A 42,338-nucleotide genomic window follows, 5' to 3' on the forward strand; every position below is an offset into this window, starting at 1 on the left:
GCACCGCCGTGCGGCTGTATTTGAGAGCCGCACCGCCGTGCGGCTGTATTTGAGAGCCGCACCGCCGTGCGGCTGTATTTGAGAGCCGCACCGCCGTGCGGCTGTACGTTTATGCCTGCCCGGCGGCCCAGCCGGTGGCGATAGCAGCCCCTTCGAGGCAGCCTTCGCGAATCGGATCGTAGCCGGCCAGTGCACCGCCAGTGATCTGCACGTTCTCATACACCAGCCGACCCGCGGCATCGAGAGGGCGTAGGTGTCGATCAACGCAAACCCCGGTTTGGAAGACGGGATGACCGTGTTCGTCGAGGAAGCGCGGCGCAAACCAGCCTGCCCGTGCGGCCGGTGTTTGTAGTGGTAAGTCGAGGGCCGTCTCGTGCAGATGACCTTCCGGTGTGGCGCGCACACCGCCGCCGAGAACGCCACCCGTGGCCAGTACCCAACGCCGGGCAGTGTGGCGCTGCTCGCGGGCCGCTGCTTCGCTGAACACGGCGACGAGAGTGTCGCCAATGCGCTCGGCGCGTTGGACAAATCCACCCAATTGGATGCGACCGCCTAGCCGCAGCAACTCATCCTCGAGGATCTGATACAACCGCATACCAGTCACCGAAACCGGCAGGGTAGGGATTTCAAAGATCAATGCGCCGGCCCGGTTTTGTAGATCGCGCACCACCTCGGTGGCATGCTTAAGGCCAAGGATGGCCGGCAGGCCAATGCGGGCATAACCGCCCTTGCGCACATAGACGGCCAATTGCTCGCCAAGGTTAGCAAGGAAGGCCGGTTGCTCACATAGCCGGGCTAGCGTCACCGGGCTGAAATCGTGTTGGCGCTGGGTAGGCGGCAAGGTTAATTGCGCCGCTTCAGCAGCAATGCCCTGCGCGCGCAGGTTGGCAGCGATCAGCGGCGGAAAGAAATCGCGCAGCTCGGCAAAGCCGGCAATGAGGGTGGGACGGCCATCACGCAGTTGGCGGGCATCACCGGCAATCATCGTCGCGGGCGCGAAGGCAGTGGGGCGAAGGGCACCCAACGCAGTGGGCAAGAGCAAGTTACAGGTAAAACTGCCGACAAGTGGATAGCCGGCAGCTTCGCCGATTGCGCGTAGCTGATTGATCCCATCTTCGATCATCTTCGGCCCGGCCAGTGCATACGGATGTTGCGGGTTCTGGACCGCAACCTGGGCAATCGCTGCCCACGGGTCTTCTCCTCCGGCCAAAAGATCGATACAGCCGGTTGACCAGTGAGTTGCGCCATGACCTTTTGCCAGCACGAGCACCCGTTCACCGCGTTTAGCGCGTCCGATAGCAGCCATCATTCCGGCCAGCCCGGCGCCAATCACAATCGTATCATACATACCAACTCTCCCGGTGGTCAGGCCTGTACATATTCGGTTGCAATTGCCGGATGCTGGGTCACTAAGCCACCACCCGGCTCCGCGAAAGCCCGTAAGTGTTGAATACCCAGCACACCGAGGTAGATCAGCTCGTCAAGCCGTGCCTGCCGCAACTGGTCACCCCATAACACCGGTGTGAGACCTTTCCACCGCTCTTGGAGGAAATGGAGGATTGCCTCATTGACATGCGAATGACTCAAACCGGCAGTGCGGCGTCGTTCGTACAACAGATTTGCGGTACGGTAGATACACCATCCGCCCTGGCATGGCCCCATACCCATTCGCACATCGCGTCGGATGTCATCGAGATTATGGGCACCGGCGTCGATCGCTGCGATAATCCGGTCGCGTGTCACTAACTCACATTCACAGATCAGCTCACCGGCAGCGTGAGCACTCTCAATAAGGGCCAAAGGCTTCCCCAGCCAGTAGTGTGGTGTTTGTGCTGCCGGATCAGGCGATACCGTCACCGTAGCGTGGGCACGATGTTCAAAACGTGGTACGGGTAAGACTTCGCTGGCCGTGCGACATGGTTGAGTATTACCTAAACGGCGGGCAATCTCGTTGACCGTCTGTTCGGCCATCAGACGATAGGTCGTCCATTTGCCACCGACAATCGAGAAGATACCACTGACGCCATCACGTGCTTCGTGATCGAGCAACTTGAAAGTCCGTGGAATGTCGCGATCGCTAGCCACTTCTTTATCTTTGTAGAGTGGACGAACACCGGCCCAGGCCCGGAGAGCGCGATACTGCCGGAACCCAGGAATCAGCTTCTCGCCTTCATCGAGCATAAACTGAATCTCTTCCGGCTCGATCCCAAACACGTCAGGGTCAGGTACATGCACATCGGTTGTCCCGATTACCGCAACCGTATGGATCGGCACGATAATATCGCCGTCCGAAGGCAATTTACAGCGATTCACCACTGTATTGACCATACGGTGGTTCATTGCCACCATCGTCCCTTTACCGGGCACAACGGTTACCGTAACACCGGCCATCGCTGCGATCTTACCGGCCCATGCCCCGGCGGCATTGAGCACATAGGCACAATCGATACGGATGCGCTCACGGTTACGGAGGTCTTCGACGATAGCGCCCATCACGCGGTCACCAACTCGGACAAGTTCGATCACATGATGGTAGGTACGGATATCGGCGCCGTATTCTTTAGCTGCCAACGCAACCGAATGAGTAGCGAGAAACGAGTCGGCAGAGGCATCGGGTACTTCAAACACCCGTGAAATACGAGGGTTCAGCGCCGGCTCACGACGGAGCATTTCGGCGACGCTAATCTCTTGCACCGGTACACCGGTGCGCCGGCAGTTAGCGACAAAGACATCGCCATAGCTTTCGTCGTCCCACGGTGTAATCACGAAGAAACCGGAGGTCTGCTCGATACAATGGGGCATAATCCGGCGAAGGATGGCATTCTCTTGAGCGCATTCGGTGGCCGACTGCGGATCTTTCGTGACATAGCGACCACCAGAATGGAGTAAACCGTGGTAACGACCGGTAGTACCGTGGGTTAGATCACCTTTCTCAACTAACACACAGCGAATGCCGCGCATTGCCAGATCGAGCGCGCAACCGGTCCCGGTTGCCCCACCGCCGATCACCAGCACATCGGTGGAAATGGTTTGCATACGGACTCCTAACGGGCGAGAAGACCGGCAGGATGGGGTTCCGCCGGTCTTCTTATATAGCTAAAGCTTACAGGCGGTCGATCACGCACGCTATATCGGTATCATATCACGACCGATGGTGTTTTCGTACCGCAAAAAGGTATTGGTGTGAACTTACTCGACCCAATCGAAGGTACGAGTAACTGCCTTCTTCCACCCTCGATAGAGTCGCTCGCGGGTTGCCTCATCCATTTGCGGTGTCCACGTATGATCGACCCCCCAGTTGGCCCGCATCTCGTCGGTATTCGACCAGAAGCCGACGGCCAAACCGGCGGCATAGGCTGCCCCAAGCGAAGTCGTTTCGGCCACCTTGGGGCGGATCACCGGTACCCCAAGAATATCGGCCTGGAACTGCATCAGTGTATTGTTATACACCATACCACCATCGACCTTGAGCGCCGTCAGCTTCACGCCCGAGTCCTGCTCCATTGCATCGAGCACCTCGCGTGTTTGATAGGCCGTCGCTTCGAGCACGGCGCGGGCAAGGTGGCCTTTGTTGACGTAACGAGTCAGGCCAACAATCACGCCACGTGCGTCGGAGCGCCAATACGGTGCAAACAGACCGGAGAAGGCCGGTACGAAGTAGATACCGCCATTATCTTCGACCAAATTGGCGAGCGCCTCAACTTCTGCCGAGGTCGTAATCAGACCAAGGTTATCGCGCAGCCATTGCACAAGAGCACCGGTAATGGCAATCGAACCTTCGAGCGCATACACCGCCGGCTGATCGCCGAACTTATAGCAGACGGTTGTGAGCAAACCGCTCTTCGATGGCACGATCTTGGTACCGGTATTGAGCAACATAAACGAGCCGGTACCATAGGTATTCTTCGCCTCACCGACATCGAAACAGGTTTGCCCGACCATTGCCGCCTGTTGATCACCGAGAATACCGGCTACCGGCACTCCGGCCAACTCACCAACAGCCGTACCGTATACCATGCTCGACGGCACGATCTTCGGCAACATCTGGCGCGGGATCCCCATAACGCTGAGAATCTCGTCGTCCCAATCAAGCGTTTCGAGGTTCATCAGCATCGTGCGGGAAGCGTTAGTAACATCGGTAACGTGGACACCACCGTTGGGACCGCCGGTCAACCACCATGTCAGGAAGGTATCGATATTACCAAAGACTACATCGCCAGCCTCGGCAGCTTCACGTGCATCGGGCACATTATCAAGGATCCAGCGGATCTTGGGGCCGGAGAAATAGGTGGCGAGGGGCAAACCAACCTTTGCGCGGAAACGATCCTGACCACCATTGGCGGCCAATTCGTTGCAAATCTGGTCGGTGCGCGTATCTTGCCACACAATAGCGTTATACACAGGGCGACCGGTCTTACGGTTCCAAACCACCGTCGTCTCGCGCTGGTTGGTGATCCCCACCGCAACAATATCGCTCGCGCTCAGACCACCCTTGCTCAACGCCCCACGGATCACACTCTGGGTACGCTCCCAGATCTCATCGGGGCTATGCTCAACCCAACCGGGTCGGGGATAGATCTGCTCGTGTTCTTTTTGGTCGTAGCAGATGACATTCCCACTGTGATCGAAGATCATGCAGCGGGTACTTGTCGTACCTTGGTCAATTGCAGCAGCATACTTTGCCATACGCTAATGACTCCTTTGTCTACACACACACTGCACGGTGTGTAACTTACTGCTGAGCCGCGCGTTCGAGAACCGCGAGCATTGCCTGTGCCATCAAGTAGGCAGAGGCAGCTCCTGGATCACGATGCCCGATCGATCGTTCACCGAGATACGAAGCGCGGCCTTTCGTTGCCAACATCGGCTCGGTCGCAATCATGCCTTGTTCACAAGCGGCGACTGCGGCACGCATGGCGGCCAGCAGATCACCGCTCGCTGCATACTGTTCTTTCAGGGTATCGATTGCAGGTGCGATCGCATCGATCATCGTCTTTTCGCCACGAGTAGCCTTACCGCGCGTCTGAATCCCTTCGAGAGCAGCACTGAGGGCGGCTATTAGCTCATTGGGACCAATGGTTTCGCGATCACCGATCGCCGTACCGGCACGGAGAAAAGCGGTCCCATAGAGAGGGCCACTTGCGCCACCGACAGTAGAAATGAGGGTCATGCCGGTCAGTTTCAGCAAACCACTAATACTACGGTCGGTCGCTGACGGCAATTTACTTATCACCGTGCTGAAGCCACGGTCAAGGTTCACACCGTGATCGGCATCGCCAATCGCTGCATCGAGGCGAGTCAGATAATCGCGCTGTTCTTTTACCCGTTCGGCAACTAGCTCAAGAAAACTGATGACATGATCGGCGGTGATCTGCATGGTTCCTCTGGTTCGTGTGACGGCGGGGTACGGTCACCGGCCCCGCCGTGTTCTTCTCCTGTAGACGAATTCACATACCCCAACGTAACGCGGGCGTATGCACCGGTGCATCCCAGAGCTTGATCATCTCGTCATCGAGGCGGAGTAGCGTAAAGCTGACACCGGCCATCTCAAGCGAGGTGATATAGCTCCCCACCAGTGAGCGGGCAATGGTGATGTTACGATCCTTGAGGATGCGTGCTAATTCATTGTACATCACATACAGCTCGATCAGCGGCGTGCCACCCATACCGTTCACGAATGCCAGCACAGCATCACCACTCTTGAACGGCAGGTCTTCGAGGATAGGGCCGGCCAGCATCTCGGCAATATCGCGGGCCGGAGCCAACTTCTCACGTCGGCGGCCCGGTTCACCGTGGATACCGATACCAACTTCCATCTCATCTTCAGCCAGCTCAAAGCCCGGTTTGCCTGCCTGTGGCACCGTACAGGGGGTCAACGCCATGCCCATGCTGCGCCCGTTGGCATTGACCCGCTCGGCAATCGCCTTGCAGGTAGCCAGATCGGCGCCAGCCTCAGCAGCCGCACCCACGATTTTCTCAAGCAGCACCGTCACACCAACACCACGACGGCCAGCCGTCCACGTGCTATTTTCCACTGCTACATCGTCGTTTGTTACCACACTGGCAACCTCGACACCTTCAGCAGCGGCCAATTCGGCAGCCATCTCGAAATTCATCACGTCGCCGGTATAGTTTTTGACAATGTGCAGTACCCCTTTGCCGCCGTTGACCGCCTTAGTAGCAGCCAGCATCTGATCCGGCACCGGCGATGTAAAAACGGCGCCGGGGCAGGCAGCATCGAGCATCCCGTAGCCGACAAAGCCACCATGCATTGGCTCGTGGCCGGAACCACCGCCGGAGATCACACCGACTTTGTTGTGGGGGGCACCCTTGCGCACGATATAGTCGGGGTCAAAGTGGACATCGATCAGATCGGCGTGGGCAATAGCCATTCCGGCCAATGCCTCTTTGACCACATTCTCCGGTGCGTTGATCAATTTCTTCACAGGCTTCCTCCCTTGAAGCGAAGACTACTGACCGTTCAGGTGATACATGGGCATCATACCAAATCATTCAGCGCGTTGCATGGCATACAGGCTAAGCAACGCGACCAGACGTTACATGCTGAGTGCATTCGCCAGCAGAGCGGCAATCGCACCACCAATGATCGGGCCAACCACCGGTATCCACGAGTAAGCCCAATTGCTATCGCCCTTGCCGGCAATCGGTAAGACGAAATGCGCAATACGCGGGCCGAGGTCTCGCGCAGGGTTAATTGCATACCCGGTCGGGCCGCCGAGCGACAGACCAATACCCCACACGAGCGCTGCGACGAGATAGGGGCCAAGACCACTAGCCGGGCTACCACCGGCAGCGCCTTTGGCGCTGAAGATAGCGAAAATGATGAAGACGAGCGCGAAGGTACCGATAACTTCAGTGATGATGTTGTTAACCGGATTGTGGATTGCTGGACCGGTGCTAAAACAGGCGAGCTTCAGGCCGGGATCTTTAGTAACTTCCCAGTGCGAGAGATAGGTCAGCCATACAAGGGTTGCACCGATAAAAGCACCAATAAACTGGGCGATGATGTGCATCACAGCAGTACCAACATCATAGCCACCGCGAATCATGACAGCAATCGTCACCGCCGGGTTGAGATCGGCACCGGGGCTTCCTAGCGCAGCGGCGGTAAAGACGCCACTCATCACCGCGAAGGCCCACCCTGCGGTAATCACGATCCAACCGCCACCATTACCTTTCGATTGAGTCAACAAAACGTTGGCAACAACACCGTTACCGAACAGAATCAGTACCATTGTGCCAAATAGTTCGCCCAAAAAGGACGCAGGCATAGAAGGTCTCCTCCTTACCATCACACATAGGCGGAACCAGTTCTAGCGAATCGACCCTGATCCAACGTTCAAACGGAGAACGTGATGCGCGCCGAACAGTGGAACGACGTAAAAGTCGTGTTGCACGCGCAACGTGGCGTGTCGGCGCATCTGAACTAGGCGTGCGCGCCGTCAGAAACATTAGCGTCTGGCGACCCCGCCTTGCGCACCTCCTTTCCTTGCTTCATCTATGAGAACACGATGCATTGCACCGTGCAATGCACAACAACATCCGCTCTGATCACCGATCGGTGTCAGTTATGGTGAGGCAGCTTTGCGTATCGAGAGCATACCACGAGATTAATCGTGGCTCTTCATAGTTGCTATGCTGTGCTGTTATCCTAGCAAAGTGCAGCGATCATCGTCAAGCTATGTACAAGCACTATAAGAGATGAAAATGTTTCACTATTGCAACATCGGTCAGGCTCGTAATTCGTCACGTGAAATCTGATAGCGAGTCATCTTGCGCCAGAGGGTTGCCCGGCTGATCCCAAGTAGGGTAGCAGCTCGGCTCAGCCGTCCGCCGGCACTACGTACTGCCCGTACAATTGCGTCGCGTTCACTAAGAGCTTGGGCCTCAGCAAGGCGTGGGTTATCGGCCATTGCCAGTGGTGTCGTATGCCGGGCAATTGCCGGTGGCAGATCGTGAACGGTCAATACACTCTTAGCCGTCGTTTGCGCCGTTTGTTCGAGGACAACCTCCAATTCACGGACATTTCCCGGCCATGGATAGGAGTGAAGTGCGGCGAGTGCATCAGGAGCGAGTGCGATCGGGCGACCGAGCTGTTCGCTGAGGCGCTGCACCATATGGTTGGCCAGTAACAGCACATCGTCACCGCGCCGGCGCAGTGGTGGGATATCGATAGTAAAGGCGCTGAGTCGTGCATAGAGATCGGCCCGAAACCGGCCTTCTTGCACAAGCTGTTCAAGATCGTGGCCGGTCACAATGAGGCGTACATCGATAGGGATCGGACGCGTTCCACCCGACCGGATCACACGACCCATCTCGATTGCGCGGAGTAGATTCGTCTGTTGATCGAACGAGAGCGCATCAATGGCTTCGAGATACAGCACCCCGCCATGAGCCAATTCGAGCTTTCCTGGCCGACCGACTTGGTGTTCAGCGCTTTCAATGCCAAACAGCTCACTATCGAGCAATTGGCGGGGAATGGCAGCACAAGCGACGCGCACAAATGGACCACCGGCACGGTTACTTGCGTTATGGATAGCCTGCGCGAAGATCTCTTTACCTACCCCGCCTTCGCCACGAAGAAGGATCGGACCACGACCGGCTGCGGCCAGCCGTGCTTGGCGTAACGCTTGCCGCATTGCCTCACTTTGACCAATAATGTCGCGAAACGTAAAGGTAGCGCGAGCACCAACAACCTGTTGCACCAATTGACGCACACTTTCCGCCGGACGTAACGTAATCACACTACCTAAATACCGCCGACTCCGATCCCATACCGGTCGGACGCTACACATCACCGCTTGTGGGCCAGAGCGTGTCTGCCAGATCACTTCTTGTTCATCGAGGGTGGTGAGTTCTTGCAGGGCAGTACAGATCGCCGGAGGTGGTGGAATAACGCTTACTAACGGCCGACCGGCTGCCGAACGCACATTAATATCGAGGATGGTGGCGACGCGCCGGCTCAAACGGCGAATCTCACCGTTAGGACCGACAAATATCAACCCTTCATTAATACTATCGAGAGTCGCGTAGAGTTCACTCAATTGATCATTCGCTTCGTTGAGCAATCGTTCAGCACGAAGCTGGTTGTGGAACGCCTGTGCTGCAGCAATAACCATTCCTAGCGCATAGGGATGTTGCATCTCGGCACGAGTAAGGATTGCCAGCGCTCCGAGTGCTCGGCCATCTGGGCTGAATATTGGTGCCGCGGCCAAACTAAACGGCTGCAACCAATTGCAATAATGCTCATCACCACTCGTCTGGTAGGGTAGTGCCTCGCGCAACGCTAAATCAACGGCATTGGTACCGGCTACTTCTTCAAGCAGACTAACACCGTATCCAATTCCAGATTGTTGCGCAAGATTGAGAATCGTGCTATCGCCGGCCAAATCAATGATGGTACCCTGTTCATCGCAGATTACTACGGCAAAACCGGGGTGTTCACTTAATTGGTACAGATCTTCAATCGACGAGCGGGCGAGAGCCTGAAGATGGCTCCAGGCTGCTATATTCACCGGTCCCGTTTGCGGTGTGGTTGCCGGATCAAGGCCGCGAGCTTGGCAGCGCATCCATGAGCGTTGGATAGGCGGAAGGGATGGAAGGGCCATACAACCACCTTAATAATATCTATCAGCAATAGATATTATAACGGCATTTCAACTAACGAAGGTAAGGATACGGCAAAAGAGGCATTGCGAAGCAATGCCTCTCGGGAAGTGTTATAGGTTCACCAAGCGCCTTACACGAACGCCGAGATACCGGTAATTTCGCGTCCGACCACAAGGGTATTAATCTCGTTGGTACCCTCGTAGGTATAGACTGCCTCAATGTCGGCGAAGTGGCGGGCAATGTGCCGGTCGAGCAAAATACCGTTCCCGCCAAGCACTTCGCGTCCTAGTGCTACGATCTGGCGTGCCTTCGCCGCACAATACTGCTTGGCCAGAGAGGCCATACCCTCGGTAATCTGGCTCTCATCTTCATCACGCAACTTACTCAGCCGCCATGCCATCAACTGAATAGCGGTCAGATCACCGAGCATCTGCACCAGCTTCTGCTGCACCAATTGAAAGCCGGCGATCGGGCGGCCAAACTGTTCGCGCTGCAAGGTATACTCACGCGCCAATTCGTAAGCTGCCTGGGCGTGACCAACTGCTTCCCATGCTACACCATAGCGAGTGTTCTTGAGAATGTTAGCCGTATCGCGGAACGAGCGGGCCAATGGTAGCCGATTCTCTTCCGGCACAAAGACGTTATTCAGCTTAATATCGGCATTAATGACCGACCGTTTCGCGATCTTGCCCTCGATCTTGGTTGCTTGATAGCCAGGCGTTCCCTTTTCGACCAGAAAACCGCCGATCCGACCGGTTGCTTCATCTTGGGCCCAGACGACAACCACATCGGCAAAGGTGGCGTTGCCGATCCAGCGCTTTTCGCCGTTGAGCACATAGCCACCGTCAACCCGCTTGGCGGTGGTGCGAATGTGTGCGGCATCAGAGCCGACGTGCGGTTCGGTAAGCGCGAACGCGCCAATCTTTTCCAGCCGGGCCATCGCCGGTAGCCAACGTTGCTTCTGCTCTTCCGAACCGCAGGCGGCGATCGCTCCCATCGCCAAGCCGCTGGTGACACCGACAAACGTACCCACGCTGCCGTCGCCGCGGGCTAGCTCGGCGGCAATCAGGCCAACTTCGACACTGGTGAATCCCGGACAACCGTACCCCTGAATGGTGCCGCCAACGATGCCAAGCTCGGCGATGCGAGGGATCAGTTCAAACGGGAATTCGGCTCGCTCCCAGTAGTCGTTGATGATCGGTAAGACGTGCTCGTTACAAAACGCGCGCACTTTATCGCGAAGTGCGCGCTCGCGCGGGGTCAGCAAGTCATCGAAATGGAATAGATCAATCCCGCGCTCGCTTGCGATCGTCATTGGTCGCCTCCTGATACGCATGTAAAGAGTATGACGCACTGCGTAATGAATTATACCATAATTGAACGGAATATGGTGGAACAGGGTACTGGAAGTGTCGCGGTCAGTCGGTTACAGATAAGGATTGGTACAAGCGAGGGCTTCGAGCGGACCTGTATCATCAACTGCGTTGCCCAGACCCGCTTGCTGCAAGGAAACAACTCATTTACTGCTAGAGTTCAAATTCACCTTCGAGACCACTTTCACTGTGAGGTGCGATCCAAACCTTGTATCGGCCCGGTTCGGTTCCCCAACTACCATCGGCGCGAGTGAAGGCTAAGTCCGCTTCGTGCAAGGTGAAGGTGACTCGCTGCGCTGCGCCGGGTGGCAAGGTGATGCGCTGGAAGCCTTTCAGTTCGCGCACCGGGCGGGTGAGCGATCCCACTAGATCGCGCACGTAGAGTTGAACCACTTCGGTACCGGCCCGTTCGCCGGTGTTGGTGATCTGGGCGCTCACCTCCAGCACGCCGCGCATACGCGAGCTGCTGAGGCGCAGATCTTTGTTTGTCAAGACAAAAAGTGTAACGTTTCATAAAAAAGTAATTTACGTACAATAATTGAAATAGCGTGTGTCGACGTACAACGATCAATTAGTGAAATGTTTCACTCTAATTGCATTCTTTCAGCCACTGTACATACACCCTCATCACCTACCCCTGACCCCGCAGGATGGTCTCACCACCGACGGCTGCTGATAATGCTGGTACCTGTCGTTCCTTCGTGTACAATACAAGGAGCAATACCTGATGACACCGAGGTGATCTATGCGACTCAGCGAGGATAAAGTGCGTCGTATCGCGGAACGGTTGCACGATGAGTTGGCCGAGCGCGGTCTGTTGGCCTATCGTGATGCTCCCGGTCAGCGACCAAGTGATGCTCGTGCGCTGCGGGTCAAAGCGATCTACGATGCTATCGTAGCCGATTTGAAAATTGAGGAAGAGATTGATGCTGAGGTCGAGCGGATTCTGGCAACCTACAGCCGCGAGATTAAAGGAACCGAACGCGATATTCTCTTCCGCAAACACAAAGAGGAAGTGGCACGCAAGCGAGGATATGTGTTGTGAAGGCGATGCGTCGCTGCATCCTTATCACTGTCGATCCATTGGTATCCAATAGATCAGCACATAGTGTGGCCCTGTTTGCGGTACAACAAACTCATCGCCATGGGTGACAAAACCAAACGCACGATAGAACGATAAGGCGCCGGTGCGGCCATGACACCAAATCATATCGCCGTGGTACCGACGGACGTGTTCGACACCGGTGGCTAACAGTGCCTTGCCAATACCACACCGGCGCAGGTGAGGTACTACTCCCATCCCACGGAGACGCCAGGCCGCCTGTGCTGCTACACCGGGGCAAGCTTCTGGTGCAAATGAAGCGATCCCTACCAGTTGGTCTTCGACAAATGCACCGGCGTGGAGTGTGAGATGATGGTCATCGCCGGGGTACACTAGTTCGTCTACCGTTTGGTGTGGGCGGAGAATCTGCTGGCGGAGCGGCCGAGTGGCGGCGGCGCTTATCGGACGGATGGAGTACGGCATAGCATTAGAACGGGTTTCGTCGGGCGTTAAGATAATCTTGCAAGATGATCGATGCGGCAACCTGATCGATCTGTTCCTTGATTTTTGCCGGTTTCAATCCGAGGTTACGTAACATTTGTTCGGCGGCAACGCTCGTGAGTCGTTCGTCGAACATCTCAACCGGACAATTGAGGACAGCGGCAAGTGCATCGACAAAGCGCTGTACTGCGGCTGCTTGGGGGCCGTGTTCGCCCCGCATGGTGAGTGGTAATCCTACTACCACCCGCCGAACTCCACGTTCAGCAACGAGGCGTGCAATCTGCCCGATCGCCCGTTCGGGAGGGTGGGCAGGAATGGTCGTCAGCGGAGCGGCGATGCGAGCTTCCACATCGCTAATCGCCACTCCGATCCGTCGTTCACCGACATCAAGCCCTAAGACTGTTTGCTCATTCATTGCGAATCCGGATCTGCCAGCTCCAACTCGGAAAGCGCTCGATCTCTTTCGGTAACTCAAACCCGGCCAGCCTCCCGCTCGCGACCAGTGCCTGCAATTCGGCTTCGGCTTCGGCGCGACTTCGGCCAAGCACGGCGTTCTGAATGGCAGCCCGTGTTGCTGGATCAAGCTCGTTACCACAGGCTGGGTCGGGACCAACTTCGCCGTCAATCCGTAGGGTTGACCCATCCCAGCGCCAGCCACGCACGAAGGCCGCTCGGCAATCACCCGGACGTAATTGACCGTTCTGGATGAGCTGCGAGTTAAACGCATCGGCCAGTTGGCGTTGGAATTGCGCGCTATCGCCGGCAATTGCCAGCCCACTATAGCGTGCCTGCACCGTCAAGGTAAACAAGCGAGTATTTCTCAACGATGTACCAATCGGTGGATCAACAATCTGCTCAAAACCGGCCAGTTGTTCGAGTTCGGCCCGACTTGGCGAGACGGTCGTCGGCTCAAGACGCAGGTTGCGGGCCAGTGCCAGCCCATCAAGCTGTCGGCGCGCCTCTTGGTCAAGGCTGGTCAGGACTTCGGCCAAGTAGCGACGCACATCACTCTCTTTTATCACGAAGACCTCTTCGTCAGTCCCACCACCAATTGCATCATGCACGACGGTCAAGATACCACCGGTTAGCGTAATCGTCGGACCGCCGGGAATGCGGACTTCCCGAATGGAGTTAGCCGGGATGTTCGAGGCACTGCCGGGTGAACGGGCCGTGATCGGAACCTGCGCTTCGCCGAGGGTAGTAATGATCTGGTTGCCCAGATTCGAGGTAACAGCACCCGGTACGGTCACTTCAACATTGCTGATAAATGGGATCGGCTGGTTGTTAGGGCCAATCGCGATGAATTCACTCCCTGCCGGGATCGTGATCGGCTGCATGTTGAGGTTGCGGAGGGTTATAACACCGGACGCACTTTCTACCGGTGTGAGGACTCCTTCCGTTACTTCACCACTTCGACTAATGGCTACCGTGGTGCTAATCGGCTCAGCGACGACGGCGCCCTGCGCGGTGGTAGCGGCTACCGGCGACAGTGGAATGACTAAGCCATTGATCGGGACCGTTTCACGTGCCGGCAAACGAACAACGATGGTCACGCTGCGAGTCACAACCAGAAAGATGCCGAAAGCGATAAGGGTGATGAGTAGAATACCGAGTAGGCTCCAACTGAGCCGAGATAATGTACGGTTGGCCGGACGTGCAGCCGCTTTGGGTGTTGCCGGTGGCGGAGTGCGGGTGGGCAAGCGGCGTGGCCTCTCGGCTGTATCGGTTGTCGCAGTTGGGGTTGGCGTGGTGTGCTGCGGTGGCCGCGTCGGGCGTTTTGCTCGCTCGGTTTCACTCCGTTGCCCGATTTGATTCGCGCGTGTCGTTTCCTCCGCCGATAATTGAATATCCTCAGGACGAACCCGTGGCGGTTGAGCGCTTGATTCGCGTGATGAAGGGATAGGTGGTGGCGGTGCCTCAGTCCGCTCTTGCTCGAAAGCTGCGGCCAGGTCATCGAGTGCGTCAAAAAACTCGAGATCATCATCTCCCATCACCGGTGAGGATGTGGGAGTGGCACTATCGGACTGGGCCGGTAGCGGGCGGGTTGTCGGTGCGGCAATGGGACGAGTTTCAGCAGTTGATGGTTTCGCGGGGGGGGTAAAGAGCATGGCAGACGAATCGGTTCCGGTCAACTCATCAAGTGCTGCCAAAAACTCGAGATCCTCGGCGGGAATATCCTCAGTCGTCGGCGAAGAAGTAGCCGGCGGTGGAGATTGCACGTGTGTACCGGTGACTTCAATCGTCGTTAAACCGCTCTGGCGGGCCGCTTTCAGAATCGTCGGATCAGAGCTAATAATCGTCAACGAAATCCCGGCTGCTGCTGCCAACGCACGCAGCGTATCCGTCCCGGCCACACGTTGGAGTACCGTTGTACCTTCAGGGGCCAAGATTTGCACATTAGCAGCATGGGTTGCTCGTACCCGTGCCATGAGCGACTCGGCAGTATCTTCGGGGAGCGCAAGGACAAGCGCCGTCTCATCGGTGATCATAGCCCCTCACCTAGCCTCTGTGCTCACCGGGTGAGCACAGAAGACCTCCAGCAATTTGATGCTTGACCTATCCTGCCTGTTCGGCCAACACGTCTACCGCAGCAGTGATAGCAGCCGCCAAGCGGTCGGGGTTCCGTCCACCGGCTTGCGCTATTTCGGATCGGCCACCACCACCACCACCGACGATAGCGGCAAGCGGTTTGACAATATGCACTGCATTCAGGCCTCGCTTGACCAGGTCGGACGTGACAAGTGTAAGTAATTGTGGTTTGCCGTTGATCTGGGCGCCAAGCACAATCACGGCACTACCCAGCTTATCGCGCAGATATTCACCCATCTCACGTAGGCGTTCGACCGAATCGGCTTCCACCTCTGCTGCCAGCAGTGGAATCCCGGCGACCGTTTGCGTGCGATGTACCAGAGTATCGAGCATCTCGCGCGCCAACTTACTCCGCAGCGCCTCCAGCTCTTGCCGTCGTTGCCGGTTCTCGGCCAAAAGCGCCTCGATTCGTTCGATCAGTTGTGCGGGTTGCGCATTGATCCGTGCAGCCAGATCGCGTAACGTCTGTGCTTGTTCTTCTACCCATAACTCGGCGCCACGCCCGGTCAGAGCCTCGACGCGACGGATCCCACTACCGATACTCCCTTCACTGAGGATGCGGACAAACCCAATCTCACCGGTGCGATTCACGTGTGTGCCACCGCACAGCTCAAGGCTATCACGAGAAGCGTACTCACCGTTCTCAATTCCGGTACCGCGTTCAATGGTCACGACGCGCACAGTATCACCGTACTTCTCACCAAACAGCGCGATCGCACCGCTTGCTATGGCAGACTGGTAACCGGTAATTTCCCAGCGTACCGATGCATCGGCGCGGACCCACGCATTCAGACGGCGCTCGATCTCACGCAATTCTTCAGGATCGAGTGGTTTGGTATGGGTAAAGTCGAAGCGCAGCCGGTCGGGCGCCACCAACGAACCGGCTTGGGCTGCGTGTTCGCCGAGCACGTCGCGTAAGGCGCGCTGGAGCATATGGGTGGCCGTGTGATTCCGCTGAATATCGGCCCGCCGTACCATATCAACCGTAGCTTGCACCTGATCGCCTACACGGATCGTACCACTGACCACGCGACCATAGTGAACGATTAGACCGGGCAATGGCCGGCGGGTATCTTCGATCTGTACCGAACCCTCTGGCCCGACCAGCACGCCGGTATCACCAACTTGACCGCCACTTTCGGCGTAGAAAGGCGTCGTATCGAGCACAATTTGCACTTGCCGTCCGACCGTCGCAGACGTAATCGCATCCCCTTCGGCCAACATACCGATCACCGTTGCTCGGTCGCTCAGGCGCTCGTAGCCGGTAAAATGCGACGCAGGCAGATCAAGTTCGGCCCACAGATCGGCTTCACCGCCACGCTTCCCGGCCGCCGCCGCCCGTGAACGAGCGCGTTGTTCGGCCATTGCCGCCTCATAACCGGCTTCATCGACTGTCAACCCTTGTTCGGCAGCAATCTTCTGGGTCAAATCGAGCGGAAAGCCATACGTGTCTTTCAGTACGAACGCATCGGTACCGGGGATCACCGTCTCGCCACGGGTACGTACCTGCTCGATCACGGCATTGAGGCGGCTCAGGCCACCACTCAGAGTACGCAAAAATTGGCGTTCTTCCTGGTCGGCGGCACTCAAGATAAGTTCGCGTCGATGTACCAATTCGGGGTACACCTCACCCATTTGGTCGATTACCGTTGTAATCACCTCGGCGAGGAATGGTCGTTCAAAGCCAATCGTGCGACCCTGATACGCGGCGCGGCGCAAAATACGGCGTAACACATACGAACGGCCCAGATTACCGGGCAAAACCCCATCGGCGATCAAGAACGCAATTGCGCGTGCGTGGTCGGCGATAGCGCGGTATGCGCTGCGATGGGCCTGATAATGCTCTTCGTCGCTGCCGCGCACAGCAATGATGCGGTTAATAATGGTCACGAACAGATCGGTATCATACGTGCTATGGACGCCTTGCATCACCATTGCCATTCGCTCAAGACCCATACCGGTATCGACCGAAGGCCGTGGCAGCGGCTGCATGGTGGCGCGGTCGTACTGCATGAACACATTATTCCAGATCTCGACATAATTCGGATCGTCGGAATTAACACCCTCGGCACGCATTTGGCTCAGATCATCGCCGATGTAGATGGTAATCTCCGAGCATGGGCCACAAGGACCGGTATCGCCCATCACCCAAAAGTTGTCTTTGCGGCCAAAGCGCAACACCCGCGACGGGTCGGCGCCTTGCGCAATCCACAACGCTGCCGCCTCATCATCGGGTGGCACCTCATCATCACCGGCAAACACCGTAAACCAAAGTCTTTCGACGGGCAACTGGAACTCTTCGGTTAGCAATTTCCACGCCAATCGAATAGCCTCGGCTTTGAAGTAATCACCGAACGAAAAGTTGCCTAACATTTCAAAAAAAGTATGGTGGCGTGGTGAGGGACCAACCTCTTCGAGATCGTTGTGTTTACCGCTAACGCGCAGACACTTTTGGGCAGTTACAGCACGAGTATACGGGCGTTGTTCGCGACCCAAAAAGACATCTTTAAACTGCACCATGCCGGAATTAGCGAACAGCAGCGTTGGGTCGTCGGCAACCACCAACGATGAGCTGGGTACATGGGTATGGCCATGGCGCTTAAAAAACGATATGAACGTTTCACGAATCTGAGCAGCAGTCAGTCTTTGCATATGCATATAGCCTATGATGAAAAAGAAGGCATCTTTGCCTATCTTAACTAGCTTCCTCGCGGTATTGTAGACGATTGTGGCGCTGACCGTCAACCGTTTGCACGGTATAATGGCGCGTAAGACCGGCGCTGCCAATAGTGCTGCGCTGAACAACGGGGTCTCTACCAAACAATGACCACGAGATGGGTGTATGCCATTGCAGATCGTTCCTGTGACTGCTGAACACTACCCTGCGGTAAACGCATTCTTACGCCGGTCGCCGTACCGCAACGCGATTACGTTAGCGTTCTTGTATCGCCGACACGGATCGGTATCAATCAGAGCTGCCCTAAGCAATCATGTGGTGGTCGGGGTCGCTGCTGTGTGGCGCGATGTATCATCGGTTCGTCTATCGTTCACCGTTGACGTACCGCAGGTGCTTCCTATGCTGCTCGAAGCCTTGGCGATGGACAATCCCGAACTATGGAACCGTCCCTTCGAAATCGTTATGCCGGTGGCGAACGTACCGTTATTAAACAACACAACCCATCTTGAATCGGTTCACTTCCTGTATCAGATGGTGGTTGAACCGGAGACATTGCATCCTATCACCCAACCATCTGCCCGTCGGATACAGAAAGATGATGTACAAGCGGTGAAAGACCTGTGGGCAACGGCGGCGCCCTGGCAAACCTGGACACTGAATTCGGTCCCGGCATTTGGTGTATTTGCGGCTGATGGTAGCTTGCTAGCGACCGCCGTGACCTGTTTTGCAACCGGTGATGTGGTTGAGCTAGGCTGGGCGATGCAGACCGGATCACTACCGGCACTACAATCCGCGCTCAGTGCCTTAGTCCAGAGTTGCTTTGGTATCACTTCACGAGTCTATCTCTTCGTTGATGCCACAGATAGTACCCTCTTTGACGCCTGTCGGAGGCTTGGCTTCTGGCCGTCCGAGCGGTTTATCTGGGCAACGACCCGCTTGTGATGAATGCGCACCCTAAGCCAATCTAACACTTTTCTTATCGCTCAGTTTCTTGTTGACATTGAGGATCGTTCTGTGCTACACTGCCCTTGACGCATTGCGTCATCCCGTTCTCCTCTTAAAGCAAGATCGCACAACAATGACGTTACAGATTCAGCGTTGATCAGGAGGTAGATATGTCATTCGTTACCCTTCCAGCTAGCCTCACCCGTATGATGCAGCAGGTACAGGTACCATTCGTTGACACCTTTCGCGCATTACGAGGTGTTACGCCGCAAGAGATTGGTCTGCTGCTAAAAAGTATTACCGCCAAACGACGACCAAAGCGGGTGCCGTCGGTGAATAGTGATTTCTACGATATCCTGGCCGAACTCTCACCCGAAGAGCGAGCAATCCAGCAAAAGATTCGCTCATACATGGAAGAGAAGATTCGTCCAATCGCCAACAGCTTCTGGGAGCGCGGCGAATTTCCGCACGAGATCGTCCCCGGTTTTGCCCGTCTCATCGCCGAGACCTTCGGCTCACGACCCTACGCCATCGACGCGCTCGGTCCAGTCCTCACCGGTGTAGCGTGTATGGAAATGGCACGGGTCGATCCCTCAATTTACACCTTTTTCGGGGTACATTGGGGTTTGTGCATGGGGTCAATCGATCTCTTTGGTTCTCCCGAACAGAAGCAGCGCTGGTTACCACCGATGCAGCGGTTTGAGCTAATCGGCTCGTGGGCACTTACCGAACCGGATGTTGGTTCGGCAACTGCCGCCGGTCTCCAGACCACGGCCCGCTTTGAGCGTGGTCACTGGGTGCTCAACGGTGCGAAGAAATGGAGCGGGAATGCACCGATCGCCGATATTAACATCATTTGGGCACGCGATGTCTCGAACAATCAGGTGCAAGGATTCATCGTTGAGCGCAACACACCGGGGTACGAAGTCGAGCGGCTCGAAGGAAAGATTGCGCTACGCACCGTACAAAATGCCAACATCCGGCTGGTGAATTGTCGTATACCCGAAGCAAACCGCTTACCCAACGTCGGCGGTTTTCGCGGTGTGGCGCGTCAACTGGCGATCACCCGGGCAGCAGTAGCATGGGCGATGACCGGCGTGGCAATGGGTGCTTACGAACAGGCACTCGTTTACGCCCAACAGCGCATTCAATTCGGGCGGCCTATCGGTAGTTTTCAACTGGTTCAAAATAGTTTAGTGCAGATGCTGGCGAATGTGACGGCGATGCAGACAATGTGCCTGCGCATGAGTCAGATCGCTGCTCGTACCGGCAAAATCAGCCAAGAGCAGGCCTCGCTGGCGAAGGTCTTCTGTGGTGAAAAAATGCGCGAGACAGTGGCGCTGGCTCGCGCGGTTCTTGGCGGTAACGGTATTCTCCTCGAACACGGTGTTGCCCGTTACTTTGCCGATGCTGAGGCGCTCTACTCATACGAGGGCACGCACGAGATGAATACGTTGATCGTGGGCCGAGCAATTACCGGAATCTCGGCTTTTGTCTAGGCGAACGAAGCAGAGTAGTGTTGGAGTACGGGTAGAAACCCTGAGAAACAGTGGTGGCAAGGAACGAACGTAAGCTCAAAGGCTAGGGTATCTTAATGCAGGAGACGTCTCTTACCGACAGAAGCCTGAGGGTACTAACACCGACAGTCAGACCAGAAGCAGTGTCAAGCTGGAAACACAGGCGAGTACTGATGTTCATCCGGCATGCTAGTGGACCAACCCTGATCAATAAAGCGTAGGATGCTCTATACCCGGGCCGAAACGACGGGTAGGAAAGTGGCGAGTAGCAGTGTATTCCTCTTACATGTTGCAGAGTGGTGGACGGAAAGTTACTATCGCGTTCGGTTCCACCCAAGCGCACGGGTTTGACTGCCTTGTAATAGTGCAAAAAGGCATTCTAGTACAGATAAATAACACGTTGCGCCGACAAGGTTGGGGTGGAGTCGAAGTGGGAGTGAATACTGCGATAATTACCAGTATATTTTAATCTAGAACGTGAGGTAAAGGTGTGTCGCCAGCGGGTTAGCGTGTGGTTTCGATGGCGGCTAGATGGTTTATGGGCACGAGCGCTATAGGCTCATCGCTACGTTGGGTTGCTGATCACAACCTGTATTCACGCAGTGTGGCAGAATAACAGAGACTACAGTATGCGGTATTACTCTGAAGCAGCTTTAGTCATCCCAACTCTCTTATAATGCTTTGGGTGTGCGGATAATAACCAATCATGGGGATAAGTTGGAGCTTGTCGAGCAACTGCACAGGCGACGCGATTGCTAGGTACAAATAAAGCGTCAGGTGAGTAAGTGCCCTTGCGTCTGGTTGAGTGCAACCATCCTAGTGGGGTGGGTCTGAGGATAAGCTGCACCTGTGTTACCTGCGTTACTCTGCAAACCGGTTCTGAATCGCCTTGACCCGATCTGAGTTACCGCTGAATCCTCATTATTGGAACATCGAAGAACTACTTAGACCCACCCCGCTGCTGATAGATAACCTGACAGTAACGATGGTTACGCAATATTGGCCGGTTCATCAGAGAGCAGCACCAGACTACCGCGTAACGCAATCTGGTCAGCCTCGGAGAGAGCCGTAAGCGTTGGATCGGACGGTAACGCCACGCCGTGCAGCAGCAGCAATGCCCGCAACGCCAATGGCCACATCGTATCGGCAGTTTCGGCAGGCGATGACTGATCACCGGTCAATCGTGGTTGATACGGGGTAGGGGAAGTATGGCGAGCGGCAGTCATGGATTCTCCTCTCTATACTGTAGTATAGGTAGTGTAGTCGGAAGTAGGCCTCTCGTCAAGCCGTTTCCCGGATCAATTCATCAATCCGCTCGAGCACGTAAGTTGGCCAGTATGGCGAGTGTTCAAGATCGGCACGCCGGCTATCTCCGGTTAACACCAATGCCGTATCCATACCGGCCGTGATCCCCATTGCAATATCGGTCATTAACCGATCACCGACAATAATACACCGTTCAGGTGGTAGGTTGATCAGTCTACTTACCGTGCGGGCCATAATCGGTGATGGCTTGCCGACGATCACCTCGCAACGGGTATCGGTACACGCCTCAATTGCAGCAATGATCGCCGCTGCATCTGGCTCGCCCCCACCCGGAACCGGGCAAAAGCGGTCGGGGTTTGTAGCGACAAGACGTGCGCCGGCCCGGATTGCATCGAAGGCAATCTGGAGTTTACGATAGGTAAACGTGCGATCAAACGAAGCGACAACAAAAGCGATCTCACCCGGTCGCTCACTCAACGGGAACCCAGCCGCCTCGAGTTCACCGATGAGTGGCGCCTCACCGACGACAAATAACGGTGCGCCGGGGGCATTAGCAAGCAACCATTCCACCATCACCGCCGAGCTATTGACAATCTCATGCTCATCGGCGTCAATGCCGAGACGCCGCAAACGCTCGGCGTATTGCCGGCGTGTTTTGGTTGGATTATTCGAGAGAAAGACGATCCGCCGCCCCTCACGGCGGAGTGTCACCAACAGTTCGGCAACACCGGGTAACAGGATGTCGCCGAGATAGATAGTGCCATCAAGATCAAAGATGTATCCATCGTAACGAGGAATGGGTTGCATGATGTCTCCGGTTGCGATCTCGATATCCTAAGCTTGATGGTACCATACCTTGGCGAATATAGATGCATTGGTCGCCTATAAGCCCAACATGTCGAGCATAGTGCGTAGATCGTCAATGTCTATCGGCTTATGGAGAAAGAGGTTTGCTCCGGCTGATACCGCATAACCTCCAACTGCTGGGTCGCCCGATATGAGTACCATCGGAATCATATACCCCTCTTGCCGTAGGGTATAGATCAAGTCAATACCGTCCATCTTTGGCATATGATAATCGGTAATGATCAGATCATACCAATGTTGGCGTGCCAGTTTCAGACCGTCGGCCCCGTTGTTTGCCATGTCGATCTTGGCGTTCCGTAGTTTCGCCATGAGACGCTGTAACGTTGATCGTGTGCTTGATTCGTCGTCTACAATGAGAATACGCATAATCATCTCACATCTTATTTTCGTGCAATGTCACTTCATCAAACGAGAGAGAAGCTTAGATTTCCGTATGCCTGGCATAACACTCTGTTCATTTCTGATCTTTCAGGCACCAAGGTGTGATACGATTAAAAATACGTCATTGCAAATAAGGAGGCAGCACTATGCAACGACGTCAACGCCTCGGTGTAGTCACCGGTGGTTCGCTCCTCGAGGGCTTAACGGTGCGGCTCGATGCCGGTACTTCGGTTGAGGATGTGCGCGTTGGCAAGTTTGTTGTTGTGCAGGGTCAACGCTTCACCTTTTTTTCGATGGTAACGGATGTGCGACTCGGAGCGGCGACGCCGAAGGTCATGCTCGATCCGCCACCGGCTGATGAATTCTTCGCTAATGTGCTGAGTGGAACTACTACGTATGGTGAACTACGGCTCGATCTGCGGCTGATGTTGCCGCTCGACGGGAGTACCGAGCTATTACCGGTTAAGACGGTCCCCCACCATTTTGCGCCGCTGTTCGAGGCGAACGCAGAAGATTTTCAGCATGTCTTTGGGCGCGAAGAGGGGAGTCAGTTTATGATCGGCTCTCCGCTCGATATGGATGTGCCGGTTTGTATCGACCTCAATCGGTTGGTCGAGCGCTCGAATGGAGTGTTCGGGAAGAGTGGTACCGGCAAGAGCTTTCTGACCCGCCTCTTGGTCTGTGGGGTTATTCTGAGCGACGTGGCTTCTAACCTTATATTCGATATGCACGACGAATACGGATGGGCGGCGCGCTCAGAAGGGGCACATTTCGTTAAGGGATTGCGCCAGCTTTTCGGTAGTAAGGTGTTGCTGTATGCGCTGGCCGGTGGGGCGTTTGATCGCAAATCGATAGATGGGGAGATTGTGATTGGCTACGATCAGATCGAACCTGAAGATGTACTGTTGCTCAGTGAAGAATTGAATCTCAACCCTACCGCCGCCGAGACGGCTGAATTGTTGGTTGATGCCTATGGCGCCGACTGGCTTGCTCAGCTTTGGCAGACGGATCAAGCCGATCTCAAGACCTTTGCCGATGAGAAGAGTGCGAGCCTCGCCTCGTTGAACGCACTCAAGCGTAAGACGTTACAACTCAAACGTTTGGGTTTTGTGCGCGAGCGTGCCGATCTGTCACCGATCGATCATCTCATCAATGCCCTTATGGCCGGGCGGCACGTGGTGCTAAGTTTTGGTCGTTACGACGATCCCTTAGCATACATGCTGGTCGCCAATGTCCTAACCCGGCGGATTCATCAACGCTGGCGCGAACAGACCGAGCAGTATCTTCATTCAAAACTTGAATCTGATCGACCACGCCCATTGATGATTACCATCGAAGAAGCTCATAAGTTTCTCAACCCACGCCTTGCCCGTCAGACCATCTTCGGCGCGATTGCACGCGAGATGCGCAAATACAGCGTGACGCTACTGGTCGTTGATCAACGACCTTCATCGATTGACAGCGAGGTGCTGAGTCAGCTTGGTACTCGAATTACCGCGCTGTTAAGCGATGAACAGGATATCGATGCCGTGTTCACCGGCGTCGGTGGTAGGAACCGACTACGCATGGTGCTGGCTAATCTCGACACCCGCCAGCAAGCTCTCGTGCTTGGCCACGCTGTTCCAATGCCGGTAGTGGTACGAACACGACCCTATGATGAGACCTTTTATCGCTTCATCGAGCAACGCACACGCCGGGCGCGTGATATGGTCACGGCCCAACGAGAGGCCGATGAGCTATTCCCCGATTAAACGCTGACATCAGCCTTGCTACGGTCCGTAGGGAAACTGACCACTGCCACTAACTAACTCGCCGGGTGATAAACCACCGGACGAGAGGGTCGTAAATTGTACCGTCTCGGTGAGTGTATTGCCGTAGATGTCGGTGACTCGCAAGATGAAAGGACCACCTTCGCCGCCGGTACACTGACACTCACGGATGAAGTAGTTATAGGGCGTTCGGTTGAGTTGCACCCACTGCCCTTGCGGTGTACGATACTCGAGTGTGGCAATCGGGTTTCGGTGACGGCGCACCTGAAAAGCTAACCACCACGGATTACTGCCATCTTTGAGATGAAATTGCACCGGATCGGTAAGAGGCGGACTGATCACCCGCCACGTGATCGGCACGCGCCCCCACGCTCGCGGCGCAATACGCTCGAACGCCTCAGGGCTGAGATCGAGATGATTGAGGCCACAACCGGGATTATCGGGACATTCATCGACAATCCGTACTACAACGCTTCCTTGTGGCCCAAACACCTCAACATACGCACCGCAATAGTCGGCGTTACCATAATTGAGATAACTGATTGCCGCCACCATCCGATCACCGGGGATAGGATCGAACAGACATGCACCGCTACCATCGGCTTCAAGATAGAACGTGGCCTCACCGCTCATCAGCGGGTTTTGGCCTATGCGCATCACCAATGGCAGATGAACTCGGTATGGCAACTGCGCGAAGGTTACGGTAGTAAGGAGCAGCAGCACAATACTGATTCCACTAACGACCGGCGTTCGTCGTTTCATAGGTAACATCTTTCGACGGAGAGCCACATGGTGTTAGATACCGTAGCAGTATCCCTTCATGTGACTCTTGTTCTGCTATTCTGCATGATTATGAAACTGATACACCGAACAACTGCTCAAGCCGATCAACGTAAGATGCCATCACTGCAAAGGTCTGCTCAACCGGTTCGGGTGAAGTTAGATCAACACCGGCACGTCGCAACGTATCGAGCGGAAAACGTGAACCACCGGCTTTGAGAAATTCGTTGATGTAGCGATCGGCGGCATCGGCATTACCGGCAAGGATAGGTGCGGCCAGCGCGTGGGCACCGGCAATACCGGTTGCATACTGATAGACATAGAAATTGGCGTACAGATGGGTAGAAAACTGCGCCCACGTATTACCGACGCGCGCCCGATCCACGACGACCTCGCTACCATACCCCTCAGCAAAGAGATCGGCCATCAGCTCGTTAAAGATGGTCGCGGTTAACGGTTGACTGCGTTCAGCGCGCTGATGGATAGCCAACTCAAAGCGAGCCAGCGTCGGCATAATGAAGAAATAGCGATGGAAGTTCGCCATCGCCTCTTCGATTAAGCCGATCTGGGCATTGCGGTCGGTTAACGTTTGGAACAGATACGCGCGCACCAACGCCTGATTGAAATTCGAGGCTACTTCTGCCAGGAAGAGACCATAGTTGGTATAGATCACCGGTTGGGTACGCCGAGTATAGTACGAATGCATCGAGTGACCCAACTCGTGGGCAAGAGTACTAAGGCTGAAGATATCATCGTTGTACGACATCATAATAAACGGGTGGGTACCCGGTGCACCGGTTGAGAACGCCCCGGCCCGCTTGCCCCGATTGGGATAGACATCAACCCAACGCTGTTCGCGCAACCCGCGCCGCATAATCTGGACATATTCATTGCCCAGCGGAGCCATACCGGCGCAGATCCAATCAACAGCTTGCTCGTAAGGCACGACAAGTGGGGTCGCTAACGGCGCTTTGGTATCGTAAACATGCAATTCATCGACACCGAGGGCCGCACGACGTACCCGCCAATACCGGTGCCAGATCGGTACATGACGCTCGAAAGTAGCGATCAGGTTGTGAAAGACCTCAAGTGGAATAAAATTCGGCTTCAGTGCGGCTTCAAGAGCCGAGGCATACCGATGCGCACGGGCAAGAAAGACATTCTGTTTGACGCCGGCGGCTAAGCACTGGGCCATCGTATTTTCGACGGCAATGTGCGCATCAGCATACCCTTCCCACGCCTGCTTACGCAAGGTGCGATCGGGATGGGTAATGAGTGCATTAATCGTGCCTTGCGTAATCTCATACGCCTCACCATTGCTGTCGTAGGCGAGGGGAAAGCGTAATTCAGCATTGGCCAATACACCGTGGACTGCACTTGCCGCAGCGAACGGATCGCGTACCTGCCCCAACAGCTCTTCCACTTCGGCAGAACGCACGTGAGGAGCACGAGCGATCAGGCGTTCAAAATAGTGGCGGTAAGTTGCCAGATACTCATCTTGATCCGCCCAGGCCAACAACTGATCGGCACCGATGGCCAACAACTCAGGCTCACCAAACGCCAGTGCTGCACTCGCTCGGGCTTGCAGCCCAATTGCCCGATCACGCATTGCACTCGCTTCACGGTCATTGGTATCGACGGTATAGAACATCGTGGCAAAGACGGTAATTTGGCCGACGTTGCGCATAATCGTCTCGCTCAGGCCGAGAAAGTCGGCAATAACGGGTGTGCCCTCGTGTAACCGACCACGAAACTGAGCAGCACGTGCAATGAGCGTATCAACCTCGTCAATGGCCGCTTCCCATGCAGCTTGTGAAGGAAAGATACTAAACGGATCCCACTTGTACTGCTCTGGAATCTCACTGCGTTCGCGAACGGTCTGCATTGCTATTAGCTCCTATGATACGATACGGTTCGGGAGTATTATATCCCCTATACGATTATTTCACCATTACTCAAATCGGAGGATGCTTGTATGTCACTTGAACAACGTACATTACTGCTCAATCGTTTTAATCGAATTACCGAAATGCCAATGCTCTTTTTATCGATCTGCTTTCTCGTCATTTTCTTTTTAATCGAAAACAGGACACTCAGCACCATAACTACACTTGTTCTCGATGGCATACTCTGGATCATTTGGGGAATATTTGGAATTGAACTTCTGATCAAATGGTATCTATCTCCCGATCGGGTAGCTTACATTCGTGCGAACTGGATCGAGATAGTGATGATCGCAATTCCATTTCTGCGCCCATTACGGCTCTTATGGCTCCCGATCATTCTCACCCGGCTCTGGCGACAATCGCGCCAAACCTTACGCCAACGCATGCCGGCGTTTATTGGCATCACCAGTCTCATCGTTGTGTTAGTGGCAGCCACCCTCATGTTCGTTGCTGAACAGGGTAGCGGTGGCCCTATCGCCTCGTTTGCCGATGCCATCTGGTGGGCGCTGACCACTATTACAACAGTTGGGTATGGCGACACCTATCCGGTAACAGCGTTGGGGCGCGGCGTGGCAGTCTTTCTGATGCTAGCCGGTATTTCGTTATTTGGGTTGCTGACCGCGAATATTGCCGCTTTGTTTGTTGAGGACGAAGCGGTTGATCGCCAAAGAGAAATGCTCACCGAGATTCAGCAACGCTTAACGCGCATCGAGCAACTATTAGCGCAACGGGTTGGTGTGGAAGAACAATCGTGAAGAAGGGATTGGCGGGGCTGGCGCGACTCGAACGCGCAACCATCGACTTAGAAGGTCGGTGCTCTATCCATTGAGCTACAGCCCCGCACGCTCATTACTATACTCAGACTACGCGATTTTGGCAAGCGTAATTGGGCAATAGAATGCTCAATTCGCGGCAATTTGCTCGAAACCGAGTTGGTAGGTACGCATTGGGATATCGCCCAACCGGGCCGGCCAACGTCCCGTTATTGCTTGGGTAATCTTGCCGGCGTGTTCGTGGCAGTTCTCAATGAAGAGGGTATAACGCTGTTGAATACCGGCCGCTACCGTACCGGCTAAATACAGACCGGGAACGTTCGTCTCCATTGTGACCGGATTATATTCCGGCACGCGGTTCGGTCCGCGCAAGACAACTCCAGCCTGTTCAAGCAATCGCTGATCACCACGAAAACCGGTAGCGAGCAAGACAAAATCGGTCGGATAGTAGAACTGCTCGGTTGTGGGCTGACCATCGTCATCGGTACAAGCCAACGTCACCCCACCGGGATCAATCGCAACTGGCGTCGTATTCGGCAAAAACCGGATCGTCCCGGCTTCGACCTGCGCAACAAAATCGGGTAACAACCAATGCTTCACCCGCTTATCATCAAGCCGAGCGCGCCGGTAGGATAACGTTACCTGGGCGCCGGCCCGCCAGCAGCGTAACGCTGCTTCGACCGCCGAGTTCTTACCGCCAACGATCAACAACCGGCGGCGAAAATAATCGTGCGGATCACGGAAATAATGGCTCACATGGGGCAAATCCTCACCGGGAATATTGAGACGGTGGGGGAAGTGCATATCACCGATCGCCAACACCACACGACGCACACGATAACTCCGTGGCCCGGTCAGTGGCTTCGTTATGAGCGTAAAGCCTTCGTCATCGCGTTGCAATGAGCTAACCGGCTCATAACTCTGCACGTGGAGATCGAACAACTCCACAACCGATCGCAAATACGCTAAGTACTCTTCACCGGTAATCCGTTGCTGATGATTATTGGGAATAGGTACGCCGGCAATCGCCAGTCGCTCGGTTGTGCTGAAAAAACTCGTATTGCGCGGCCACCACGTCATCGTATAACCGATCTGGTGCGCATCAAAGTGAATGTAGTCAACCCCAGCCTGCTTCAAGCAGACTGCCAATTCTAGACCGATCGGACCAGCGCCAACGATCGCCACGTCGTGGGTCGATGTTAGCGGAAGGTCAGTACATGTCATAGGTCATCTCCTCCGAAATAGAGTAACGTCGGTGCATTACTCAACCGTGCCTCGGTTACGCACCATGAGTATGATACTGCAAACGCGCTATCAAATGACACCTACCGGAGCATGAGCTTTCGCATCTCTGCACCTTTGCGCCTTTGCGCCTTTGCGTCTTTGCGCCTTTGCGCCTTTGCGTCTTTGCGCCTTTGCGCCTTCGCGCCTTTGCGTTTACACGTGAACACGTGTGCAAAATTTCCTATTGACACAAACGTTCGAGTATGATATGGTAGAACTGTAGTACGAGCGAGTACGTGTAAGGAAGAGGAGGCTCTTATGCTGACCACAGTGGACATTCCCCAGGCCGATGTACTTTGGGACGTAGCGCGTGTTGCAGAAGCGATTGCACGCGGACGAGTCACGGCAAGCGAAATCGGTGAATACATTGGAGCCAAAGGTCAGCGACAAGGCCTCTACTACATGCAAGCAGCGAGGATCATTGGCCTGATCGAAATCGGCGAGCAGACGGAAACGGCACAACTAACTAAATTTGGGCTAGCCTTCACCCGCTACAACCGTGCCGATCAACGGGCTGCACTGCGCCGTCAACTGCTCCGTTACGAACCCACTCGTTCAGTGATTGCCGCCCTCCGTGATCATCCCGAAGGCCTCTCCCGGGCAGATGTCGCGCGAATCCTCCAACAACTCGCCCCACTCGCCGAATCAACTGCACTGCGGCGAGCCGCCACTGTTACTTCATGGCTAACCGAAATCGGGCTAGCCGACTGGCGCGAGGATCGACTGTACTACTGTGGTCCAGCATTACCTGTACAACGTTCACCAGCACGCAATACTCTCTCCTTCGCCACCGGGCTATAAGTGCAGGGTGTGATAGAGTGAAAGCCCACCATTGACGGATAAAGCAAAGCATTGTTGGAGGGGGATACAGCAAACGCCGAAGGTTGATAGAGTGAAAGCCCACCATTGACGGATAAAGCTCTAAAGCGTGCCTTCGACGGATAACACCTTCACGATAGTACGATAATTAGTCCCATCGTAACGCCATAACCGTTCATCCGGATCGTTCGCACGACGGATCGCCACGCAAATTGCTACTTGCAATTCTTCAGAAGTATGGTATAGTGAAGAAGTCAATCAACGTCGTGTGCTGCGAGACCGGCATCAGAGAACTTTCCAGGGGTTAGGTCGATCGGCAGTGCTTCATCGCTCGAAGCAAGTACGTTGTCGATCGCCTGAGCGAACGTGCGCTAAGCGATTAGCGGCGGCGGCTGTACGAGAGGTCTGTGATAGCCGGTTTTGACATGCATGGACGTGTGTCGAACCAAGTCTCTGTGGAGTAGAATGCAATGTTAGTGAAACTGTTCGTCGGAAACTTGCCGTGGAGTGTTGGCGATGCTGAGCTGGGTGCGATCTTCGAGCCGCACGGCGAAGTACAGAGTGCGCGCGTCATCAATGACCGTGATACCGGTCGGTCGCGTGGCTTCGGATTTGTTGAGATCGAAACCAATAATGTCGCCGGTGTGATCCGCGCAACCGACGGCCTTGAGATTGGCGGGCGCAATCTGCGTGTGAACGAGGCAGAAGACAAGCCGCGCAGTTCATCGCGTGGTGATTTTCGCCGTCGCTATTAATTCGGTCTAGAGGGTGAGCATCTTTGCCACCCTCTCAGCGCAACGATACGTCTAGAGAAAAAGAGGGGTAGTACACATCTACCCCTCTTTTCGTATCTACTTGATCGTCTGCTTGAGCCGCTCGACTAGTTCAATATAACGCTTCATTGCCTCTTCAGCCGTCACGCCTTTTAGTTTCGCCCAAGCATCATACTTCAGCCGACCGGTCATATCGAGCACTCCCGGGCGCGTACCCTGTACATCGCCGACGGTTGCCTGTTTGTACAGGGCGTATAGTTGCAACAACGTCTCATTATCGGGCCGGCGGGGCAGTTCCTGTACCTCTTGAGCGGCTCGTTCAAAAGCTGCGCGTCGATCGCTCATGTTGATCTCCTCACTCAGATTCGGATAACGGCTGTATCGTACCACATTCCACTGCGTTAAGGAGTGCAGCATACTTATTCATCGCGCAGTGCAATTGCCGGGCTGATCCGACTCATACGCAATGCCGGCCAAATTCCGGCCAATAATGCGGCACTAATTGCAACGGCGAACGCTTGAGCGAAGAGTAACGGATCAACCGCTAATTCAAGCGTCCAACCAAATGAACGCTTGTTGATCACGTAGGTCAGCACGAGCGCCAACACCAAACCGAGTGGCGCAGCCAACACACCGGCGGCTAATCCCATCAACCCGGTTTGGCTCAGCACCGATCCCCAAAGTTGGCCAGGCGTGAGGCCAACGGCTCGCAAGACACCAAGCTCGCGCGTGCGCTCAAGTTGTAACGCCATCAGCGCACTCAAGATACCGATGAATGCAACAATGGTCGCCAGTAGTTGCAAGACCGATGTAATCGCAAAGGTGCGATCAAAGACGACTAACGTCCCTTCACGCAATGCTCGACTCGAATTGACCAACACCGTCCCGTACCCAGCACTCACCAAACGGACCTGCTCGATGACGGTATCGACATCGTAACCGTCACGCACATAGATGGCCAGCGACGAAAGAGCCGGATCGTCCCACAATGCACGATACGTCGCAGCATTGATCCGTACCACGCCCCGATCGGAGGTGTAGTCGTAGTAGACACCGGCAATTGGCAGTTCACGGAGACCGCGATCGGTACGCAGCGTGAGCGTATCACCGACCCCCAAACCACTACGGAAAGCGAGCGGTTCGGAGATAAACACCGCACCGCGTTCCCATGCTTTCCATGCGGCATCGTCGCCCCCTTGCTGAAAGCGCAGCGCACGCCGACCACGCTCGGTTGCACCATCAATGGCAACCAGCGTGGTTGGTCCGGTTGGTAGGTCAATTTGAACACTTCGGAACGTCGTAATTGCCTCGACTGCCGGCAATGTTGCTAACGCAGCCGGTAATGTCGGATCGAGCGTCGTATCGATCCGATTTGCCACATTACTCGGTGGCGAGAGATAAATATCGGCTATCAGACTCTGTTCAAGCCAATTGATCACCGTTTGGCGAAAACTGCCGATCATAATGCCCACACCGATAGTCACCGAAACGGCAACCATCAGTGCTGCAACCGCCACCGCAGTCCGCGAAAGACTAGCCACCACATCACGGGCAGCCATCCGCCCGAGCAAGCCCAGGACGCGGCCCAATACCGGTCGGATGACAAACATCAGACCAACCAGTGCGACGGGCGTCAGCAATGCTGATCCGATGACAAGAGCGAACAAACCGGCAAAAGCCAGATACAAACCGGTTGTCCCGACAGTTGCCGGCAATGCCAACAAGACACCTCCGCCGGCCAATAATCCCACGCCGGCTATGGCCAATCGCGGCGTTGCACGTCGCACCCGCTCTTCGATACTCGAACGTCGCAACACGGTGCGTGGTGGCGTATACATCGCTTCAAGGGCCGGAGCCAGTGCCGCCGCGAGTGTCGCCACGATCCCAAGAACAGCACCCTTCACCAGCACGAACGGCTCAAGACTCAGATCGCGAACCGTCACAACAAAGTACAGATCGTTGATTGTCTGCGTCACCAGACCAACCAAACCGCGACCCAGCACAATACCGAGCGTCAAGCCACTTGCCACTCCCAGCAAGCTAATGACGAATGCCTCGGCCAACACCAGAACAGCCAATTGCCCGCGGCTCACGCCAACACAGCGCAGGGTACCGAGCAATGTGCGACGCTGCACCACACTGAACGTCATCGTATTGTAGATGAGAAACATACCGACGATCAGAGCCAACAGACTAAGCGCTGTCAGATTTAGCTCGAATGCAGCCGTCATTTGTTGCAACGCACCTGCCCGTGCTGCAACCGGATGCACCGTCACCCCCGCAGGTAAGAGCGATATCAGTGATTCCAGAGCAAACGCTGGCGGGACAATCAGATCAACTCGGCTCAAACGACCGGTAGTTGCCAATAATTCTTGCGCACTGGCAATATCAACCACGATCAAACCGTCCAATGCGCGTCGGCTGAGATCGTCAGCCGGATCAAGCACCCCAACGACTCGAACCGTTGCCGAACGGGCACCGATCTGGATCGACAGAGTATCGCCCAATTGTAAACCGGCCCGTTCGGCGTTGGCGCGCGACAGCAAGGCTGCCCCCGGCTCGATCAATAATGCCGCCAGATCAACAGTACCATCGGCAGCAAAGTAGGGACGAAACGGTGCTTCGGCAAATGGGTCAACGCCGAACAGTTGATAAACACCGGGACCCAGCGCCGGTGCGGTGACGTAACCTTCGACGATTGGAGCGGCAGCTAAAGCGGGCAATTGCCGGCGTAATGCGGTGTAGACGGTTTCGGCCAATCCTGTTGGGCCACCAACAATCTGGTGGGTAGCCTGACCGGCCACCGTATCACCGGCAAGTTGAAACGCGCGTCGAGCACTGGCATTTGCCAAATCGATGGCAACAACTACAGCCACCCCTAACGCAACACCCAACACGCAGAGCATCATCTGCCACGGGTGGCGAAGAATCCAACGCAGCGAACTGCGAGCAAGCATGGAAGCTTCTCTCTAGGGTACACGACCAATAGGAATTGCACGAGGTAAACGATGACCCTCGCATTAGCGAGGGACTTCGATCCGATTGAGGATACGCCCTATCGCCATATCGGCATTCAAGCCCTCAATTTCAGCTTCTGGCCGCAAAATAATGCGGTGGCGTAGGACCGGACGGGCTAAGGTTTTGACCTTATCAGGTGTAACGTATGCACGGTCGTTGATCGCCGCCAGTGCCTTCGCCGCCAATAACAACGCGATCCCGGCTCGCAACGATGCACCCACGAGCAATTCAGGACTCGTGCGAGTTGCCTGCACAATCGCGACAATGTAGTCGAGAATACCTTGTTCAACCTGAACCTGGGCGATCTCGGCTCGACAGGCGCGCAAGCTCTCGGTGGTGACAATGGGTTGGAGACCGGCGGCAGCTAACTGATGCGCATCAAAACCAAGATGGTAACGTTGCAACACTTCTATCTCAACCTCACGCGGTGCGTAGTCGATGACGATCTTGAACAAAAATCGGTCGAGTTGCGCCTCCGGCAATGGATAGGTACCTTCGTATTCGACAGAGTTCTGGGTCGCAATCACGCAAAACGGCTCTGGTAATGGTAACCGTTGCCCTTCAATCGTCACTTGCCGCTCTTCCATCGCCTCAAGCAACGCGCTTTGAGTTTTTGCCGGAGCACGGTTAATCTCATCGCCGAGCAAGACTTGGGTAAAGATCGACCCCTGTCGTAACCGGAATTGACCACTGCTCAGATCATACACTTGCGTCCCGATCACATCTGCCGGCATCAAATCAGGTGTGAATTGGATACGACGAAACTCGGCCTGGATCATCTGGGCCAATGTCTTCGCCATCAATGTTTTGGCGGTACCAGGGAGGCCTTCTAACAGCACATGACCGTTGCTCAACAGCGCCGTCAATAATAATACCAATATCTCATCCTGCCCAACCAACGCCTTACGCGCTTCAGCGAGCAACGCCGAGGCTAGCTGTGCTGTCTGCATGAGGCGTACTCCACCATTCCATCACCTACTGAATATCGTACCATGAATTACGTCAGATTCGCGGAATCCACCGTTACATTGTCAGGAATACCAAACTCATCACCAAAAAGAACGAGAGGAGACCGACACCGGCAGAAAAGAGAATCCGCTCCCAGTGCAAAAAGCGCCAATCAGGCGGGATTAGGTTCTCGAAACCGTAGATCGCCAAACGGTACGGTTGTTCTGGATTGCCGAGATCGAACTCGATCTCGGTGAGCGGAATAAAATTGATCTGTAATTCGGCCATTACAATTCGGCTATCCTGATCAAGCTCGCGTAGTCGGCGTTCGATCATCTCTTTAACTTCGGTTATCTGCAACCACTCCTTGGGAATACGGTTTTCGCGTTTGCGATAGACCAATTCCTCACGGCAAGTGCGGTGTAGCCAATTTTCATCAACATCAGGTAAGTCGTTCTGCGCCCGATCGAACTTTGGCCAACGCGACCATTCCATCAGCTTACGTTGCAGCAACCGTCCGGTACTTTTACACCGTTCGCAAGGTATCTTGCCAAGTCCACTACATTGAGGACAAGCAGTCACCCGTTGGTGTACTACCGGTGTGTTCGCTGTCGCGGACCGATCATTGGTTGCCGATTGCGCGGGAGCAGGTTCTTCGATGGTTATCCGTTGGGCACCTTTACACGTTGGGCAAACGATAATGCCAAGCCCGCTACAATTCGGACAATTGATCACCCGTTCCGAACCGGGTACGACCACAGGTTTTCCCTGTTCGTGCGCAAACTCTTTTGGCGACGGTAACTCAATCTGCCAGCGATCGTACTCAGGCTGAAGTGGTATTGGTTTTTGGTTGGTATCGGGTTCTTCGGTCACTCCGGCGTCACGGCGTTGCTCGATGAGCAAGCGAAGATGGAAAAAGAACACATTGTAGTGTTTGATTTCATGAATCCGGACCAAACGACCAAGCAATGGCAAGCGTAACGGACGCTCTTGCGACCACTGATCGAGCAACTGGCTAATGCGGACCTCATCGAGCATACGTGCCCGTTCAAGTGCGCGTTCAAGCGGTTCATGAACAAGTAAACCACTCAACGCTTGTTCTACTTTGTTTGGCTCGATGACAACGATCTGCTTCGTCTTACGGATCGGTTGTACGACTGTTTTTCCGGTAACGATCTGAGTTTGCAAGAAATGGGGACCGAGAACCGCTTCCAACTCAGCAGCCGCCATACCGGCGTGTGCATAGCGATGTGATGGATCAAGCGCCAGCAATACCCGAATAATCCGGTCAACTTCTCCGGGCAACTTAACCCCAGCCTCGGCCAACGTTCGCACCCGTTGAAACACTGCGAGCGATGAATCACCCATTTTTGGCATTTCATACCACGGCAATTCACCGGTGAGCATAAAAAATAAAGCAACACCCAGGCTAAAAATATCGGACAGATGAGTTGCATTATTTGCAGAAATCATGCATTCAGGAGCAATAAAACCGGTCGTACCCATCACCATTCCGGTTGAGGTGAGCGATTGATCGGGATTACGAGCAATGCCAAAATCGATCACATAAGCATTTTCTGCATCACTATCGATCAAAATATTACCCGGTGCTACATCACGATGCACAATATTGAGACTATGCGCATAATCAAGCGCATCGGCAATTTGCTGGAAATAGCGCAACACCTTATCGGGCGGTAAACGATGTTCTTTACTTTTCACCAAATCGCGTAACGAGTTACCGTTAATATATTCAAACACCGTATAGTGAAACGGATTCTGTACACCGTAATCGATCAGGCGTGAGATATGGGGATGACGAAGGCGAGCAGCAATGCTCGCCTCTTGGGTAAAGCGTTGGATACGCGCCGTCTCTTGACTCAAGAGCACTTTCAGCGCAACTTTATGCTCAGGGATATAGCGATGATGAGCGCGAAACACTTGACTCGATTCGCCGCGCCCGATGAGGTGGTCGATGTCATATTGCCCAAATGTGCGCGGCAGATTGGTAAATGTCGGTTTATTTATCGTCATAGCCATATGGATGCGTCCAATGCCATTCCCAAGCCGAGGCAATGATCGACTCAAGGTCAGGATACTGTGGTTGCCAACCTAGTTCAGCCCGTATTGTATCTGATGAAGCAACCAATACCGCCGGATCGCCGGGCCGACGCGGACCAACCACTGCCGGAATCGGATGGCCAGTCACTTTACGTGCGGTCTCAATCACCTCACGGACCGTAAACCCTTGACCATTCCCCAAGTTATAGCGACGCTCACCTAGACGGTCGAGCGCTTCCATTGCCAAAATGTGGGCACTCGCCAAGTCGAGCACGTGGATATAGTCACGAACACACGTGCCATCACGGGTCGGATAATCGTCGCCAAAGATAGTAACGTGCGGACGCTGACCAAGCGCGACTTGCAACACAATCGGGATCAAGTGGGTTTCGGGGTCGTGATCCTCACCTCGGTCAGGAGTATCGCCACAAGCGTTGAAGTAACGCAAACAAGCGTAGCGCATGCCATAAATACGGGCCATCCAGTGTAACGTGCGCTCGATGAAAAACTTCGACTCACCGTAAGGCGAACCGGGCACGATCCGTTCGTGCTCGGCAATGGGAATACGTTCTGGCTGATCGAACAGATTGGCCGTAGACGAAAGAATAAACCGACGGACACCGGCAGCAATGGCAGCCTCAAGCAGATTTGCCGCATTCGTCAGATTATCCCGTAGATAGAGAAATGGCTTCTCCATACTCTCGCCAACCAGCGTGTACGAAGCGAAATGCATAATGCCGTCGATACCGGGGTAGGCGGCAAAGATCTCGCTCAGCGTTTTACGGTCGGCCAAATCAGCTTCGATGAAGACGGCTTCCGGGGGCACAGCCGCCCGATGACCTTGATACAGATTATCGATCACAATCACTTCATGACCGGCTCGGATCAGCTCAGCGCTGGTGATACTTCCGATGTAGCCGGCACCGCCGGTAACTAAAATCTTCATGCGGATTGTCTCCCTCCCCTCAAGACAGCATAGCGAAGTGTAGCACACACAACCTACGACCCACTCTGAGCAGTAGAGGTATCTTCCGAAGCTACGGTATGATCTGATGGAGCCGCAATTTCCTCTACCGGTTCAGAAGAACTCGGTTGGCGGATCGCATAGAGTGCCTGTATTGTGCGTTGGGCCAAACACGCAAATGAGCGCTGCAACGGTGTTCCGCCGTGGATCGGGAAAATCGTTGCATTTCGTAATGGAATGAAGTCATCGGTCAGTTCATTGAGCATCTCGTCCAACCCAATATCTGGGCGGCGATATATCTCGGCACGCACGGCAAATTCACCGGTAAAAAACATGACGGGCTCCATTGCCCGTGGAATAACAGCAGTACGATGATCGGGTGGTGGCTCCGGCTCAGCTACCACTGCGACCAACAACGCATCACCCCACGCAACCAATGCTTGTGGCACCCGTTGGGCCTGTTGTGGTCGCCAGAGCGGGGCAATACTCACCTGATGGAGATGAATAAAACGGCTCAAACGATTATTCAGGGCATCGCTGACGCGGCGATACAGAGGGAGAGTATAACTACCGGTATAAAGCATCGTCGGCATGAAAATCTCGACGGTAAACGAAAAGCCGTTGGTCATACGTCCTCCTGGATCGCAGTGAGCGTCTGCCAGAATTCGGGATAACTGATCGCCACCGCTGCCGGCTCAACAATAGTTGTTTCACCACGAGCGACAAGGGCGGCAACGGCCCATGCCATTGCCAAGCGATGATCGTGATAGCTATGCAAGGTAGCACCGGTGAGTTGATCGGGTTTACCGGTGATCACCATACCATCAGCCGTTGGTTCGACTGTAACACCCAAGGCACTCAGTCCGGCAGCGACGGTGGTGATCCGATCGGTCTCTTTGGCACGCAATTCTTGCGCATCGCGAATAACTGTTTCACCATCGGCACAGGCAGCAGCGACCGCCAGCACCGGAATTTCATCAATCAGACGAGGGATCAGAGCCCCGGCGATGGTTGTCCCTCGCAACGCAGAAGAGCGAACGACGACATCGCCGATCAACTCACTCCCTTCCAACCGCTCGTTCATGATTTCAATCTCAGCACCCATCGCACACAGGACATCGAGGGCGCCGGTACGGGTCGGATTGAGACAAACACCAGGAGTGACGAGTTCGGCATCGGGATGGATCGCAGCAGCTACCCACCAGAACGCTGCCGAGGAGGGATCACCGGGGACTCGTAGTGAAAGGGCTACCGGGGTAGTTGCTGCGGTCGGCGGATGCAGGGTAATCCGATCAGGCGTTACGGTTAGCTCTACTCCCATTGCCGCAAGCATCCGCTCGGTATGATCACGCGAATCGATCCGTCCACTGAGCGTTAATGGGCCATCGGCATGCAGTGCAGCCAACAAGAGAGCAGATTTCACCTGAGCAGACGCAATTGTCAATTCGTACTGACCACCACGTAGCGTACTACCGCGAATCGCCAGCGGTGCCCGGTCGCCATCGGCGCGCCCATCGATCTGCGCACCCATTGCTCGCAGTGGCCCTACAATCCGGCGCTGCGGGCGCGAACGCAATGATGCATCACCGTTCAAGACACTAAAAAACGGCTGACCGGACAGGAGACCGGCCAGCAGACGCAGCGTTGTACCAGAGTTACCACAGTCGAGCACATCGGTGGCTTCGCGTAATCCGTCTAGACCAACACCGTGAATAATCAATTCACGCTCAGTAGGCTGCTCGACCGTTACCCCTAGGCTTCGCACACAGGCTACCGAGGACAGACAATCAGCACCGGGTAAAAAGTTTGTAATGTGAGCACTGCCGGTAGCAATCGCATTCAACAATACCGATCGATGTGAGATCGATTTATCTCCCGGTACATGAATAACTCCGCGCAAACGCTTGGGCGCGGTTAACGTTATCTCAGTCATCACGACACTTCCACTCTCATCAAAACAACAACTTTAACCTAATGAACGCCTCTGTGCCACATATTGCGCACAACCAAACAAGACGACTACTCAACCTCAGGCGCCACCACGAGCTTATACCCAAATCCACGCTGCGTAATCAAATACCGTGGACGCGATGGATCGGGTTCAATACGCTGACGCAATCGGTAAACAAGTGCATCAATTGCATTGTAATCAAAGATCGCGTAATCCCAAACGTGATTGGCAATCTCTTCCTTGCTAACCACTTCACCCTGTCGGCGGTAGAGTAACGACAGCAATTGAAACTCTTTCACCGTCAGTGGTGGGGTCAATAGCTCGCCGCGGACATAGACCGACTTGGTCGGTTCATCAACCCGGATTTCGGCACGCACAGCACGGAGGAGGGCAGGATCGAGCGTGCCTTTCATGGTTGCCGCCGGATCGTTGAAGATGATTACAGTATCAGCGATCAGAATTTGGTCGGAATGGTGGAGGCTACGGGTACCGATCACCCGTTCTTGATTAAGAAACGTACCATTTGTACTATCGAGATCACGAACAAAAAACCCTTCTTCTGTTTGTTCAAACCGTGCATGCCGTCGCGAAGCGAGCGGATGATCGATAATAATATCGTTGGCTGCATCGCGACCAACAGTAATAGTCGGTCGATCCCAGACAATTTCGCGGTAATCGCCGTTACCGCGTTTGACAATCAGTTGTGGAGCGGAAGCGGATTGCATCGTTCACCAGCCTCCAGCTTTCATACTTTTAATACGTAGATGCAATATGGTATAATCGCTATAGCTTTGCTGATTATACCATGGCATATTCCACTATCGCAGGTTGAATTCGCCACCTCATGGCGATAATAGGCACTCGGAGATACCGGTGAGTAGCATCAGCGGGCGGCGAATTGGTCGGTATGAATTGATCGAGGAGCTTGGCCGTGGTGGTATGGCACGAGTGTATCGTGCTCGTGATACCCAACTGCAACGGATCGTTGCTCTCAAAGTACTGGCCGCACAACTGAGTATGGACGCAGAGTTCATCAAGCGCTTTGAGCGTGAGGCAAGGACTGCCGCAAATCTGCGTCACCCGCATATTGTTACCGTATACGACATTGGTGAGGAGCAGGGTTTACACTACATCGCAATGGAGTATATCGATGGCTTACCCCTACATACCATCCTCGAACGTTATGGCGCACTGGGTTTTGGGTATGCCATCGCGATCCTCGAACCGATAGCCAACGCGCTCGACTACGCCCATCAAGCCGGTGCCATTCACCGTGATGTGAAGCCGCATAATATTTTGATTGACCGCAATGGGCGAGTGGTATTAACCGATTTTGGTATTGCCCAAACCCCAGAGGCGGATGAGCAGCGGCTAACCCGTACCGGTGTGTTTATGGGTACACCGGAATATATCTCTCCTGAACAAGCCGAAGCCCGCCGCGTTGATGGTCGTAGTGATCTGTATTCACTTGCTGTTGTCGCCTACGAGATTATTGCCGGGCGTGTGCCATTCAGCGGTACTACACCGCAGTTGATCGTCGCCCATGCCCAGCTCCCACCACCACCAATCTCCTCAGTTGTACCTGAACTACCAACCGATCTCGATCTGGTGCTCACCCGTGCATTGGCGAAACGACCAGAACGGCGATTTCCGACCGGTAACGCTTTTGTGACGGCGCTGCGCGACATTGCTCAACGTAACGGGATCAAACCGGCTACTACCCTTGAATTGGCGGCCCTAGTTGTACCACCGCAGGCTCAACCAACCGTACCGGCGTCGCCGATGCAGGTAGCAAGTCGTGATGGGACGCTGTCACCACCGATGCATACACCGTCACCTGAGAGGGTAGTACGTCACCGACCCGCAACACCGGACGGCGTAGCACAATATCCACTCCCAAAATTACCACCGGTCACGACAATGCCTCCAGCCCAACCACTTGATCTGCCTCAGAGTGATACGCCGGCTCGCACATATAGATCGATTCCGAATACCGTTGCAACCGTTGATCGAGCCGATCAATTGCCGTTTCTGATCATCGGAGGCCTACTGTTGGTGATCGTTGCTGCCGTGCTTGTGTTCGTTGCCCAGGTATTTAACGACGGTAACCAGCCCACACTGAATCTGACCGTCACAGTTCTGATATCACCAACACTTTTCGTTCCGTTGCCAACGGCGACGGCTACGTTTACCGCCGTGCCTACTATACCCCCGACTGCAACAACGGCACCAACCGATACACCGTCGCCAGTGCCCCTATCGACACCAACAACCATACCAACACCGACCAAGACAGTGACACCAACCGTAACACCGACCGAGACGGCGACACCAACCGTAACACCGACCGAGACGGCGACACCAACCGTAACACCGACCGAGACGGCGACACCAACCGTAACACCGACCGAGACGGCGACACCAACCGTAACACCGACCGAGACGGCGACACCAACCGTAACAC

General features: G+C 54.8%; 35 protein-coding genes and 1 tRNA gene. 8 read left to right on the plus strand and 28 right to left on the minus strand.

All coding sequences use genetic code 11. The features are described from left to right. Positions 1-109: 109 nt before the first annotated feature. The 9 genes from glpB to AC01ZF_RS16005 form a co-directional block, all read right to left on the minus strand. Entirely contained in the window at positions 110-1,348 is a 1,239-nt protein-coding gene (gene glpB, locus AC01ZF_RS15965) for a glycerol-3-phosphate dehydrogenase subunit GlpB (RefSeq protein WP_424674781.1), read from the minus strand. Between the two features lie 17 nt (positions 1,349-1,365). After that, on the minus strand, positions 1,366-3,036 hold the full coding sequence (gene glpA / locus AC01ZF_RS15970; protein WP_476575495.1) for an anaerobic glycerol-3-phosphate dehydrogenase subunit GlpA: 1,671 nt from the start codon (positions 3,034-3,036) through the stop codon (positions 1,366-1,368). A 153-nt stretch (positions 3,037-3,189) separates the two neighbouring features. Continuing rightward, positions 3,190-4,686: a glycerol kinase GlpK gene (glpK, locus tag AC01ZF_RS15975; protein WP_424674779.1), complete on the minus strand. Its 1,497-nt coding sequence runs from the start codon at positions 4,684-4,686 to the stop codon at positions 3,190-3,192. 46 nt (positions 4,687-4,732) lie between these two features. After that, on the minus strand, positions 4,733-5,377 hold the full coding sequence (dhaL, locus tag AC01ZF_RS15980) for a dihydroxyacetone kinase subunit DhaL (protein ID WP_428131203.1): 645 nt from the start codon (positions 5,375-5,377) through the stop codon (positions 4,733-4,735). Between the two features lie 70 nt (positions 5,378-5,447). Next, complete coding sequence (gene dhaK, locus AC01ZF_RS15985; protein WP_424674777.1) at positions 5,448-6,446, minus strand: dihydroxyacetone kinase subunit DhaK; 999 nt, start codon at positions 6,444-6,446, stop codon at positions 5,448-5,450. Between the two features lie 111 nt (positions 6,447-6,557). Next, on the minus strand, positions 6,558-7,292 hold the full coding sequence (locus AC01ZF_RS15990; protein WP_424674776.1) for an MIP/aquaporin family protein: 735 nt from the start codon (positions 7,290-7,292) through the stop codon (positions 6,558-6,560). A 459-nt stretch (positions 7,293-7,751) separates the two neighbouring features. Further along, positions 7,752-9,629: a sigma-54-dependent Fis family transcriptional regulator gene (locus tag AC01ZF_RS15995; RefSeq protein ID WP_424674775.1), complete on the minus strand. Its 1,878-nt coding sequence runs from the start codon at positions 9,627-9,629 to the stop codon at positions 7,752-7,754. Between the two features lie 131 nt (positions 9,630-9,760). After that, the gene (locus AC01ZF_RS16000) at positions 9,761-10,945 is read right to left on the minus strand and encodes an acyl-CoA dehydrogenase family protein (RefSeq protein WP_424674774.1); all 1,185 of its coding nucleotides are present in this window, start codon (positions 10,943-10,945) and stop codon (positions 9,761-9,763) included. A gap of 211 nt (positions 10,946-11,156) precedes the next feature. Further along, a complete protein-coding gene (locus tag AC01ZF_RS16005) occupies positions 11,157-11,459 on the minus strand; it encodes a fibronectin type III-like domain-contianing protein (RefSeq protein WP_424674773.1) in 303 nt (100 codons plus the stop codon). A gap of 289 nt (positions 11,460-11,748) precedes the next feature. Here AC01ZF_RS16005 and AC01ZF_RS16010 point away from each other — a divergent pair, with 289 nt between their 5' ends. Continuing rightward, positions 11,749-12,048 (plus strand): DUF507 family protein, encoded by a 300-nt coding sequence (locus tag AC01ZF_RS16010; protein WP_012615411.1) that lies wholly within the window; start codon positions 11,749-11,751, stop codon positions 12,046-12,048. Between the two features lie 24 nt (positions 12,049-12,072). Here the strand turns inward: AC01ZF_RS16010 and AC01ZF_RS16015 are convergent, their stop codons facing one another. The 4 genes from AC01ZF_RS16015 to alaS all read right to left on the minus strand — a co-directional run bounded on the left by AC01ZF_RS16015 (position 12,073) and on the right by alaS (position 17,787). After that, on the minus strand, positions 12,073-12,528 hold the full coding sequence (locus AC01ZF_RS16015; protein WP_428131206.1) for a GNAT family N-acetyltransferase: 456 nt from the start codon (positions 12,526-12,528) through the stop codon (positions 12,073-12,075). Positions 12,529-12,532: 4 nt separating this feature from the next. Beyond that, positions 12,533-12,961, minus strand: coding sequence for a Holliday junction resolvase RuvX (ruvX, locus tag AC01ZF_RS16020; protein ID WP_424674771.1), 429 nt, complete (start codon positions 12,959-12,961; stop codon positions 12,533-12,535). After that, entirely contained in the window at positions 12,954-15,035 is a 2,082-nt protein-coding gene (locus AC01ZF_RS16025) for a hypothetical protein (RefSeq protein ID WP_424674770.1), read from the minus strand. The genes ruvX and AC01ZF_RS16025 overlap by 8 nt, the downstream gene beginning before the upstream one ends. A 67-nt stretch (positions 15,036-15,102) precedes the next feature. Further along, complete coding sequence (gene alaS / locus AC01ZF_RS16030; RefSeq protein ID WP_476575496.1) at positions 15,103-17,787, minus strand: alanine--tRNA ligase; 2,685 nt, start codon at positions 17,785-17,787, stop codon at positions 15,103-15,105. A 190-nt stretch (positions 17,788-17,977) separates the two neighbouring features. Here alaS and AC01ZF_RS16035 point away from each other — a divergent pair, with 190 nt between their 5' ends. Then, positions 17,978-18,754: a hypothetical protein gene (locus AC01ZF_RS16035; protein ID WP_428131211.1), complete on the plus strand. Its 777-nt coding sequence runs from the start codon at positions 17,978-17,980 to the stop codon at positions 18,752-18,754. A 173-nt stretch (positions 18,755-18,927) separates the two neighbouring features. Next, complete coding sequence (locus tag AC01ZF_RS16040; protein WP_424674767.1) at positions 18,928-20,256, plus strand: acyl-CoA dehydrogenase family protein; 1,329 nt, start codon at positions 18,928-18,930, stop codon at positions 20,254-20,256. A 1,007-nt stretch (positions 20,257-21,263) separates the two neighbouring features. Here AC01ZF_RS16040 and AC01ZF_RS16045 read toward each other — a convergent pair. The 3 genes from AC01ZF_RS16045 to AC01ZF_RS16055 all read right to left on the minus strand — a co-directional run bounded on the left by AC01ZF_RS16045 (position 21,264) and on the right by AC01ZF_RS16055 (position 22,773). Beyond that, the gene (locus AC01ZF_RS16045) at positions 21,264-21,500 is read right to left on the minus strand and encodes a hypothetical protein (RefSeq protein ID WP_424674766.1); all 237 of its coding nucleotides are present in this window, start codon (positions 21,498-21,500) and stop codon (positions 21,264-21,266) included. 55 nt (positions 21,501-21,555) lie between these two features. Beyond that, positions 21,556-22,347 (minus strand): HAD-IIA family hydrolase, encoded by a 792-nt coding sequence (locus AC01ZF_RS16050; RefSeq protein ID WP_424674765.1) that lies wholly within the window; start codon positions 22,345-22,347, stop codon positions 21,556-21,558. A gap of 75 nt (positions 22,348-22,422) precedes the next feature. Further along, positions 22,423-22,773 (minus strand): response regulator, encoded by a 351-nt coding sequence (locus AC01ZF_RS16055; protein WP_424674764.1) that lies wholly within the window; start codon positions 22,771-22,773, stop codon positions 22,423-22,425. 161 nt (positions 22,774-22,934) lie between these two features. Here AC01ZF_RS16055 and AC01ZF_RS16060 point away from each other — a divergent pair, with 161 nt between their 5' ends. Then, entirely contained in the window at positions 22,935-24,539 is a 1,605-nt protein-coding gene (locus tag AC01ZF_RS16060) for a helicase HerA domain-containing protein (protein ID WP_476575497.1), read from the plus strand. 18 nt (positions 24,540-24,557) lie between these two features. On the opposite strand, the gene AC01ZF_RS16065 is transcribed toward AC01ZF_RS16060, so the two are convergent. Both AC01ZF_RS16065 and pepF read right to left on the minus strand, forming a co-directional pair. Beyond that, positions 24,558-25,319, minus strand: a complete 762-nt coding sequence (locus tag AC01ZF_RS16065) for an expansin EXLX1 family cellulose-binding protein (protein WP_424674762.1) — start codon at positions 25,317-25,319, stop codon at positions 24,558-24,560. 88 nt (positions 25,320-25,407) lie between these two features. Further along, entirely contained in the window at positions 25,408-27,222 is a 1,815-nt protein-coding gene (gene pepF, locus AC01ZF_RS16070; RefSeq protein WP_476575498.1) for an oligoendopeptidase F, read from the minus strand. Between the two features lie 90 nt (positions 27,223-27,312). On the opposite strand from pepF, the gene AC01ZF_RS16075 reads away from it, so the two are divergent. Next, a complete protein-coding gene (locus AC01ZF_RS16075) occupies positions 27,313-28,038 on the plus strand; it encodes a potassium channel family protein (RefSeq protein WP_424674760.1) in 726 nt (241 codons plus the stop codon). Positions 28,039-28,047: 9 nt separating this feature from the next. On the opposite strand, the gene AC01ZF_RS16080 is transcribed toward AC01ZF_RS16075, so the two are convergent. Continuing rightward, a tRNA-Arg gene (locus AC01ZF_RS16080) sits at positions 28,048-28,123 on the minus strand. A 62-nt stretch (positions 28,124-28,185) separates the two neighbouring features. After that, positions 28,186-29,280 (minus strand): NAD(P)-binding domain-containing protein, encoded by a 1,095-nt coding sequence (locus tag AC01ZF_RS16085; RefSeq protein WP_424674759.1) that lies wholly within the window; start codon positions 29,278-29,280, stop codon positions 28,186-28,188. Positions 29,281-29,598: 318 nt separating this feature from the next. On the opposite strand from AC01ZF_RS16085, the gene AC01ZF_RS16090 reads away from it, so the two are divergent. Then, positions 29,599-30,141 carry a DUF7226 domain-containing protein gene (locus tag AC01ZF_RS16090; RefSeq protein WP_424674758.1) on the plus strand — a complete coding sequence of 181 codons (543 nt, stop codon included), beginning with the start codon at positions 29,599-29,601 and terminating at the stop codon, positions 30,139-30,141. A 488-nt stretch (positions 30,142-30,629) separates the two neighbouring features. Further along, positions 30,630-30,914, plus strand: coding sequence for an RNA recognition motif domain-containing protein (locus AC01ZF_RS16095; RefSeq protein WP_012615442.1), 285 nt, complete (start codon positions 30,630-30,632; stop codon positions 30,912-30,914). A gap of 96 nt (positions 30,915-31,010) precedes the next feature. Here the strand turns inward: AC01ZF_RS16095 and AC01ZF_RS16100 are convergent, their stop codons facing one another. From AC01ZF_RS16100 to AC01ZF_RS16135, 8 genes are all read right to left on the minus strand, one after another. Beyond that, on the minus strand, positions 31,011-31,277 hold the full coding sequence (locus tag AC01ZF_RS16100; RefSeq protein WP_424674757.1) for an acyl-CoA-binding protein: 267 nt from the start codon (positions 31,275-31,277) through the stop codon (positions 31,011-31,013). Positions 31,278-31,351: 74 nt separating this feature from the next. Next, positions 31,352-33,889 (minus strand): FtsX-like permease family protein, encoded by a 2,538-nt coding sequence (locus AC01ZF_RS16105; protein ID WP_424674756.1) that lies wholly within the window; start codon positions 33,887-33,889, stop codon positions 31,352-31,354. A gap of 63 nt (positions 33,890-33,952) precedes the next feature. After that, the gene (locus AC01ZF_RS16110) at positions 33,953-34,900 is read right to left on the minus strand and encodes an AAA family ATPase (protein WP_476575499.1); all 948 of its coding nucleotides are present in this window, start codon (positions 34,898-34,900) and stop codon (positions 33,953-33,955) included. A gap of 73 nt (positions 34,901-34,973) precedes the next feature. Then, a complete protein-coding gene (locus tag AC01ZF_RS16115; protein WP_424674754.1) occupies positions 34,974-36,938 on the minus strand; it encodes a protein kinase domain-containing protein in 1,965 nt (654 codons plus the stop codon). Further along, positions 36,919-37,905, minus strand: a complete 987-nt coding sequence (gene galE, locus AC01ZF_RS16120; RefSeq protein ID WP_424674753.1) for a UDP-glucose 4-epimerase GalE — start codon at positions 37,903-37,905, stop codon at positions 36,919-36,921. Before galE ends, AC01ZF_RS16115 begins: the two co-directional genes overlap by 20 nt. Positions 37,906-37,958: 53 nt before the next feature. Beyond that, positions 37,959-38,552, minus strand: coding sequence for a hypothetical protein (locus AC01ZF_RS16125; RefSeq protein WP_424674752.1), 594 nt, complete (start codon positions 38,550-38,552; stop codon positions 37,959-37,961). Further along, positions 38,549-39,856: a 3-phosphoshikimate 1-carboxyvinyltransferase gene (gene aroA / locus AC01ZF_RS16130; protein ID WP_424674751.1), complete on the minus strand. Its 1,308-nt coding sequence runs from the start codon at positions 39,854-39,856 to the stop codon at positions 38,549-38,551. Before aroA ends, AC01ZF_RS16125 begins: the two co-directional genes overlap by 4 nt. A gap of 86 nt (positions 39,857-39,942) precedes the next feature. Further along, positions 39,943-40,599, minus strand: coding sequence for a winged helix-turn-helix domain-containing protein (locus AC01ZF_RS16135; protein ID WP_424674750.1), 657 nt, complete (start codon positions 40,597-40,599; stop codon positions 39,943-39,945). Positions 40,600-40,747: 148 nt separating this feature from the next. Between AC01ZF_RS16135 and AC01ZF_RS16140 the strand changes: the two genes are divergently transcribed. Then, a partial coding sequence (locus AC01ZF_RS16140) for a serine/threonine-protein kinase (RefSeq protein ID WP_476575500.1) occupies positions 40,748-42,338 on the plus strand: 1,591 nt, incomplete at its 3' end.

The sequence above is a fragment of the Chloroflexus sp. genome, from assembly GCF_056331925.1.

Excerpts from the sequence above, each read along its gene's own strand:
- AC01ZF_RS16065 (WP_424674762.1), bottom strand. The coding sequence starts at position 25,319 with ATGAAACGACGAACGCCGGTCGTTAGTGGAATCAGTATTGTGCTGCTG.
- glpK (WP_424674779.1), bottom strand. The coding sequence starts at position 4,686 with ATGGCAAAGTATGCTGCTGCAATTGACCAAGGTACGACAAGTACCCGC.
- AC01ZF_RS15995 (WP_424674775.1), bottom strand. The coding sequence starts at position 9,629 with ATGGCCCTTCCATCCCTTCCGCCTATCCAACGCTCATGGATGCGCTGC.
- AC01ZF_RS16060 (WP_476575497.1), top strand. The coding sequence starts at position 22,935 with ATGCAACGACGTCAACGCCTCGGTGTAGTCACCGGTGGTTCGCTCCTC.
- alaS (WP_476575496.1), bottom strand. The coding sequence starts at position 17,787 with ATGCAAAGACTGACTGCTGCTCAGATTCGTGAAACGTTCATATCGTTT.
- AC01ZF_RS16090 (WP_424674758.1), top strand. The coding sequence starts at position 29,599 with ATGCTGACCACAGTGGACATTCCCCAGGCCGATGTACTTTGGGACGTA.
- AC01ZF_RS16015 (WP_428131206.1), bottom strand. The coding sequence starts at position 12,528 with ATGCCGTACTCCATCCGTCCGATAAGCGCCGCCGCCACTCGGCCGCTC.
- AC01ZF_RS16105 (WP_424674756.1), bottom strand. The coding sequence starts at position 33,889 with ATGCTTGCTCGCAGTTCGCTGCGTTGGATTCTTCGCCACCCGTGGCAG.
- AC01ZF_RS16115 (WP_424674754.1), bottom strand. The coding sequence starts at position 36,938 with ATGGCTATGACGATAAATAAACCGACATTTACCAATCTGCCGCGCACA.
- AC01ZF_RS16085 (WP_424674759.1), bottom strand. The coding sequence starts at position 29,280 with ATGACATGTACTGACCTTCCGCTAACATCGACCCACGACGTGGCGATC.
- pepF (WP_476575498.1), bottom strand. The coding sequence starts at position 27,222 with ATGCAGACCGTTCGCGAACGCAGTGAGATTCCAGAGCAGTACAAGTGG.
- AC01ZF_RS16035 (WP_428131211.1), top strand. The coding sequence starts at position 17,978 with ATGCCATTGCAGATCGTTCCTGTGACTGCTGAACACTACCCTGCGGTA.
- AC01ZF_RS16100 (WP_424674757.1), bottom strand. The coding sequence starts at position 31,277 with ATGAGCGATCGACGCGCAGCTTTTGAACGAGCCGCTCAAGAGGTACAG.
- AC01ZF_RS16125 (WP_424674752.1), bottom strand. The coding sequence starts at position 38,552 with ATGACCAACGGCTTTTCGTTTACCGTCGAGATTTTCATGCCGACGATG.
- AC01ZF_RS16000 (WP_424674774.1), bottom strand. The coding sequence starts at position 10,945 with ATGACGATCGCAAGCGAGCGCGGGATTGATCTATTCCATTTCGATGAC.
- ruvX (WP_424674771.1), bottom strand. The coding sequence starts at position 12,961 with ATGAATGAGCAAACAGTCTTAGGGCTTGATGTCGGTGAACGACGGATC.
- AC01ZF_RS16005 (WP_424674773.1), bottom strand. The coding sequence starts at position 11,459 with ATGCGCGGCGTGCTGGAGGTGAGCGCCCAGATCACCAACACCGGCGAA.
- AC01ZF_RS16040 (WP_424674767.1), top strand. The coding sequence starts at position 18,928 with ATGTCATTCGTTACCCTTCCAGCTAGCCTCACCCGTATGATGCAGCAG.
- galE (WP_424674753.1), bottom strand. The coding sequence starts at position 37,905 with ATGAAGATTTTAGTTACCGGCGGTGCCGGCTACATCGGAAGTATCACC.
- AC01ZF_RS16045 (WP_424674766.1), bottom strand. The coding sequence starts at position 21,500 with ATGACTGCCGCTCGCCATACTTCCCCTACCCCGTATCAACCACGATTG.
- AC01ZF_RS16010 (WP_012615411.1), top strand. The coding sequence starts at position 11,749 with ATGCGACTCAGCGAGGATAAAGTGCGTCGTATCGCGGAACGGTTGCAC.
- AC01ZF_RS16095 (WP_012615442.1), top strand. The coding sequence starts at position 30,630 with ATGTTAGTGAAACTGTTCGTCGGAAACTTGCCGTGGAGTGTTGGCGAT.
- glpA (WP_476575495.1), bottom strand. The coding sequence starts at position 3,036 with ATGCAAACCATTTCCACCGATGTGCTGGTGATCGGCGGTGGGGCAACC.
- AC01ZF_RS16050 (WP_424674765.1), bottom strand. The coding sequence starts at position 22,347 with ATGCAACCCATTCCTCGTTACGATGGATACATCTTTGATCTTGATGGC.
- AC01ZF_RS16075 (WP_424674760.1), top strand. The coding sequence starts at position 27,313 with ATGTCACTTGAACAACGTACATTACTGCTCAATCGTTTTAATCGAATT.
- AC01ZF_RS15990 (WP_424674776.1), bottom strand. The coding sequence starts at position 7,292 with ATGCCTGCGTCCTTTTTGGGCGAACTATTTGGCACAATGGTACTGATT.
- AC01ZF_RS16025 (WP_424674770.1), bottom strand. The coding sequence starts at position 15,035 with ATGATCACCGATGAGACGGCGCTTGTCCTTGCGCTCCCCGAAGATACT.
- AC01ZF_RS16135 (WP_424674750.1), bottom strand. The coding sequence starts at position 40,599 with ATGCAATCCGCTTCCGCTCCACAACTGATTGTCAAACGCGGTAACGGC.
- AC01ZF_RS16055 (WP_424674764.1), bottom strand. The coding sequence starts at position 22,773 with ATGCGTATTCTCATTGTAGACGACGAATCAAGCACACGATCAACGTTA.
- AC01ZF_RS16110 (WP_476575499.1), bottom strand. The coding sequence starts at position 34,900 with ATGCAGACAGCACAGCTAGCCTCGGCGTTGCTCGCTGAAGCGCGTAAG.
- dhaL (WP_428131203.1), bottom strand. The coding sequence starts at position 5,377 with ATGCAGATCACCGCCGATCATGTCATCAGTTTTCTTGAGCTAGTTGCC.
- aroA (WP_424674751.1), bottom strand. The coding sequence starts at position 39,856 with ATGACTGAGATAACGTTAACCGCGCCCAAGCGTTTGCGCGGAGTTATT.
- glpB (WP_424674781.1), bottom strand. The coding sequence starts at position 1,348 with ATGTATGATACGATTGTGATTGGCGCCGGGCTGGCCGGAATGATGGCT.